Annotated in this window: 84 protein-coding genes and 1 tRNA gene (1 of these 85 only partly in view); 76 read left to right on the top strand and 9 right to left on the bottom strand. The window is 42.1% G+C overall.

The annotated features are described in order from the left end of the window. From ACFQ38_RS16465 to ACFQ38_RS16455, 3 genes are all read left to right on the top strand, one after another. On the top strand, positions 1-633 hold the 3' portion of the coding sequence (locus tag ACFQ38_RS16465; protein ID WP_381482315.1) for a DMT family transporter. It extends 273 nt beyond the left edge of the window; the window shows 633 of its 906 coding nt (coding positions 274-906); the start codon falls outside the window, past its left edge; its stop codon occupies positions 631-633. Between the two features lie 400 nt (positions 634-1033). After that, entirely contained in the window at positions 1034-2776 is a 1743-nt protein-coding gene (locus ACFQ38_RS16460) for an ABC transporter ATP-binding protein (protein ID WP_381482313.1), read from the top strand. Continuing rightward, the gene (locus ACFQ38_RS16455; RefSeq protein WP_381482311.1) at positions 2757-4586 is read left to right on the top strand and encodes an ABC transporter ATP-binding protein; all 1830 of its coding nucleotides are present in this window, start codon (positions 2757-2759) and stop codon (positions 4584-4586) included. Before ACFQ38_RS16460 ends, ACFQ38_RS16455 begins: the two co-directional genes overlap by 20 nt. Positions 4587-4643: 57 nt before the next feature. Here the strand turns inward: ACFQ38_RS16455 and ACFQ38_RS16450 are convergent, their stop codons facing one another. Continuing rightward, on the bottom strand, positions 4644-5126 hold the full coding sequence (locus ACFQ38_RS16450; protein WP_336824346.1) for a YusW family protein: 483 nt from the start codon (positions 5124-5126) through the stop codon (positions 4644-4646). A gap of 155 nt (positions 5127-5281) precedes the next feature. Further along, the gene (locus tag ACFQ38_RS16445; RefSeq protein WP_336822995.1) at positions 5282-6301 is read right to left on the bottom strand and encodes a DUF2804 domain-containing protein; all 1020 of its coding nucleotides are present in this window, start codon (positions 6299-6301) and stop codon (positions 5282-5284) included. A 173-nt stretch (positions 6302-6474) separates the two neighbouring features. On the opposite strand from ACFQ38_RS16445, the gene ACFQ38_RS16440 reads away from it, so the two are divergent. Next, positions 6475-6547: transfer RNA gene (locus ACFQ38_RS16440), tRNA-Ala, on the top strand. 132 nt (positions 6548-6679) lie between these two features. Here ACFQ38_RS16440 and ACFQ38_RS16435 read toward each other — a convergent pair. The 5 genes from ACFQ38_RS16435 to ACFQ38_RS16415 all read right to left on the bottom strand — a co-directional run bounded on the left by ACFQ38_RS16435 (position 6680) and on the right by ACFQ38_RS16415 (position 9804). Next, the gene (locus tag ACFQ38_RS16435; RefSeq protein ID WP_381482308.1) at positions 6680-7897 is read right to left on the bottom strand and encodes a tyrosine-type recombinase/integrase; all 1218 of its coding nucleotides are present in this window, start codon (positions 7895-7897) and stop codon (positions 6680-6682) included. An 80-nt stretch (positions 7898-7977) separates the two neighbouring features. Then, complete coding sequence (locus ACFQ38_RS16430; protein ID WP_381482306.1) at positions 7978-8487, bottom strand: ImmA/IrrE family metallo-endopeptidase; 510 nt, start codon at positions 8485-8487, stop codon at positions 7978-7980. Positions 8488-8558: 71 nt separating this feature from the next. Next, the gene (locus tag ACFQ38_RS16425; RefSeq protein WP_381482304.1) at positions 8559-8759 is read right to left on the bottom strand and encodes a YqaE/Pmp3 family membrane protein; all 201 of its coding nucleotides are present in this window, start codon (positions 8757-8759) and stop codon (positions 8559-8561) included. Positions 8760-8763: 4 nt separating this feature from the next. Beyond that, positions 8764-9435, bottom strand: coding sequence for a hypothetical protein (locus ACFQ38_RS16420; RefSeq protein ID WP_381482302.1), 672 nt, complete (start codon positions 9433-9435; stop codon positions 8764-8766). 12 nt (positions 9436-9447) lie between these two features. Beyond that, positions 9448-9804 carry a helix-turn-helix domain-containing protein gene (locus ACFQ38_RS16415; protein ID WP_381482300.1) on the bottom strand — a complete coding sequence of 119 codons (357 nt, stop codon included), beginning with the start codon at positions 9802-9804 and terminating at the stop codon, positions 9448-9450. Between the two features lie 156 nt (positions 9805-9960). On the opposite strand from ACFQ38_RS16415, the gene ACFQ38_RS16410 reads away from it, so the two are divergent. From ACFQ38_RS16410 to ACFQ38_RS16105, 63 genes are all read left to right on the top strand, one after another. Beyond that, the gene (locus ACFQ38_RS16410) at positions 9961-10212 is read left to right on the top strand and encodes a helix-turn-helix domain-containing protein (protein WP_381482298.1); all 252 of its coding nucleotides are present in this window, start codon (positions 9961-9963) and stop codon (positions 10210-10212) included. 147 nt (positions 10213-10359) lie between these two features. After that, positions 10360-11052 (top strand): ORF6C domain-containing protein, encoded by a 693-nt coding sequence (locus tag ACFQ38_RS16405; protein ID WP_381482296.1) that lies wholly within the window; start codon positions 10360-10362, stop codon positions 11050-11052. Positions 11053-11078: 26 nt separating this feature from the next. Next, positions 11079-11315: a helix-turn-helix domain-containing protein gene (locus tag ACFQ38_RS16400; RefSeq protein WP_381482317.1), complete on the top strand. Its 237-nt coding sequence runs from the start codon at positions 11079-11081 to the stop codon at positions 11313-11315. 149 nt (positions 11316-11464) lie between these two features. Further along, positions 11465-11752: a helix-turn-helix domain-containing protein gene (locus tag ACFQ38_RS16395; protein ID WP_381482294.1), complete on the top strand. Its 288-nt coding sequence runs from the start codon at positions 11465-11467 to the stop codon at positions 11750-11752. Further along, positions 11749-11874 carry a hypothetical protein gene (locus ACFQ38_RS16390; RefSeq protein ID WP_381482292.1) on the top strand — a complete coding sequence of 42 codons (126 nt, stop codon included), beginning with the start codon at positions 11749-11751 and terminating at the stop codon, positions 11872-11874. Before ACFQ38_RS16395 ends, ACFQ38_RS16390 begins: the two co-directional genes overlap by 4 nt. Before the next feature lie 169 nt (positions 11875-12043). After that, positions 12044-12166, top strand: a complete 123-nt coding sequence (locus ACFQ38_RS16385; protein WP_381482290.1) for a hypothetical protein — start codon at positions 12044-12046, stop codon at positions 12164-12166. 155 nt (positions 12167-12321) lie between these two features. Further along, entirely contained in the window at positions 12322-12567 is a 246-nt protein-coding gene (locus tag ACFQ38_RS16380; RefSeq protein ID WP_381482288.1) for a YqaI family protein, read from the top strand. Positions 12568-12670: 103 nt separating this feature from the next. Further along, positions 12671-13606, top strand: a complete 936-nt coding sequence (locus tag ACFQ38_RS16375; RefSeq protein WP_381482286.1) for a YqaJ viral recombinase family nuclease — start codon at positions 12671-12673, stop codon at positions 13604-13606. Positions 13607-13622: 16 nt separating this feature from the next. Beyond that, positions 13623-14465, top strand: a complete 843-nt coding sequence (locus tag ACFQ38_RS16370; protein ID WP_381482284.1) for a recombinase RecT — start codon at positions 13623-13625, stop codon at positions 14463-14465. Between the two features lie 39 nt (positions 14466-14504). Continuing rightward, positions 14505-15443: a Lin1244/Lin1753 domain-containing protein gene (locus ACFQ38_RS16365; protein ID WP_381482282.1), complete on the top strand. Its 939-nt coding sequence runs from the start codon at positions 14505-14507 to the stop codon at positions 15441-15443. A gap of 14 nt (positions 15444-15457) precedes the next feature. Next, positions 15458-16306, top strand: a complete 849-nt coding sequence (locus tag ACFQ38_RS16360) for an ATP-binding protein (RefSeq protein WP_381482280.1) — start codon at positions 15458-15460, stop codon at positions 16304-16306. A 12-nt stretch (positions 16307-16318) separates the two neighbouring features. Then, a complete protein-coding gene (locus tag ACFQ38_RS16355; RefSeq protein ID WP_381482278.1) occupies positions 16319-16714 on the top strand; it encodes a hypothetical protein in 396 nt (131 codons plus the stop codon). After that, positions 16707-16880 carry a hypothetical protein gene (locus ACFQ38_RS16350; RefSeq protein ID WP_381482276.1) on the top strand — a complete coding sequence of 58 codons (174 nt, stop codon included), beginning with the start codon at positions 16707-16709 and terminating at the stop codon, positions 16878-16880. Before ACFQ38_RS16355 ends, ACFQ38_RS16350 begins: the two co-directional genes overlap by 8 nt. Further along, positions 16873-17016 carry a hypothetical protein gene (locus ACFQ38_RS16345; protein WP_381482274.1) on the top strand — a complete coding sequence of 48 codons (144 nt, stop codon included), beginning with the start codon at positions 16873-16875 and terminating at the stop codon, positions 17014-17016. The genes ACFQ38_RS16350 and ACFQ38_RS16345 overlap by 8 nt, the downstream gene beginning before the upstream one ends. Next, a complete protein-coding gene (locus tag ACFQ38_RS16340) occupies positions 17013-17180 on the top strand; it encodes a hypothetical protein (RefSeq protein WP_381482272.1) in 168 nt (55 codons plus the stop codon). Before ACFQ38_RS16345 ends, ACFQ38_RS16340 begins: the two co-directional genes overlap by 4 nt. Then, complete coding sequence (locus tag ACFQ38_RS16335; protein WP_381482270.1) at positions 17177-17584, top strand: YopX family protein; 408 nt, start codon at positions 17177-17179, stop codon at positions 17582-17584. Before ACFQ38_RS16340 ends, ACFQ38_RS16335 begins: the two co-directional genes overlap by 4 nt. Continuing rightward, a complete protein-coding gene (locus ACFQ38_RS16330; RefSeq protein ID WP_381482268.1) occupies positions 17581-17784 on the top strand; it encodes a hypothetical protein in 204 nt (67 codons plus the stop codon). The genes ACFQ38_RS16335 and ACFQ38_RS16330 overlap by 4 nt, the downstream gene beginning before the upstream one ends. 12 nt (positions 17785-17796) lie before the next feature. After that, the gene (locus ACFQ38_RS16325; protein ID WP_381482266.1) at positions 17797-18402 is read left to right on the top strand and encodes a hypothetical protein; all 606 of its coding nucleotides are present in this window, start codon (positions 17797-17799) and stop codon (positions 18400-18402) included. 56 nt (positions 18403-18458) lie between these two features. Continuing rightward, positions 18459-18980, top strand: coding sequence for an HNH endonuclease (locus ACFQ38_RS16320; protein ID WP_381482264.1), 522 nt, complete (start codon positions 18459-18461; stop codon positions 18978-18980). Further along, positions 18973-19422 (top strand): single-stranded DNA-binding protein, encoded by a 450-nt coding sequence (gene ssb / locus ACFQ38_RS16315; protein ID WP_381482262.1) that lies wholly within the window; start codon positions 18973-18975, stop codon positions 19420-19422. The genes ACFQ38_RS16320 and ssb overlap by 8 nt, the downstream gene beginning before the upstream one ends. A gap of 198 nt (positions 19423-19620) precedes the next feature. Next, a complete protein-coding gene (locus ACFQ38_RS16310; protein ID WP_381482260.1) occupies positions 19621-20193 on the top strand; it encodes a dUTP diphosphatase in 573 nt (190 codons plus the stop codon). Positions 20194-20358: 165 nt separating this feature from the next. After that, positions 20359-20526: a DUF6011 domain-containing protein gene (locus tag ACFQ38_RS16305; RefSeq protein ID WP_381482258.1), complete on the top strand. Its 168-nt coding sequence runs from the start codon at positions 20359-20361 to the stop codon at positions 20524-20526. Continuing rightward, positions 20523-21038 (top strand): Holliday junction resolvase RecU, encoded by a 516-nt coding sequence (locus tag ACFQ38_RS16300; protein ID WP_381482256.1) that lies wholly within the window; start codon positions 20523-20525, stop codon positions 21036-21038. Before ACFQ38_RS16305 ends, ACFQ38_RS16300 begins: the two co-directional genes overlap by 4 nt. 260 nt (positions 21039-21298) lie before the next feature. Then, positions 21299-21484 (top strand): hypothetical protein, encoded by a 186-nt coding sequence (locus tag ACFQ38_RS16295; RefSeq protein ID WP_381482254.1) that lies wholly within the window; start codon positions 21299-21301, stop codon positions 21482-21484. Between the two features lie 33 nt (positions 21485-21517). Further along, the gene (locus ACFQ38_RS16290) at positions 21518-21808 is read left to right on the top strand and encodes a hypothetical protein (protein ID WP_381482252.1); all 291 of its coding nucleotides are present in this window, start codon (positions 21518-21520) and stop codon (positions 21806-21808) included. Further along, positions 21808-22026, top strand: a complete 219-nt coding sequence (locus ACFQ38_RS19075; protein ID WP_456242991.1) for a DUF7336 domain-containing protein — start codon at positions 21808-21810, stop codon at positions 22024-22026. Before ACFQ38_RS16290 ends, ACFQ38_RS19075 begins: the two co-directional genes overlap by 1 nt. Then, positions 22023-22202 (top strand): DUF6877 family protein, encoded by a 180-nt coding sequence (locus ACFQ38_RS16285; RefSeq protein ID WP_381482250.1) that lies wholly within the window; start codon positions 22023-22025, stop codon positions 22200-22202. Before ACFQ38_RS19075 ends, ACFQ38_RS16285 begins: the two co-directional genes overlap by 4 nt. Before the next feature lie 285 nt (positions 22203-22487). Further along, positions 22488-22682 carry a hypothetical protein gene (locus tag ACFQ38_RS16280; RefSeq protein WP_381482248.1) on the top strand — a complete coding sequence of 65 codons (195 nt, stop codon included), beginning with the start codon at positions 22488-22490 and terminating at the stop codon, positions 22680-22682. Between the two features lie 71 nt (positions 22683-22753). Further along, positions 22754-22921: a DUF3954 domain-containing protein gene (locus ACFQ38_RS16275; RefSeq protein ID WP_084212487.1), complete on the top strand. Its 168-nt coding sequence runs from the start codon at positions 22754-22756 to the stop codon at positions 22919-22921. 82 nt (positions 22922-23003) lie between these two features. After that, positions 23004-23195: a hypothetical protein gene (locus ACFQ38_RS16270; RefSeq protein ID WP_381482246.1), complete on the top strand. Its 192-nt coding sequence runs from the start codon at positions 23004-23006 to the stop codon at positions 23193-23195. 17 nt (positions 23196-23212) lie between these two features. Next, positions 23213-23644 carry a helix-turn-helix transcriptional regulator gene (locus ACFQ38_RS16265; protein WP_381482244.1) on the top strand — a complete coding sequence of 144 codons (432 nt, stop codon included), beginning with the start codon at positions 23213-23215 and terminating at the stop codon, positions 23642-23644. Positions 23645-23939: 295 nt separating this feature from the next. After that, on the top strand, positions 23940-24191 hold the full coding sequence (locus tag ACFQ38_RS16260; protein WP_381482242.1) for a hypothetical protein: 252 nt from the start codon (positions 23940-23942) through the stop codon (positions 24189-24191). A gap of 67 nt (positions 24192-24258) precedes the next feature. After that, entirely contained in the window at positions 24259-25125 is an 867-nt protein-coding gene (locus tag ACFQ38_RS16255; RefSeq protein WP_381482240.1) for a terminase small subunit, read from the top strand. Continuing rightward, positions 25125-26414: a PBSX family phage terminase large subunit gene (locus ACFQ38_RS16250; RefSeq protein ID WP_381482238.1), complete on the top strand. Its 1290-nt coding sequence runs from the start codon at positions 25125-25127 to the stop codon at positions 26412-26414. Before ACFQ38_RS16255 ends, ACFQ38_RS16250 begins: the two co-directional genes overlap by 1 nt. A 15-nt stretch (positions 26415-26429) precedes the next feature. Continuing rightward, positions 26430-27830, top strand: coding sequence for a phage portal protein (locus tag ACFQ38_RS16245; protein ID WP_381482236.1), 1401 nt, complete (start codon positions 26430-26432; stop codon positions 27828-27830). After that, positions 27808-28101 carry a hypothetical protein gene (locus tag ACFQ38_RS16240; protein WP_381482234.1) on the top strand — a complete coding sequence of 98 codons (294 nt, stop codon included), beginning with the start codon at positions 27808-27810 and terminating at the stop codon, positions 28099-28101. The genes ACFQ38_RS16245 and ACFQ38_RS16240 overlap by 23 nt, the downstream gene beginning before the upstream one ends. A 76-nt stretch (positions 28102-28177) precedes the next feature. Continuing rightward, positions 28178-28795 (top strand): DUF4355 domain-containing protein, encoded by a 618-nt coding sequence (locus tag ACFQ38_RS16235; protein ID WP_381482232.1) that lies wholly within the window; start codon positions 28178-28180, stop codon positions 28793-28795. Between the two features lie 14 nt (positions 28796-28809). Beyond that, positions 28810-29178 (top strand): head decoration protein, encoded by a 369-nt coding sequence (locus ACFQ38_RS16230; RefSeq protein ID WP_381482230.1) that lies wholly within the window; start codon positions 28810-28812, stop codon positions 29176-29178. Between the two features lie 17 nt (positions 29179-29195). Next, positions 29196-30224, top strand: a complete 1029-nt coding sequence (locus ACFQ38_RS16225; protein ID WP_381482228.1) for a major capsid protein — start codon at positions 29196-29198, stop codon at positions 30222-30224. 36 nt (positions 30225-30260) lie between these two features. After that, entirely contained in the window at positions 30261-30446 is a 186-nt protein-coding gene (locus tag ACFQ38_RS16220) for a DUF7210 family protein (RefSeq protein ID WP_381482226.1), read from the top strand. A 2-nt stretch (positions 30447-30448) separates the two neighbouring features. Then, on the top strand, positions 30449-31348 hold the full coding sequence (locus tag ACFQ38_RS16215; protein ID WP_381482224.1) for a phage minor head protein: 900 nt from the start codon (positions 30449-30451) through the stop codon (positions 31346-31348). Continuing rightward, positions 31345-31533: a hypothetical protein gene (locus tag ACFQ38_RS16210; protein ID WP_381482222.1), complete on the top strand. Its 189-nt coding sequence runs from the start codon at positions 31345-31347 to the stop codon at positions 31531-31533. The genes ACFQ38_RS16215 and ACFQ38_RS16210 overlap by 4 nt, the downstream gene beginning before the upstream one ends. Continuing rightward, a complete protein-coding gene (locus ACFQ38_RS16205) occupies positions 31523-31834 on the top strand; it encodes a phage head-tail connector protein (RefSeq protein ID WP_381482220.1) in 312 nt (103 codons plus the stop codon). Before ACFQ38_RS16210 ends, ACFQ38_RS16205 begins: the two co-directional genes overlap by 11 nt. After that, complete coding sequence (locus tag ACFQ38_RS16200) at positions 31831-32334, top strand: hypothetical protein (RefSeq protein ID WP_381482218.1); 504 nt, start codon at positions 31831-31833, stop codon at positions 32332-32334. Before ACFQ38_RS16205 ends, ACFQ38_RS16200 begins: the two co-directional genes overlap by 4 nt. A gap of 1 nt (position 32335) precedes the next feature. Then, positions 32336-32680: a hypothetical protein gene (locus ACFQ38_RS16195; RefSeq protein ID WP_381482216.1), complete on the top strand. Its 345-nt coding sequence runs from the start codon at positions 32336-32338 to the stop codon at positions 32678-32680. Beyond that, positions 32677-33285 (top strand): phage neck terminator protein, encoded by a 609-nt coding sequence (locus ACFQ38_RS16190; RefSeq protein WP_381482214.1) that lies wholly within the window; start codon positions 32677-32679, stop codon positions 33283-33285. Before ACFQ38_RS16195 ends, ACFQ38_RS16190 begins: the two co-directional genes overlap by 4 nt. Further along, positions 33286-34290, top strand: a complete 1005-nt coding sequence (locus ACFQ38_RS16185) for a DUF3383 family protein (protein WP_381482212.1) — start codon at positions 33286-33288, stop codon at positions 34288-34290. A gap of 13 nt (positions 34291-34303) precedes the next feature. After that, positions 34304-34711, top strand: a complete 408-nt coding sequence (locus ACFQ38_RS16180; protein WP_381482210.1) for a phage structural protein — start codon at positions 34304-34306, stop codon at positions 34709-34711. Between the two features lie 52 nt (positions 34712-34763). Further along, the gene (locus ACFQ38_RS16175) at positions 34764-35039 is read left to right on the top strand and encodes a hypothetical protein (protein ID WP_381482208.1); all 276 of its coding nucleotides are present in this window, start codon (positions 34764-34766) and stop codon (positions 35037-35039) included. 203 nt (positions 35040-35242) lie between these two features. After that, entirely contained in the window at positions 35243-35506 is a 264-nt protein-coding gene (locus ACFQ38_RS16170; protein ID WP_381482206.1) for a hypothetical protein, read from the top strand. Next, the gene (locus tag ACFQ38_RS16165; protein ID WP_381482204.1) at positions 35506-37983 is read left to right on the top strand and encodes a tape measure protein; all 2478 of its coding nucleotides are present in this window, start codon (positions 35506-35508) and stop codon (positions 37981-37983) included. Before ACFQ38_RS16170 ends, ACFQ38_RS16165 begins: the two co-directional genes overlap by 1 nt. Positions 37984-37996: 13 nt before the next feature. Further along, a complete protein-coding gene (locus ACFQ38_RS16160) occupies positions 37997-38518 on the top strand; it encodes a phage baseplate protein (RefSeq protein ID WP_381482202.1) in 522 nt (173 codons plus the stop codon). Then, positions 38515-38826 (top strand): phage baseplate plug family protein, encoded by a 312-nt coding sequence (locus ACFQ38_RS16155; protein WP_381482200.1) that lies wholly within the window; start codon positions 38515-38517, stop codon positions 38824-38826. The genes ACFQ38_RS16160 and ACFQ38_RS16155 overlap by 4 nt, the downstream gene beginning before the upstream one ends. A 5-nt stretch (positions 38827-38831) precedes the next feature. After that, on the top strand, positions 38832-39641 hold the full coding sequence (locus ACFQ38_RS16150; protein ID WP_381482198.1) for a phage protein: 810 nt from the start codon (positions 38832-38834) through the stop codon (positions 39639-39641). Beyond that, positions 39642-40181 carry a hypothetical protein gene (locus ACFQ38_RS16145; RefSeq protein WP_381482196.1) on the top strand — a complete coding sequence of 180 codons (540 nt, stop codon included), beginning with the start codon at positions 39642-39644 and terminating at the stop codon, positions 40179-40181. Further along, positions 40181-40549: a hypothetical protein gene (locus ACFQ38_RS16140; RefSeq protein ID WP_381482194.1), complete on the top strand. Its 369-nt coding sequence runs from the start codon at positions 40181-40183 to the stop codon at positions 40547-40549. Before ACFQ38_RS16145 ends, ACFQ38_RS16140 begins: the two co-directional genes overlap by 1 nt. Next, positions 40509-41687, top strand: coding sequence for a baseplate J/gp47 family protein (locus tag ACFQ38_RS16135; protein WP_381482192.1), 1179 nt, complete (start codon positions 40509-40511; stop codon positions 41685-41687). The genes ACFQ38_RS16140 and ACFQ38_RS16135 overlap by 41 nt, the downstream gene beginning before the upstream one ends. Next, a complete protein-coding gene (locus tag ACFQ38_RS16130) occupies positions 41677-42339 on the top strand; it encodes a hypothetical protein (protein ID WP_381482190.1) in 663 nt (220 codons plus the stop codon). The genes ACFQ38_RS16135 and ACFQ38_RS16130 overlap by 11 nt, the downstream gene beginning before the upstream one ends. A 3-nt stretch (positions 42340-42342) precedes the next feature. Next, positions 42343-42645: a hypothetical protein gene (locus ACFQ38_RS16125; protein WP_381482188.1), complete on the top strand. Its 303-nt coding sequence runs from the start codon at positions 42343-42345 to the stop codon at positions 42643-42645. After that, a complete protein-coding gene (locus ACFQ38_RS16120; RefSeq protein ID WP_381482186.1) occupies positions 42638-43306 on the top strand; it encodes a hypothetical protein in 669 nt (222 codons plus the stop codon). Before ACFQ38_RS16125 ends, ACFQ38_RS16120 begins: the two co-directional genes overlap by 8 nt. A gap of 244 nt (positions 43307-43550) precedes the next feature. Further along, positions 43551-45641, top strand: coding sequence for a hypothetical protein (locus tag ACFQ38_RS16115; RefSeq protein ID WP_381482184.1), 2091 nt, complete (start codon positions 43551-43553; stop codon positions 45639-45641). Next, entirely contained in the window at positions 45638-45826 is a 189-nt protein-coding gene (locus tag ACFQ38_RS16110) for a hypothetical protein (protein WP_381482182.1), read from the top strand. Before ACFQ38_RS16115 ends, ACFQ38_RS16110 begins: the two co-directional genes overlap by 4 nt. Further along, positions 45826-45954 carry a CD1375 family protein gene (locus tag ACFQ38_RS16105; RefSeq protein ID WP_381482180.1) on the top strand — a complete coding sequence of 43 codons (129 nt, stop codon included), beginning with the start codon at positions 45826-45828 and terminating at the stop codon, positions 45952-45954. Before ACFQ38_RS16110 ends, ACFQ38_RS16105 begins: the two co-directional genes overlap by 1 nt. 148 nt (positions 45955-46102) lie before the next feature. Here the strand turns inward: ACFQ38_RS16105 and ACFQ38_RS16100 are convergent, their stop codons facing one another. Continuing rightward, positions 46103-46729: a hypothetical protein gene (locus ACFQ38_RS16100; protein ID WP_381482178.1), complete on the bottom strand. Its 627-nt coding sequence runs from the start codon at positions 46727-46729 to the stop codon at positions 46103-46105. Between the two features lie 146 nt (positions 46730-46875). Here ACFQ38_RS16100 and ACFQ38_RS16095 point away from each other — a divergent pair, with 146 nt between their 5' ends. The 3 genes from ACFQ38_RS16095 to ACFQ38_RS16085 all read left to right on the top strand — a co-directional run bounded on the left by ACFQ38_RS16095 (position 46876) and on the right by ACFQ38_RS16085 (position 48363). Next, on the top strand, positions 46876-47100 hold the full coding sequence (locus ACFQ38_RS16095; protein ID WP_381482176.1) for a hypothetical protein: 225 nt from the start codon (positions 46876-46878) through the stop codon (positions 47098-47100). Positions 47101-47165: 65 nt separating this feature from the next. After that, the gene (locus tag ACFQ38_RS16090; protein ID WP_381482174.1) at positions 47166-47624 is read left to right on the top strand and encodes a phage holin family protein; all 459 of its coding nucleotides are present in this window, start codon (positions 47166-47168) and stop codon (positions 47622-47624) included. 1 nt (position 47625) lies between these two features. Next, a complete protein-coding gene (locus ACFQ38_RS16085; protein ID WP_381482172.1) occupies positions 47626-48363 on the top strand; it encodes a peptidoglycan recognition protein family protein in 738 nt (245 codons plus the stop codon). A 34-nt stretch (positions 48364-48397) separates the two neighbouring features. Here ACFQ38_RS16085 and ACFQ38_RS16080 read toward each other — a convergent pair whose 3' ends face one another. Continuing rightward, complete coding sequence (locus tag ACFQ38_RS16080; protein WP_381482170.1) at positions 48398-48586, bottom strand: hypothetical protein; 189 nt, start codon at positions 48584-48586, stop codon at positions 48398-48400. Positions 48587-49072: 486 nt separating this feature from the next. Here ACFQ38_RS16080 and ACFQ38_RS16075 point away from each other — a divergent pair, with 486 nt between their 5' ends. The 6 genes from ACFQ38_RS16075 to ACFQ38_RS16050 all read left to right on the top strand — a co-directional run bounded on the left by ACFQ38_RS16075 (position 49073) and on the right by ACFQ38_RS16050 (position 52255). Then, complete coding sequence (locus tag ACFQ38_RS16075; RefSeq protein ID WP_381482168.1) at positions 49073-49399, top strand: hypothetical protein; 327 nt, start codon at positions 49073-49075, stop codon at positions 49397-49399. Positions 49400-49603: 204 nt separating this feature from the next. Continuing rightward, the gene (locus ACFQ38_RS16070) at positions 49604-50503 is read left to right on the top strand and encodes an ATP-binding protein (RefSeq protein ID WP_381482166.1); all 900 of its coding nucleotides are present in this window, start codon (positions 49604-49606) and stop codon (positions 50501-50503) included. After that, a complete protein-coding gene (locus ACFQ38_RS16065) occupies positions 50497-50808 on the top strand; it encodes an STAS-like domain-containing protein (protein ID WP_381482164.1) in 312 nt (103 codons plus the stop codon). The genes ACFQ38_RS16070 and ACFQ38_RS16065 overlap by 7 nt, the downstream gene beginning before the upstream one ends. A 140-nt stretch (positions 50809-50948) precedes the next feature. Next, positions 50949-51122: a transcriptional regulator gene (locus ACFQ38_RS16060; protein ID WP_381482162.1), complete on the top strand. Its 174-nt coding sequence runs from the start codon at positions 50949-50951 to the stop codon at positions 51120-51122. Next, the gene (locus tag ACFQ38_RS16055; RefSeq protein WP_381482160.1) at positions 51119-51454 is read left to right on the top strand and encodes a YolD-like family protein; all 336 of its coding nucleotides are present in this window, start codon (positions 51119-51121) and stop codon (positions 51452-51454) included. Before ACFQ38_RS16060 ends, ACFQ38_RS16055 begins: the two co-directional genes overlap by 4 nt. Before the next feature lie 666 nt (positions 51455-52120). Next, positions 52121-52255 (top strand): hypothetical protein, encoded by a 135-nt coding sequence (locus ACFQ38_RS16050; RefSeq protein WP_381482158.1) that lies wholly within the window; start codon positions 52121-52123, stop codon positions 52253-52255. Positions 52256-52455 lie beyond the last annotated feature (200 nt).

The following is a 52455-nucleotide window of genomic DNA, read 5'->3' as shown; positions in this document are numbered from 1 at the left end:
TCAATTGAGTCAAGCAATGCTGTCATTGCAACGTTATTTCAGTTTTTAGCACCAATATATATTATCCTTTTCGTTTCATTGCGTCAAAAATCGAAGCCGCCGATTGCGCAAATCATCGGGATGGCTGTTACGCTAACAGGTCTTTTTCTTTTATTGACCAATGGGACGTTTTCGGGGATCGCACTTTCCAGTGAGGCACTTTTGTGGGGCGTTGCAGTCGGATTTGCTTTTGCTTTTTATACACTTTACCCTGTGCGACTTATGGATGAATGGGGCGTATTGATCGTCGTTGGGTGGGGAATGTTAGTTGGAGGTATAGTGCTATTCATTTTCAATGTGATGAATTTCCCAAAAGAGCTCAATGTATTAACGGATAGTAAAATTTCAGCCGTTCTTTTACTTATTATTGTAGTTGGAACAGCCGCCTTTTTATTGTTCCTTGGCAGTATGAAATATATTTCTCCAGTTGAAACGAGCATACTATCGAGCTTCGAGCCGTTAACAGCAATGGTGATTTCTGTTTTATGGTTCGGTCAAGTATTAGCTGCATACCAGATGATAGGTGCTCTCATTATGCTCGTTGGAGTTACAGGTTTATCAGTGGCAGGAAGTAAAGTGAAGGAGGATGCATAACAGCTTCCTTCTCGGCTTCTTGACAAACGTTCACATACTGCGAATTGAACAATGAAGAGTTCGATTTGCAGCTTTTCTGCGTTACTTGCGGAAATTAAAGTGCTGCGGAAGTCGCTCACTTAGACTGCCTTCCATATGGCAAGCGTTTTCAAGCCAAGCTATGCAAACACTTATCCCATAACCAAAAACCTTCAAAAGATTATTGACAAAGTGAAATAATACTTTGTCTACAGTCTGAGGAGGATGCATAATGGTGTTCTTCTTTTTGCAATTCTATTTTTATTATCGGAACAGTTGTAAGTGAATAAAAATTCTTTCATTCGCTATACAGATTGTCTAAACTGTGGCATAATGATGACAAATATAATTCGTAAACCGAAAGATTTTTGGGGGTTGTAACATGAAGACCGTATTTTCTTACGCCAAGCCCTACAAATGGCTAATTGTAATCGCGCTACTATTAATGCTGATGGAGTTATCTGTTGAACTAATTCAGCCGTTGCTGATTGCTAAAATAATTGATGATGGGATTTTAGCTGAAAATGTAAAGGTCATTTGGACATGGGGAAGTGTCATGATGGCTTTATCATTTATCGCTTTCTTCGCAGGCGGAGTCAACTCCTTTTTTGCGGCTCATGCTTCACAAAGCTTTGCATTTGACTTGAGGCAGGCGTTGTTTCGCCAAGTTCAGTCTTTTACGATGGCAACATTTCTCAGGTTTCCAACTTCAGGTTTAATTACAAGATTGACGAGTGATATTACGATGGTGCAAAACGTCTTGTTCATGGGGCTACGCATTATGCTGCGAGCTCCATTGTTAGTCGTAGGAAGCCTCGTCATGGCATTTGTCGTCAATGTGAAATTGGCGCTTTATTTATTGATTGGCGCACCGGTTCTGCTCATTTTTTTAATCGTCATGGCACGTAAAGGAGTCGGTTTGTTTGCCCAAGTGCAGAAACGTCTGGACCGGGTCAATCGGGTCATTCAAGAGAATTTACAAGCTGTTAGGCTTATTAAAGCCTATTTACGCGGCGCTTACGAAGCAACCCGTTTTTCGAAAGTAGCGGATTTATTGCGTAAAAATACAGTGACTGCAATGCGGATGATGGAGCTTATTTTGCCAGTGCTGCTGTTCATTATGAATGCGAGCTTAATGGCCGTGCTTTGGTTTGGGGCGGGGGAAATCCAGAGCGGAGATGCCCAAGTCGGTGAACTTGTCGCGATTGTTAACTATGCACTGCGAATGACAGGAGCGTTCTCAATGTTCGCCTTCATTATCGTTTCGCTATCCCGTGCAAAAGCTTCAGCTGAGCGGATGGAAGAAGTGTTGTTGGCGAATGACGATTTAGAAGACCATCAAGGGGAAATCTCTGGAATGATCGACTTGGAAGGAGATTTGCGTTTTGAAGACGTGTCCTTCTATTATCCGGGTAAAGCAGAACCTATTTTGGATCGAGTTTCCTTCCATGTGTCACCGGGAGAAAAATTGGCGATTATGGGATCGACAGGAGCGGGTAAGTCGACTTTGCTTAATTTAATACCGCGTATTTTCGACCCGACTGACGGGGAGATCTATGTTAGCGGCAAAGAAGTTCGCGACTGGCCACTAAAGGAGCTTCGGGATGCCATTGGTCTTGTCCCGCAGCAATCGATTTTATTTACAGGTTCAATAATGGAGAATTTATCCTGGGGAGATACAGACGCTCCGGTCGACGAATTGGAAGAGGCAGCAAAAAAGGCGCAAATCCATGAGTCGATTGATTTATTTCCTAAAAAGTATGAAACGCGCGTAGGGCAAAAAGGTGTCAACTTATCGGGCGGGCAAAAGCAACGTCTTTCCATTGCAAGAGCACTTGTCCGGAAGCCGTCCATACTTATTTTAGATGACAGTACGAGCGCACTGGACGTTAAAACAGAAACGGCATTGTGGGATGCTTTGGAAGGGGAGCGTGCAACGATGTTAGTCGTTACCCAGAAAATCCAAACTGCCAAAGGCGCAGATCATATCCTTCTGTTGGATGAAGGGAAAGTAGTCGGTTACGGTACGCATGCCGATTTGATGGAGCAATCCGCGCTCTACCGTAAAATCGCACAATCTCAATCAGAAGAGGAGGCGGTGATCGATGTTGCGAACCATTCGTAAACCATTCGGATACGAACCGATCATAAGGAAAGAGGATATTAAAGGTCCGTCCCGCAAAAAAGTAGAGCGGGCAAGCGATTGGAAATCGGTGCTTTGGAGAATTTGGAAATTAGTCGATGAACAGCGAGCCCTGCTCATTACGGTTCTGTCATTAGTGTTTGTCAGTTCCGTCCTGTCGTTGTTAGGACCTTTCTTAATTGGTAAAATCATTGACCTACACATTATTCCAATGCAGTTCGATGGCTTGGCAGGAAAAATTGGATTGCTAATTGCTATCTATGTTGGTCTTTCATTCGCACTTTATTTCCAAAGTTTTTGGATGGTAGGTATTGCACAAAAAACAGTATTACGGCTGCGGACAGACTTGTTTTCTCATTTGCAAAAGCTGCCGGTGTCATTTTTTGATCGAAGACAGCATGGGGAATTGATGAGCCGGGTGACGAATGATATTGAAAACGTCAGCCAAACATTAAACTCTTCTTTCGTGCAAGTGTTTTCAAGTATCTTGACATTAGTCGGCACGTTGGCGGTCATGTTATATTTAAGCCCGATTTTGACATTGCTGACGATGGTTATCGTGCCCGTCATGTTTATCGCGGTTCGCTGGATTACACGCCGTACAGGATTGCTTTATAAGGAACAGCAACGAGCGGTTGGTGAATTGAACGGAATGATTGAAGAAACGATTTCTGGTCAGCGGATCGTCAAAGCATTTTCGCAGGAAGAGCGAATGATGGAGGAATTTGCCGAAAAAAGCAGCTATCTTCGCAGGACAGGTTTTTGGGCATTGACGTATGCAGGTTTCATTCCAAAAGTGATGAACATGCTAAACAACGCAAGCTTTGCGATTGTGGCGGGCGTTGGGGGACTGTTAGCTTTAAAAGGGAACGGCATCGTTACAATCGGAACGATCGTCATATTTTCAGAATATGCACGTCAATTCACAAGGCCACTGAATGATCTTTCCAACCAGTTCAATACAGTGCTTTCAGCGATTGCTGGTGCGGAGCGGGTTTTTAAAATTATGGATGAACCAATTGAAGAAGATGATGCGACAGAGCACGAGGATACAATTTTAACGGGAGATGTAAAGTTCAAGGATGTCTCTTTCGGATATTCTGTCGATACGGATGGTTATACGATCAAAAATGTTTCATTCCACGTGAAGCCTGGCGAGACAGCCGCCTTCGTCGGTGCAACCGGAGCAGGGAAAACGACGATCATGCAATTGTTGGCGCGTTTCTATGAAGTAGATAAAGGCGATATTTACATCGATGGCATTTCAATTCGCGAGCTCCCTCGGAAGACATTGCGCAACCATATGGCATTTGTTTTGCAAGATCCATTCCTTTTTGAAGCGACCGTTATGGAAAATATTCGTTATGGCCGTTTGGATGCAACGGATGAAGAAGTAATAGAAGCTGCGAAAAAGGCAAATGCGCATAATTTCGTTTCTCGATTGGAAAATGGATATGACACTGTGCTGACAGCCGATGGCGGAGAGATTTCACAAGGTCAGAAACAGCTTCTGTCAATTGCGAGGGCGTTAGTTGCCGATCCAGTATTGCTATTGTTGGATGAAGCGACGAGCAGCATTGATACGGTGACGGAGCTGGAGATTCAGGAAGCGCTCGATAGGCTTATGGAAGGAAGGACGAGTTTTGTCATTGCCCATAGGCTGAACACTGTACGGAAGGCTGATACAGTATATGTAATGGGGCAAGGAGAGCTCATTGAATCAGGCAGCCAGGAAGAATTGATTGAGCGGCAAGGAGTTTATTACAACATGCTTTTGGAATCGAAAGTGTGAGCAATCGTTGAAAGCAGAAGAAGAGACGATCTGGAAAACCCAGAATGTCTCTTCTTGTTATTTCGTCTCTTGGAAATTCAATTCATTGCCATCATCAAAATCAACTTCCAATTCAAATTTGGAGTAGTTATCCAAGCCGAACCATTCCAAAATGGCATCTCGGGCATCTTCACCGGAAGTATCTTTCGTCAATTTAAGCTTCATGAAAAACTCATCTAATTTATCGATCGCTTCCGTGTCTTTTAAATGGATATTCGTCAATTGATCTTGATACGAAGCATCTACATCCTTATCTACGTCGTATTCCACGTCAATCGCATCTTTGCCGTCCACTTCGATTTCCAAGTCGAACTTATCGAATCCATACCCGTCGCCTTGGTTAATGGTGCCGCCAGATTCATCGGAAACATTTGTAACACTATCCGTACTTTGATCATTTTCTTGAGTGTTGTTGTTATTCTTTTGGTCAGATTTTCCGCATGCAGATAGCATTAGGATGGATGCCAATAGGAAAGTTCCTAACAGGCTGAATTTCTTCAACAGATTCACGACCTCTCTATATTCTCTATTTTCATTTTTCCACGAAAGGAAAAATTTAAACCATAGAGATCTGAATTTGAGTCAAAGGAAGTAAGAAAATGTTTGAAAAAGCGTTACAAAGGATATTGTAACGCGTTACATAGCTGCCGTTAACATTACCATTTTGCTATATGCTCTTCAGAGCAGCCTAACATTTGCCTTACAGTTAATGTCGAGCCGTCGTAAAGTTTAATGCGGCCGTTGAAGTATCCGACAAGCTGATGTACTTCTGAGCTGACGACCTGCACATTCGTTTTGGCTACACGCTTAAAAAAGGGGGTAAATGTCAGTTGAACATCGTTTGAAAAACGTGTCCGAATAGTCCAAGGACGTAAAAAGTTGCTTGGGTCATAATGAAAGAGTACGTCTTCGTGGATTTTCGTCATTTTCCCATCAATGAACACGGCATTTTCTGTCATTCCAGTGCCGTCTGTCCACTTGCCTCCAAAATTAAGCCCGATCCTGCGGCCGCCAGCTCGCTGTGAAGCCATTGCCCAATTCCATTCAGCTTTGCGGGGCCAAACCCCGCGGCCGTAATCCAAAACGGAAAAACTATAGTCAGGATTGAAATCGTACCGTCTTCTGCCAATTTTAACAAAGCCGGAAGTCGGTAAGGAATGATGCTTCGCTGTGAATTGGAAAATTTCACGATTTTTCGGAATGACAACATTCAATGACTCGTCTTCCTCGGGATGTATAATATGCAAATCAGCGTGCAACACTTCATTGTCAAAGTCTTGAATGGTGACAGAAAGATGTGTTTCGTTTTGAAGATGGACAAATTGGAGAGAGAGCTGGTCATTCACGAATTTCACATTGCCTAATACATCCTCAGGCATTTTCACCTTTCGGCTTAAAGGAATCGTAATTTGTTTTTCAAAAAAACGTTGCGTTTCATAATCCAATATATAGACAAAACAGACTGCCGCATAATCAAGATGACTGATCGTTGCGGAAAACATGAGATCTTCTCCAAACACACACCAATAATTCCACTTTTTCTTTCGCATGAAGTGGCCACGTAAGTTGCTCGTAATGATCGGCTTTCGAGCAAAGCCAATCGCCTCAGGATTCAATAGACCTTTCCGGTCGCAAAGAAAAACTTCGTTCTTGATTTCACGTTCAGCATGCTGCAAGAAGGTTTCCCCCAATCCATTGTCTTTTCTTACTTTATATTGTATCAGATATGATCGAATGTTAGTGTTCAGCAAGCATTATCGTGAAGTTCATTTGATATAAACTGAAAACAGCTTCATGTATCATTGTCTTTTATATTGCCCCTTGTTATAATTGATTTGTATATATTTTCGGGGCATTAGCTCAGCTGGGAGAGTGTCACGCTGGCAGTGTGAAGGTCAGGGGTTCGAACCCCCTATGCTCCATAGAGGAAAACATTGAAGTGACGGCGTTTCTTGAAGGTTCATTGTGAATCTGAAAAGGAAGCGCCGTCTTTTTTGCCGACATTTTGCCGACCAAAACGAAAAACAAGGTAATTCATAGTGGTGTTTAATGCATTATTTTTCGTCATCTTCCTGTTTCGTAAAAATAGAATCAAATTTATCTGTCGCTGCTTTGTCGGCTTTTCTTAATGCATGTCCATACGTATTCATCGTGATTTTGATGTCGGAATGCCCGAGACGTTCTGATATAGTTTTCGGATGAACGCCCTGGTTGATAAGAATGGTTGCTGAGGTATGGCGTAAGGCATGGGGTTTTATATATCGTAATTCGTGCCTTTCCAAAAATCTCACCCACCAGGTACGGACGGAAGAGGGGCTATACGGTTCGCCGTTTGGGTGGGAAAGAATGAGATTATGCTTGCCATCCCTCCAAAGCGTCTCATATACAGATCGCTCTTCCATCTTTTGTTCGCGTAAAACCTTTAAATCGTCTATGACAATGTTCGATAAATATATATCACGTTTACCTTCACTTTCACTGCCATTACCTTTTTTAATATCATGTATTTGATATCCTTCCTCTTTTGTATATGTCAATGCCTGCTCGACATGTACAATCCCTTCCTCGTAATTAATATGCTTATCCAAATCAAGGCCCATCAACTCAGATCTTCGCATGCCGGTTGTAATCAGTAACTTGATAGCGACTCGCCAATGTAAGAGTTCTGATTCCAAGGCTTCGACAACGGCGGCGGCTTCGTCATCATCGTACACGTCAACTTTAGATTTCTTAACCTTAGGCCGATCAATTCCGTCCATTGGCGATGACTCAATTATTCGACTGCTTACGGCGTAATTAAATATCCCTTTTAAAATGCGATAATGGTAATAAATCGTTGTGTCGGCAAGCTTGCCCTTTTTATCATCCAGTCTCATTCCTTCTTCGCCAAGGTTATGCAAGAAATCAATTATATGTTGCGGCTGTACTTGGTCAACGCGCAAATACTGAAAGGCGGGCAATATGCGGTTTTCTGTGTAATTGACATATTTCGCAATCGTAGTATGTGATAAATTCCGCATCACTGATTTCGGAAACCATTCTTTCTGAACAAACTCAACAAAGTTAATCTTCCTGCCTTCGAAATGGTCATCGCCTTTAACTTCAGTGATAAAACGAGCCAACTCTAATTCAGCCTCACGTTGTCCTTTTGCTGTAATTGTTTTGTATTTTTTGTTTCTCTTCTTTTTTCCGGTTTTAGGGTCAATATAATGGCCAAGATCAACTTCTAATTGCCATTTCCCTTTACCCCGTTGTCGTGCATGTCCTGCCATTTACAATACTCCTTTCATCTATAAAAATAGTAATCAAGACATATCAACACATTTCTATCACCTCCTTTGAGGGTATAAGATTAAAACCCACCATAAACAATCCTGTTAGCAAACGATCTTTGGTAATACCGGTTTAGTCTTTCAGCTGCGAAAATTGGCGTCACATTAAACAAAGCAACAATCATCTTGATGGCATCTGTCTTATCTAATGGGAGGTTAACACTTTGCAACATATATGTAGGTACGCAAAATTCGTACATGAAGCTATTCGACTGACGTTCCTGTAGTTCGATAAATAATGGATGCATTTTACGTTGATCGCCTGCATGGTGTAATACATGGTGCAATTCATGGCCGAAGTCTTGCTGTAATTCAGGAGGTGATAAATTTTTATTTAAAAATATGTATTTTTCATCCCCGTCAATAATCCCACGACTGCTGCCCTCATATAAGTGAAGATACACTCCTAATTTATCTGAGATGTCGAACATGTTTAGTTGTAGCGGGTGAGTGATATTCATTTCATTAAGAAGTTTATATATGTAAGCTTCCATATGATTTTGATGATAATTTTTTTGCTGGTGTGTCATGAGATGTCCCCCTTGAAACTCAAACGTGTGTTCGTTTTAATGATTAAAAGAAAAGCCCTGAAAGGGCAGAATTATTCTTTGTTTGCATTTGCTATTATTTTCGCTTGTTTAACCATTCTTTTATCATCTTTTTTATCCTTTACAACCAATATTGCGTGGATAACTCCTGGGATCCAAAAAAATAAAGTTAAAACAAAATTTAATAAAGCCTGGATTGGTTTACCGGTGAGCAATACGGCTACTGGAGGAAGAATTACGGCTAAGAAATACATAAATTCACCCCTTAATAATAGCTGCTGATAAGCTATCTATTTTATTCTCAACAAATGAAATTTTGTCTTGTTGTAAACTATCATCAATATCATCTTTTCGAAGGAAGAAAAGGACATCTTTGTATCTATCAATAGCTTTTTTGTAGTTTTCTTTAAACTCCTCTTTTTCAGCTTTCAACAAAAGATCTTGGTATTCCGAGTCGTGTATAAATTGAATTACTTCGATTCCAAGAGTCTCATTTACATACCCATAATCATCCTGAAGTTCTTTTAAAAAAAGTAATGCTTTATTAGCATTATTTATTTTGGTATTAAGAGTTTTTGCTAAGCCTGCTTTTCTTAAAAAATCCTCAGTTTTTTTGTGGGCCTCTTCGTCGATAATTTGAATCTTAAGCGATTCCATCTTATCCTTTTGATTCTGTATGTCGAAAGGAAGAACAATACCTTTGGAAACGTACTCTTCTTGCAACACATTCAAATTATCAATTATAGTATCAAGCCGACCCATACGAGTACCGAAGACTTTTGAGTTGTCAACAAGTTCAGCGGACTCCTGAATTATTTCAATATGTCTATTTATTGCTATTTTGACTGGACCTTCGCATTGCATGCATAACCCTAAATTAGAAAGTTTAAGAAAGAACCCTTTCTTATTGCAATAAGTGCACTGTGCCAAAACGTCTCCCCCTCATTTTGACTTTTTCCTCTGTTTTATAATCTCCCATATTTGTCTTAATTCTTCTTGATCTTGTTCTTCGCTGGCTGCAACATCTCTAAAAAAGTGGTTTAGCTTTGGATTGGATGCGAACGCTTGGAACTCTTCTTCATCTGAGCGATTAGGATTTTCAGTTCTTCCCATTAACCATTCAACCGATACATCATAAAGATCAGCCATTTCATTAAGGATTTCTGTATCAGGATCTCTGTAATTTCTTTCATATCCAGATAGAGTTCCGTTGGACACACCTAATTTTTTCGCTGCTTCCATTTGGGTGTACCCCGCGTTTTCACGCGCTTTCTTTAACCTTTTTCCTAATATAGCCATAAGAACACCTCAAAAATAATATACCAAATTTAAGCGTATCGTTTAACAATATATGCGATTCGCTTAAAAATATTAATAAAGTAGTTGACTTGTGCGTAACGCTTAGTTATACTAAATTCAAGTTAAGCGTTTCGCTTATATGAGAGGAGGGATAATATGAAGCCTGTTCATCTTAAGATCGAGGAAATTAGAACTCGAAAAGGGGTTACTAAAACCCATATTGCAAAAGAATGCGGTAAGACTGTTGCTTGGTATCATGGCATATCAATCGGTAGGAGGATTCCTAATGTAGAATCTCTTCAAGCGATAGCAAATGCCTTAGAAGTAGATATAAAGGATTTTTTTGAAAATCAATTAAGCGATACGCTTAGTGAAGATGAAATAGAAAGCGAAAAGAGGGTTATTTAAGGCACTCTTCATCCTCACACCCAGCAAACCGCATTTGATAGCCACCTGCGCCACGACCCGATTAGGCGAGCGACAAACAGAGTTAAAGAGCTGTGACACGAATCCGGTTTGATGGGTGTGAGAGAAAAAAGTAAGGAGGAACGAAAAATGAATCAATTAGTCATCATGCAAGATCAGCAAGCTGTCACAACTACAATTTCTGTCGCAGAGAACTTTGGTAGGGAACATTATGACGTCATTAAGTCCGTTGAGAGGCTAAAAGAAGATGTCGGAACTTTTTCCGAGATGTTCTACGAGTCGGAAGAGGCTGATAGCTATGGAAGGCCAAGGAAAATATACCTAATGAATCGTGACGGCTTCACTTTATTAGCAATGGGATTTACCGGAAAAAAAGCTATGGATTTTAAATTGAAATATATACATGCTTTCAACCAGATGGAAGAGCGATTAAAGCAACCGAACAACACCAAGCTTCTATTGCAAACAGCACTGAAGCACGAAGAACGTTTAGAAACAGTCGAGTCTGATGTGAAATATCTGAAAGACCACATGCGGATCAACGGAGCGCAAGAACAACGCATAAACATGAACGCTCGTGGCAAGGTGATGGAAAGTCTCGGAGGCAAAGATTCGAAGGCGTATAAAGATATCGGCAAAAAAGCATTCTCGCAATTTTGGAGAGATTTTAAATCCTACTTCGAGATTCCGAGATACGGAGAACTACCGAAGAAGCGTTTCGAGGAAGCTCTGCAGTTTATAGAAGAGTGGGCTCCGAATACAGCTTTGCGCATGGAGATCAAAAGATTAAATACTCAGCAACAGTTGAGGTTAGTCGAATAAGAAAAGGAGGGAATGTCGTGCGAACGATGACATCGAAAGAAGCTGCCGAGCACATCGGTGTATCGATTAACACGCTGCGTAAATACGTGCATGAGGAAGGGCTACCTGTTCTGCGGTTCCCTGGTCGTCGAAAGTGGACTTTTCGAGAAGACTTAATAGACGAGTGGATGGTGGAAAGATCGAAGCCCGAAGTGATTGTGATGTCGAAAGATAAGGAAGACAAACCGAAGGAATACGGGAAGCTTAGAGTACTAACTCCTTGAAGTGTGAGAGAGGGCCGGGGGAGAGACCCCGGCAGAATGAAATGTATGTGTAAGAGGTTGTTGTTGCGGAGTATTTGAGAGGCTACATCTATAGAGTACAACACCCTTTACAGAGAGAGTATTCCAATTTGGAATAAGGGGGTGAGGATATGTTGTATGGATCGATTCTAAGAGCTTGTCGAGAAAGAAAAGGCTGGAATCAAGAAGAAATGGCTCACCGGTTGCACGTTAACCAGTCGGATATATCGAAATACGAAAACAACGTAAAAGAACCACCTATGTCACTGTTCCAAAAATGGGCGCTGGTAACGGGATCACAAGATGTATTGGTCGCATTTATCGCTGGAATGGAAGGTATGACGATACTATCTACTATTCTATCGACAGTCGGAACAGCGATTGTTGGCGGATTCATTAACTTAGGAGGGTTGTTATGAGGTCAGAGGAAAAACAGCTTCGCCAAGATTTAACAGCGTTTATAGAAAAAATGCAAAAACACGGCATCGACATAAAGACAATAAAAAAACCGACTGACGTTGGAGCGTCAAATCGGATGTGAAAAATCATTTGGTATTTACATTATACCACAGGGGCTTTGGCTCCTGTCAAGAAGCCTATGAGCGGTAGGAGAGATACACCCCCAATCCTCCCAATCTACCCCACGGCAAACTCATGGGCTTCTTGATGGGATTCAACAAACCATCGGAAAGGGTGAGGATGTGCTGACATTGGCGGAAAAGCTTCAAATTATCGTGATCGCGTTGCCTTGGATTGTGATGTACTTCATGATCATTGGTCGCATCTTAGAAAGGAGAGAGCGGCGTGAGCGAAATGCAAAGGGCTTGGAGTAACTTCTGCGGCGAATGCGAACGGGATTTTAAGCCGGGCGAAATCGTTTACTACGCATGGATCGAAAACCAAACATTCTGCGGGAAATGCCAAGCGAAATTGTCGTCTGTCATTAGGGATTGGGAACACAGACAAGTACCGAGAAAGGAGGATTGACTTGGAACATCCAGCAATCATGCAAACGATGCGGACAGGCTATCCGGAAATTGATTACTTGGAGCATGAGCGTTACCGAAACGCGAATTACAAGGCGGAGGATTATCCGGTTGAGGATTACTTCGGATCGGAAATTCAAGCGGGAGACAAGTACATCATGACTGACAGTGGACATGTCGTCCTCGAAGAAAACATCAGGGACTACCTGCAGGAAACGTTGGGCGCGGTGTTTTACGAAGCGAAATAAAAGATCCACTGCAGCAACAGCGGATCAATGAGGTCCTTATGACAAACATATACAACACCATTATACATAAGGACCTCTTACAAAATCAATAGGAGGGATTTGCATGCAAGCGGAAATTTTAACGAGCACGTTGGATATGAACCGACAGGAATGGCTCGAAGCCCGAAAAAACGGTATCGGTGGCAGCGATGTATCAGCTATTGCTGGTCTAAACAAATGGAAATCCCCAGTTGGAGTGTATTTAGACAAAGTAGGCGCTACGCCGACAGAAGACACAGCAGGAGAGGCAGCATACTGGGGCAATGTGATGGAAGACGTTGTAGCCCAAGAGTTTAGTAAACGCACAGGGCTAAAGGTGAGACGTAGGAATGCAATCTTAAAGCATCCCGAATATCCGTGGATGTTAGCGAACGTAGATCGGCTCATTGTTGGAAAACGTGAAGGATTGGAATGCAAGACAGCTTCGGAGTATTTGAAGGGTGATTGGGAAGGTGAAGAAATCCCTGCTGCTTATCTGTTGCAAATCCAGCATTACATGGCCGTAACGGGATATAAAGCATGGTATATCGCCGTATTGATCGGTGGCAATAAATTTCTTTATAAACGTATCGAACGAGACGAGGAAATCATCAATTACCTGATTACGATTGAAAAGGACTTTTGGTTGAACAATGTTTTGGCGGAGGAGCCACCAACCTTCGATGGGTCACAAGCTTCGGTGGATTTGCTGAAGGCATTGTACCCGGAATCCAAACCAACATCTGAAACGATGCTGCCAAGTGAAGCTGAGACACTGATCGATGCATTGGATGCAATCAATGTTGAATTAAAGACCATCGAAACACAGAAAAAAGAGTACGAAAATCAGCTCAAAGACATGATGAAGGATAACGAAAAGGGCTATATCGGAGAGCGTCAAATCATTTGGAAATCGTACGTTACCAACCGTTTTGATTCCAAACGATTCAAAGAAGAAGAACCGGATCTCTACGAACGATATGTAAACCAAACGAGAGCACGCCGATTCTCGGTGAAATAAGGAGAGGAATTTATTCATGACAAAAACAAAAGAAGCAGTAAAAAACCAACTCCAACAACGAGCGAACAACGGAGTACAAAAGCAGGTTAGTCCTGAACAGTCATTAAACGCACTACTCAAACGAATGGGGCCGGAGATTCAAAGAGCCTTACCAAAACATTTGGATGCAGATCGTATCGCAAGAATCGCAATGACTGCGGTAAGGACAACGCCAAAATTACTTGAATGTGATCAAATGTCGTTTATCGCGGCAATCATGCAATCTGCACAACTTGGAGTAGAGCCTAATACAGGACTTGGACAAGCGTATCTAATTCCATACGGCAAGCAAGTACAGTTCCAATTGGGTTATAAGGGTCTGATTGATTTAGCAGTCCGTAGCGGGCAATACAAAGCGATATATGCTCATGAAGTCTATGAAAATGACGAGTTTGAATTTCATTACGGGCTGACGAAAGATTTGATTCACAAACCAGCTTCTATGCCAACAGGGGAGCCAATCGGATATTACGCAGTCTATCACCTTCAAAACGGTGGTTATGACTTTGTGTATTGGACGCGGGAACGCATCGATCAACATGCTCAGAAGTTCAGTCAAGCCGTTCAGAAAGGCTGGACAAGCCCATGGAAGACGAACTATGACGCAATGGCGAAAAAGACTGTGTTGAAAGAAGTCTTGAAATACGCTCCTAAATCAATCGAACTGCAGAAGTCGGTTGAAGCTGACTCCACGATCAAGAATGAGATCAGTGAGGATATGAGCGATGTAATTGATGTTACTGACTACTCGGTATACGAAGATCAAGAGTCAGTAGAGAAGAAACAAACAGCAGCGGAAGCGGTAGAAAAAATGGTGTGAGGGGGCAACCCCTCTCCTAAATAAAAGGAGGAATTTGTAATGGCGAGACCACAAAAGCTGGGCCTTGACTACTTTCCCTTAGACGTGGACATCGACCAGGATGACAAGATCCAGCTGGTCGAAGCCTTACACGGGACAACAGGATTTGCAGTAGTTATCAAACTATTAATGCGCATTTACAAGGAAGGTTACTACTACGACTGGACTGAAATGGAACAATTACTGTTCAGCAGGCGAGTAAATGTAGACATTAATGTACTCAATGACATAGTAAATGATTGCATAAAGTACGGTCTGTTTGATCAAAAACTCTTTGAAAAATACAAAATCCTAACCTCTCACGGCATCCAAGAGAGATACTTCGAAGCTAGTAAACGGCGGAAAAACGTCACAGTCGTTAACCAATATTTGTTAATAGATGACTCGAAAATAGTTAATGTTAACATTTTGCGAGTAAATGTAGACATTAATGGAGAAGTAGTCGAAGGAAATGACGCAGAAAGTACACAAAGTAAAGTAAAGGAAAGTAAAGAAGAGGAAAGCAAACAACAACAAACAACAGAAGAGCAGGAAGAAACAAAACCTGTCGTTGTCGTTGACGATGGATTTGCAAAGTTATCGACTTTTTATGCAGAAAACATCGGACCTCTTAATGCGGCTATAGGTGACGAATTAAGCGCTATGTGCGACATGATTAATCCAGAACTGGCTTTGCTGGCCTTGAAAGAATCTGTTTTAGCAAATGCAAATAACAAGATCAGATACACCTATTCGATTTTAAAAAGCTGGCAATCCCAAAGATTCCAAACAGCTGCAGACGTGGAACAAGCAGAGGCGAGGAAAAGGAATCATTCACAAGTGAGTAACGGGAAAGTGCGATCTTTATTCGATCCATCACCCGAAACCTTAAAACGCCAACAAGAGCAGATTGAGAAGTATCGCGGCAAGGAAATCGACATGTCTGGATTGCCGTACTAACGGGAGGGATTCGGTTGGTCATAGCACAAACGGTATTTGAATTGTTAGGTGTGCGGAGAGTGGAAGATATGTTTTTCAAAATCCATCCCGATTACATCAAACACGTTTCGGAAGTCCGTATGGAGAAAGTCGATTGTCCACGATGTAATCAGAAAACAAAGGATGCATGGGTGTATTGCTATGACGGTGATTGGTTGCAAGAAAATGTCTGGCCGATCTGTCATGAGTGCGAGAAAGCAGCCTATGCGAAGGATGCAGGAGCCAAGTTGGTGCAAAAGCACAAAGATGTCATCGATGGGGATTGGTACTTCATCCGTCCGGACGATACAGCAGGATTTAAAAATTTTGAGGAAATGAATGTTGCGACTGGTGCTGCTAAACAACATGCGGCTGATTATGTTAAACGGCTTATGGATGGAGAGGTGCGGAATCTGCGGATTTCCGGTACACCAGGAACAGGCAAAACGCATTTAGCTAAGGCGGTTGCGAGGACGCTTAGACATAAAGGCAAGCGTGTAGCGTTCATCGAATCCGTCAAGCTGTTTGACAAGATCAAAGGTATGTTTGGCAATCCAGTTGCACAAGAACGCTTTGAAGATCATTTTAAGAAGTTTGATTTAGTGGTGATCGATGATGTCGGTGTCGAGACGCACAAAGAAGATGAATTGTCATGGTCCAGCAAAGAATGGGTGCGCTTAATCGATCTGCGCTATGGCAAATCTACCGTCTACACTACTAATTTCGATAAAGAATCATTGCGAAAGGTGATTGGCGCACGGGCGTTGTCACGCATGAACGAAAACACTGAGGACATTGAGATATTTACGCCGGGTGAGGATTACCGGGAGAAATTATTTTACTGAGGGGGAATCGATATGACTGAAAAAGTGAAGATTACACAGCGGCAACTGGATCTTATCAAGAGAGGGGCCAGCAAGGCAAATTTACTGGAAGGGCACGCGAAAGGCGGTTATAAAAACAACGCGTATGACGAACTGTTGAAAATCCCTTTAGCTGATTTTGTTCGGGTACTGTACGAGCCTTACAGTTACGAAGTCGAGGAAGAAATCAAAGCCGAACAAGAGCGCCAGGCATGGGCGAAGATCGGCAGGAGAGTCGGGGAGTTTCGGGATGGTGACCTCGGAATTTCCGAACACGGGAACTATATTGATACTCCAAGTATTTTAAAAGCTCGTTACGAACTCGGGCAACTACGAGGCTTTTATCCTGCCGAATCCTTAATTTCGTTTGGGGGTGGCGAGGATGACTAAGAAATTTCTTATCCGAAGATATAACTGTAAACCCGAAGAGATGGAAGTCGATATGAACGATCTTTACAACGAAGGATATTATCCAAAAGAAATCAAATTGGATGACTATCAAGATATGGTTGATGCCACTGTCATTTACGAATTGGAAGGTGACTCCAATGCCTAACTGGATCCAAAGCGGCAGCATCTACTACGTGCAGCCGACACGAAAATATACACACGCTGAGTTACAAGCGGACTTGGACAAGCTGTATGCCAAATTGGCAGCGGCAAAACTAAAACAAAAGGGGATGACGGCATGATCGGAGCAAAAGTGGCACATTCAAGGGAGACGGAGCGGCAGGTATTTATAGCTGAGCTTCACAGGCTCGGAATCTATGAAAATATGAAAGGTCAACCATTAGAGCAAGAAAGCTATCACACGCTTCGGACGATGCTTGCGGCTAAAAAGGCGGTGGCGCAGTGAGCAGGGTGAATAAATATCGTGGTAAAGACAAGAAAACAGGGCAATGGGTTTACGGCAGTTATGTCGCAACGGCAGTTGGGTTGCATTACATCATTCCACAAAATTTAATTTCAAATGTTTTACCAGAATGGATTGTTGACAAAGAGTCAGTAGGACAATTCACAGGCTTGCATGACAAGACCGGCGTAGAGATTTATGAGGGGGATGTTTTGAAAATACCAGATTTATATGAAACTCCTGAAAACACTCATGCAACCTACCATAATGAAACTGTTTACTTCGAACAAGGGGCATTTAGGACTGTGAATGGGAAGTTAGACGAGGATTGGGACTATCTATCAGAGGAAAGTGAAGTCATCGGCAACATCTACGAGAATCCGGAATTGTTGGAGGTGGCGCAGTGATCATAATCACCGAAGAGGACTACCAGCAAGCAGCGAAAAAAGGGATTAGTCGTCACACGCTAAGAAATCGACTACGCAAGCTTAAATGGGACAGAGAACGCGCTATCACTGAACCGGTTATGACACAACAGGAAGTTACGGCTAAGGCAGCTGCTGCTACACCATTTCGTAAAACAAACGCATTACATTTCATGAAGTGAGGGGGATTCAAGTTGGATATCAATTTACAAATATTTGTTGGTGGAGAGAAAAATGTGTTGCGAATGAAAGGCGTTCCAGAGAACTTGGCAGATCCTATTGTCCGGGATTTCTTTCAATCGATCAGACAAGAAGAAAGTGAAAAGATAGAGAAAAAGATAGATATCCCGAAAACACTGGACATTAAAATACCGGATTCACCAAATTTTGATCCGATAAAAGGTATTTCGGAAGTAGGAGAAAATTTTAAAAAAGAACTATCGAGAATAGGAGAAATTATAACGTCAAGGAATCGGAAATTACCTGTACTCGGACAGGAGACACGATCTTCATTTCCAATTTCGGAATCAGCAGTTGTAAAAACCGAAGAAGAACCGGAACACTGGAAAACTGGGATAAAGATTGAAGAGGATGGAACGAAGCGTTATAGGTGCTATTACCGTTGTGAATGCGGGGCGAAAGGTAAAAGGTATATCTTTATTGACGCTGACACCGTCGATTGCAGAGTTTGCGGAGAACCAATGTTTGTTGAGCTCGCGACTGGCAGTGTAGACACAGAAGGAATACCGGAACGTGATTCTTTTGGAAACTTCTTTGTGGCAGGAGAGCGGTCAGAATGATTAATCGTGTCGTATTAGTCGGGCGATTAACAAAATAAGAATTGGAGGGGATATCATTGGCTGCTCCTTTGGAGAAACAAACTTTTTACACGGTAAGCATAGGTGGTAGATTGCTTGATGTTACTGGCAGAAAACGTACTCCAAAAGGTTATGTCCAGTTGTGTGTTAAGGATCATCCAAATGCGGATGTACTTGGATATGTCATGGAACATCGAATCATGATGGAAATGAAGATTGGTCGATTCTTGGAATCTCACGAAATTGTACATCATTTGAACGAAAAGAAACATGATAACCGCTTATCAAATCTCGAATTAATGGACCATGCCGATCACACGGTCATGCACCATACGGGAGCTAAGAGATCCCGGAAAACAAGAGATTTAATATCTAAGAAAATGAAGGCAAGATTAGCTGAAAAGAAAAATCATCCCATGTACAAAGATGTGGATGACGAATTGATAAAACTGTACAAGGAAGGTCACACCAGAACCGAAATTGCAAAAAGGATCGGGATATCAAGGCATTCAGTTTCAAACAAAATATCATATTTGGGTTTGGAGGAAATACATGATTAATCGAACAGTTTTGGTAGGGAGATTAACGAAGGATCCAACAATTTCATACACGCAATCAGGAATCGCGGTTTGCAGGTTTACGTTAGCCTGCAACCGTCCTTTCAAAAGCGGAGACGGGGAACAACAAGCAGATTTCATCAACTGTGTGACATGGCGTAAACAAGCGGAGAACACTGCGAACTTTCTTCGTAAAGGAAGTCTTGCAGGCATCGAGGGCCGCATACAGACAAGCAGTTTCGATGGGCAAGACGGCAAGCGTGTCTTCATGACAGAGGTTGTAGCGGATAGTGTGCAATTCTTGGAGCCTAAATCCAACCGTTCGGAACAGCCGAATGGTTCGTATCAAGCGCCACAGCAGCAAAGTCAGCCGCAATACAGCCAACAGGATCCATTTGACGGGGGAGCGCAGATCGAGGTATCGGATGACGATCTGCCGTTCTAAAAAATCAATGAGAGCGAGGCTATCAAACTATGGTCAAACAGCTAAGCGGATTTCAAAAGTCGGTGATTGGTCGTAGTAAATTGGTGAAAATCGAATGTAATATATGCAAAGCGAAACGCCATGTACACATTTTTAGCTATTGCTGGGAGCACAGTCTGTGTAATTTATGTGCCAACAGGGAGGAAAGGGGAGATTTTCTTGAATCTAATTAAGTTATTCGAGACACAACGGGTGTTGGATGATCGGATCATTAAAGAAAAAGGGTTGGAGGGGCAGGACTTGCTGCCGATGAAGATTCTTGCTTTGCAAGTGGAGCTGGGCGAGTTGGCGAATGAATGGCGTGGGTTTAAGTTTTGGAGTGAAAATCAAAAATCCAACACGTTTTATCCCTGCTTAGATTGCGGGGGTGGAGGTCATGATTTTATAAAAAACTGTGTGTCATGCGATGGAACGGGCAAGGGAGGAAACCCACTCCTCGAAGAATACGTGGACTGTCTGCATTTCATATTGTCGATTGGGTTGACGATAGGATCCACAAATCCAAGAGTTGAATTCCCAATAACCGGCGGAAGAAGCAAAGAGTTTACAACCGTTCGATTTAACGAGTGCTTACGATTCGCAAATTTACTACTCGACGATGATTATTATGACTTGCTGTTCCAATATTTCATGGACTTGGGCTATATGCTCGGCTTCACCTGGGGACAAATCGAACAAGCCTACTACGCCAAGAATCAAATCAACCACGAACGGCAAGCGACAGGCTATTGAGGACGAGCCATGCTCAGGACACTGTATCGGACGATAGACGGGGAGCGGCGGGTCATTTGTGGGCATTTAACAAAGTACGAAGTTGCAGCATTAAAGCAGGAAGGCTGGCGGGAGGATAAACCACAGATAAATAGACACGGAATACCGATAGGGAGGGCGGTTTGAATGGGAACGTGCAAACGATGCAATCGACCATTGAAAACACCGAGAAGTATTGAGGTTGGATATGGGCCTGTTTGTAAGAAAAAGCATGACGAAGCAGAGGAAGAGTTTTTAAAGCGGCAGGTCACGATCGATGATGTGATGGAGTACGAGGAGCGGATGGCGCGATGAGACGGACATACAGCAGATCGCACGCTAATCGGGGCGCAGTACTTGAGCGCCTCGTGGATATGACGAATAAGCAATACCGAAATAAGGGAGTTGCTGACATTCGGAAAATACCGACACCTGTAAAAATCATGAGCAACAACAAAGGACAAGTGACTGGATACACGCAAAAGGGCGAGCTCGTCGACTACTTTGGAGTCTTTGATGGCAGGGCAATCATATTTGATGCCAAGGAAACAAAAGTTGCCACAAATTTCCCTTTGAAAAACATTCATGAGCATCAGTACAAGTTACTTGAATCATGGCATGAAAAGGGTGCTCGTGCCTTCCTCCTCGTCTCGTTTAGCAAATTGGATGAAGTATACCTTTTGCCTTTCAAACGTCTGCAGGAGGCTTGGGTGGGCTATGTAGGGGATGGGCGGAAGTCGATTCCTTATGAGGAATTCAGGTTGAATTGTGATCTTGTGAAAAGTGATAAGGGGTATGTGCTGCATTACCTCAAGTATGTAGGGTGATTCAATAGTTATGAGTAGTAATAAACAAATATCAAACTTTTTGCTAATTTGTTTATTTCTACTTATGGTCTAAGGATAACCAATTCAACATGTGAATTGGTTGCCTTGTGCAAGTTAGATACTCGATAGAATCGCACGTATTATAACGATTGCGATTTCTATAAGCGCATCCCGTACCCTCTGCCTCATAACTACCACCTCCTATTCTTATATATTATTAAAAAATAAGGTTATGGTGAGGAAAAGATAGGAGAGATTATATGGAGGTTCGCCGAGTATTCAATTGTCTATTTGAAAACGAAGACGAAAAAGAACTGGTACATGTTTTTTACAAGGACATGGACGGCTACATCGTTTACGAGGAGTGCATGGATCCATTGCAGACGAAAAGGAAGCTGACGGTGACACAGTTTTATGAGCGGTATACGAGGGTTTGGGAGCAGTAGACAAATATTGTGCAGTATCAGGGAGGGGATCAGATGCCACAGGAAAAACTATTAGTATTCGCTTTTAATCGTTCCAGTGATAGTTTTATCAGTCCTGATTCTTGCTATCGTGGATACTTTGATGGTGAAAAATTCATTCCTAGAAAAATCGGCTACTGCGAATCAATAGATGAACTTTATGAATATGATTTTGTTCAGCTATTCGGCAACGATGGCGCTCAAATGCATATACCTAAAAGTCAATATCAATATCAAGATCTACTGGAATCAATGAAACGTTCTTATTTGCAAGTGTTTGGGAAAGGACAACTCGCATTGTTTTAATGAACAGTTCGACCATTAAGCGAAGGAGTGAAGGTATGAAGTTGTATGTTCTTTACACAGCATATCCGCATGAAGGCGGGTATGTACACGGAGTTTTTAGTTCGAGGGAAAAAGCTCAACAGGCTAAAGGTAGCGAGGGATTCGAATACGGGCACGACGGTACTTACATTCACGAAGTGACGCTGGACGAATTTAATTTTCAGGAGATCGAGATTTGAGTAAGAGTGAAATGACGGCGATAGAACAAATCAGTAGGATCGCTCACAAGCTGCCGATTGAGGCGATACAGGACATCAATCAGCGCATCATGGACTGGATGGCATCCGGAGGCAAAGAGGACGATCCGTATGTTTGGCAGCAGTTGCGGTATGCGCAGAGATTTGTGAGGGAGTGAATTATCATGTCAAGCTCCTTAAGGCATGAAACGTTTCATCTGTTGTTCGAAGAGTCAAGAGTCAAGTGGAAATGGTACGAAAGTGAACTAATAAGGTTTAGGGAGTTATGGAACGAAGGCGTAGGCATCCGTGAGCTTGCAAGGGAGTTTGATACTAACGCGCGGAGTATTGCGCTGGTTGTGATTGATCAAGCAGAGCAGGGCTACATCGAAAAGCGACCGGGTGGGTTGTTTGGGAGTTGATCTGTTTGACGGAAAATGCGAAGCGAAGGGATTTGAACAACAATGCCAAAATACAGAATGTATGGAGTATTAGATGCTACGAAATATTTAGGGGAAGTTGAAGCTGAAAATAAGGAGCAAGCCGAAGAAAAGGCTTGGGAAAGTGACGAACAACACGTTTCCATTTGCCATCATTGTTCAGGTGAATTCGATTTAGGTGACATGATAAGAGTAATTGTAGAAGAAGTCGAGGAATAAACAGCAAATTAAAAAAGACAGGATCTCTCCTGCCATACACACATCGATTATATCACATAGGAGGGGTCCGGTTGGAGAAAACAGCGGTTGTTGATTTGCGGAAAAACGGGACGTACATCGTAAAAGACGGGAAGCTTTTACCTATACCAAGTCCCCCGGCGGGCTACGGGAAGCAAGTTATTAATTGGCAAGGCGGCAAACCTTGCAACGGAACGATAGAGGAATCAGTAAAATTTTAATAGGCTTATCGGAACAACCGAGGGCATTGAACGAGCATAAAGCTTGTTTGATGCTCTCTTTTTATTCGAGAGGGGTGAGGGGATGCGAACATTAAAAGATCAGTTGATTGAAAAAGGGCTCTCTCGTCCACGTGCAGGCGAGATAGACCAAAAGAGTATTAGGACAAGAGACAGGCAAGAGGAACGGCTAACAGATAGAGAATTAGCAGATTTGATGGGTGTTAATCGGGATGTGTACCGGAGAGGGCCGGGAGGAGCATTTCGAAGACGATAAATTGAGGGGGCTACAGCATGACGGAGAAGCAGATCGAGCAACTGTTGAAAGATTATCATTGGATGCTTAATTCGGTAAAGTATATTATATCTAATTCAGAAATAGATGGTGGGAACTTAACAGCGCGGTACGGAATAGAAGCAGCGATGCCAAAAAAACAAGGTGTAACAAGCGATCCTGTTTTCAATGAAATCGCAAGACGTGATAAACATATCACAAGAATGATTGGCTACCAACAGAAAATAAGATTGATCCAAGACCATATACACGTTATCGAAGATTCACGTGAAATTGAGGTGCTACATTGGATTCTTGAAGGTAAGGGGTATTCTTGGATAGCGCGTCATATGGGCCTTTCACACACCCATATCAAAAGAATTTTTTCCTCTATCGCAAAACAAATGGCAGAAAATGTTCAAGATGTTCAAAACGTTCAAAAGTGCATTTAGTTCATAAATACAATAAAGAGAATAAAGAGTGTAAACTGGAAGGCAGGTTCGGGGAGTTGGGTGGTCTTAGGTGCGAGAATGCGCTTTGACGCCGAACTTCCCGAATACGGGTTTTTACTTTGAAAACTACGCTTCATACAGTCGTAAAATAATCGAGGGATAGCGAGTACCTGCCGTTTAATCGGTGAGAGAGAGCAAGCGTTATCTGACAGCAGGACTTGATATGGAGTGTAGTTTTGAGAGTATGAAGGATTTTCACCTTTCTTGGCGAATAGTGTCAGTGGGAGGTGGAAAAATGGCATATCAACAAAAAGATTACTATATCACAGCAAAAGATAACGAGTATTATAAAGTGATGGGTGTAGTAAAACACGCTTTGGAACAATCACGTGAAAACGATGGATCCCCGATGTGGAATGAAACTTTGGAAAAACTTTTCGCTGAGATGAAAGAAAATCAAGGGGATCATATAACGCCCTGGCAATTAAATATGGTGATTATGCTTCTTCTGGATTATGTCCCGGAAGAAATCAAAAACAGTTACTGAAACAGGCATCTCTTCGGAGGTGCTTTTTCTATGCCTAAAAATCAAAGGGGGCGGATGGTGATGTGAAATGCCGAATTGGGAAGAGATTCAACATGAATGGGAAACAACAAAGATAACACTTGCTGCATTAGCAGAAAAGCATGATGTAAAGCTTGGGACATTGAAGAGCAGAAAAAGCCGAGATGCTAAAGACGGTAAACCGTGGTTGAGGAGTGCTCCGAAAAAGGATGCAACCAAAACGCAAAAGGTTGCAACCCCTACGAAAAGGATGCAACCAAAAAAAGAGGTATTTGAGCCTGTTGTAGAGTCGGATGAATTGACCGATAAGCAACGGCTTTTTTGTATTTACTACATTAAATACTTCAATGCGACTAAGGCTTACCAGAAGGCTTATGAGTGCGCTTATACAACGGCGATGAGTAACGGACATAGGTTACTTAGAAATGCTGAGATTTCCGCGGAGATAGATAGACTCAAAGCGGAACAGGCAACCGAATTGAAGTTGGATGCTAGGGATATTCTGCAAAAATGGATTGACATTGCCTTTGCTGATGTAACCGACTTCGCTACTTTCGGCCGAAGAGAAGTGCCTGTCATCGGTATGTATGGACCTGTACTGGATGAGAACGACGAACAACTGATGCAAAAAGTGAACTATATTGACTTCAAAGAATCAGCCGAAGTAGACGGCACGATCATCACCGAGGTTAAGCAAGGTAAAGACGGCATATCCGTTAAGCTTGCAGATAAAATGAAAGCACTTGAAATGATATCCAAGTACTTCGACCTCCTTTCTGACAACGACAAGAAGCGCCTGCAGGAAGAAAAGCTGAAAGCGGATATTGCAAAAGCAAATGCCGAAGTTGAGAAGCTGTCAGGCAATAACGATGATGGTCCAATCGAAATCATGATCACTCGAAAGGGTGGTCGCTGATGGTTGCTATACAGAAAGAAGTGAATCCTCATTTCGAGGATTTTTTGTTTGATTGGAACGAAAAGTTTCAGTTCCTTGTCGGTGGTTATGGGTCTAGTAAAAGTTATCACGTCGCTTTAAAAATCATCCTGAAGCTACTGGAAGAAAAGCGCACTGCTTTGGTTGTTCGTGAGGTTTATGATACGCACCGAGAATCAACATACGCACTGCTAGTTGAAATTATCGAGGATCTGGGCTTATCAAATCGAATAAAAAGCACGGTATCGCCCTTACAAATTAATTTTCCTAATGGTTCAAGGATCATCTTCAAAGGGATGGACAAGCCCGAAAAGCTTAAATCTATTCATAACGTTTCGCTTATATGGTTAGAAGAATGTTCTGAAATAAAGTACGACGGATTTAAAGAATTAACAGGACGCTTACGACATCCGACATTAGATTTATACATGATATTGTCGACTAATCCAGTGAGTAAGGGGAATTGGACATACAAACACTTCTTTAAGAACGACTTAACGGGATTCTTTGTTTTAGATGACGAAGAGTTGTATGAAAAGAAAACTATAGTAAAGAACAATACTTATTATCATCATTCAACAGCTGATGATAATTTATTTTTGCCTGAAAGCTACATTGAGCAGTTGGAAGAATTGAAGGAACACGATCCGGATTTACATCGAATCGCTCGGAAAGGCAGATTCGGAGTGAATGGAAAGTTAGTTCTTCCACAATTCGAAGTGCAGTCGCATGCAAAAGTAATGGAGACCATTCGCTCTATTCATAAGCCAATCCTTAAAAACGGAATGGACTTTGGCTTCGTGGAATCATACAACGCTGTTGTTCGAATGGCTATAGATCACGATAAAAAGATTCTTTATATTTACTGGCAGTATTACAAGCGTGGTCTTACTGACGTAGAATTAGCAGATGACCTTGAAAAAGAAGGCTTGAAAAAAGAATTAATTAAAGCTGATAGCGCTGAACCAAAAACGATTGCGTATTTTAGGCAAAGACGATTCCGAATGGCTGCTGCTAAAAAAGGTGGCGGATCCCGTTTGGAGAATACGAAAAAAGTTAAACGGTTTAAAAAGATTGTTTGTTCAGATGCTTGCCCAGATGTGATACGTGAGTTGAAAGATTTAACATTCAAAGTAGATAAACAAAACGAGATAATCGAAGATGAATTCAACATCGATCCACATACATTTTCCGCAATATGGTATGGACTGGATGACTATGAAGTAGCTTCGTTGAAAGGTCACGGTGCTGTTGCGAAAGGTAAGATTTAAGAGGAGGTGATGCTATTGAGAGAATACATTCCTTATATCAAAGAAAACGGCATGGATGGCAAACTATTGGCCGAAATTATCAACCGGCATAAAGAAAAGCGTGAGCAAATGTTGAAACTGTATGAGCGGTATAAAACCACTGAGGAAGGCGTACCAATTTTGGGCCGTAAAATGGCTGTCTATGACGTGTTTGATTCTGATTCTTTAAAACGTCTTGATGACAAAGTGAACAACATGCTGAATAACTCATTCGACGCGGAAATTGTTGACACGAAGGTCGGCTACTTGTTCGGCCATCCGATCAGCTACCATGTGGACGACAATTCTTCGTTAGAGGATACCGTCCAAGACTTTGTGCTTCGCAACAATACAGAAGATGCTGATTCGGAAGCAGGAAAGAAAGCGGCAATTTGCGGTTACGGTGCCCGCCTTCTGTATATCGACACAGAGGGCCAGGAACGAATGCGGAACGTTGATCCATGGGAAACTATTATTTTGGCTGAGTCAGATATTTCCGAGCCATCCTATGCTATCCGGTATTATGAGTCGGCCATCATCGAGAATGGCGAGCGCAAGACAGTTCAGGAAGCAGAGTTTTATGATGAACATTATGTCTGGCTGTTTAGGCGAGATTCTAACGGATATGGCGAGGCCTACGATCTGATTGAGCACATGTTTGACTATTGTCCGCTGTTCGGCATCCCAAATAACGAGGAACTACAGGGTGATGCGGAGAAGGTGCTTAAGCTGATCGATGCTTATGACCGGACACTTTCCGATGCATCTAATGAGATTGAGCAGTATCGGCTGGCTTATTTAGTGCTGCGTGGCATGGGGTTGGATGAAGAAGGCGAAGAGCAGCTTAGAAAGGCTGGTATCTTTCAGCTGATGGACAAGGAAGATGACGTCAGCTATCTAACAAAAGATGTTAACGGGCAGCTAATAGAGGATCACCTCGATAGATTGGAACAAAACATCCTTCGCTTTGCCAAGTCAGTCAACTTTGCGGATGAAAAGTTTTCGGGGAATGCATCCGGAGTAGCTTTGAAATACAAGCTAATGGCACTTGAAAACAAGTGTGTGACGATGGAGCGTAAGTTTTCAGCAGCCTTACGTTATCAATTCAAGGTATTATGTTCTGCATGGCAGAAGAGAGGCAAATGTCAGGCGGAAGATTACTTGAAGATTTGGATGCAATTCAAGCGGAATCTGCCAGCAAACGTCATCGAGGAAGCAGATGCTTCGCTTAAGCTGAAAGGGATCGTTTCAGAGGCTACCCGTCTTGCTATGTTATCTTTCGTGGATGATGTTGATCATGAACTCTACCATCTACAGCAAGATATGGCAGGTTACGTGGATTTGGATAAAGTTGATGAGGAAGGCGGTGAGGATGATGGAGCGGAAGTGTCAGCATAAGTGGGTCATTATGGAGGATGGCTCATTGGATAAGTTTTGCGTTAGATGTCGCAGATACGCAAAGCAAGCACAATTGGCTATGCCTGCAACTGTTTCCGCAAGTGTATCAGCTTCACAACCAATTTTAAGAGAGACTATAGAAGTCCCCTTCTACAATGGTTCCGAACACACAAGAATGACAGTCTACAAAGATGATTTAATCAAGCAAATCAACAAAGAAATTGGTCTTACAATCGATCATTTCAATAATTCATTTAAATCCGGACTTTAAGCACAAGTCCTAAAACAGGCTTATTTATTTTGCGTTCCGTGGGCAGAGGCGTGCGGAGGGCCAAGGAGGAATAATCATGAAATTAGATTTGGAACAGTTGAAAACATTGGCGGAGAGTGGCGACAAAGCGTCCGTTGAGGCATACATCTATAAGGCATTTGAAAAAGAGGACGTGCCGTTGGTTCAATCGGTCAATGCAGATGTTCGGAGCGTCATTGATGCCGAGAAGGACAAGCATCACAACAAAGCGCTCGAGACATGGAAAACGAACAACCTGGAATCTCTTGTCGAAGCCGAAGTCAAAAAGCGCAATCCGGACAAAACGCCGGAACAGCTTGAACTTGAGAAGCTACGTAAGGAAATTGAGGATGAGCGCAATGCCCGAAATCGTGAAGCATTGAAGAACAAGGCACTTGAGGTGGCGTCTGAAAAAGGGCTACCGAAAGGTGTGTTAGATTTCTTCATCGCTGAGGATGAAGAAAAGACATTAGCGAACCTTACTACACTTGAACAAGAGGTCCAAGCAGCTATTCAAGCTGGCGTGGAAGCCAAGTTTAAACAAAACGGCCGCAATCCATTAGGTGGGGCTGGCAATGGCAAAGACAAGGCTGGCGCAATCGGAAAGGAATTGGCTGGCGCAAGCGGATCTAATGACAAGCAAGTGGCAGCGGAAAAACATTATTTTGGAGAATGAGGAGTGACTGACCAATGAAATTTAAGACTACTAATTACGGGAATCGGAAAGAGATTCTTAAGTTCCCTGATCACTACGTCAATGTAGCGATCACTGTGAGTGATGCAGGTGTTTCGCCAAATGCAGAAGGACGCAAGGTTGTTCCTGCTGGCACAATCCTTGGTGGCGGTGTCTTAGCCGATGAAACAAAGTTAGCTGTTAAGGCGACAACGGGCGAGGACGGCTCCAATGCAGAAGGTGTACTTTTTTACGATGTCGATGTGACAGATGGACCTGCTAAGGGCGCTATGCTAATTCACGGTTTTATAGATACTGGTAAACTACCCGCAGCACCGACTGACGAAGAAGTAGCAGCATTAAAACAAATTACATTCGTGGAATAAGAAAGGATTGACGATATATGCCAACAATTTTTGATTATGTAAATGCGCAAGAAATCGGTTCCTATATTGAGAACCAACCAAACAATGAGCCGCCATATCTTGGGGCCACACTTTTCCCTGCTCGTAAACAGGTAGGGCTTGATCTTAGCTGGATTAAGGGTTCTGGCGGGGCACCTGTTGCTCTTATGCCATCCGAATTCGATACGAAGGCGACTGTTCGTGACCGCATCGGATTCACAGACGTTAAGACAGAGATGCCATTCTTCAGAGAGTCCATGCGGATCGGTGAGCGCGAACGTCAACAGCTTGTAACTTTCTTAGCGGCTAACAACAGCGAAGCTGTTAAAACGACAGTTCGTAAAATCTACGATGATGCGACTACCCTTGTTAAAGGGGCGAACGTACAACCTGAGCGGATGATCATGCAACTGCTTTCAGAAGGAAAAATCTCTATTTCAGCAAACCGCGTCGATTACGAATACGACTACGGTATGAAGGATGATCACAAAGAAGACTTGCTGGCCGGCGCGCGTTGGAGTGAAGGAAGCTCAACGCCGATTGAGGATATCCAACGCTGGCAAGAAGTCGTGGAGGATAACACAGGAACAAAGCCGACTCGCGCTATAACAACACGTAAAGCAATGCAAGCGCTTATCAAACACGTGAAAGCGGGGGTGGATTCCCGTCTTGGATTCATCACAGACGCGGAAGTAACTCGCTATATCCAACAAGAACTCGGACTATCGATTGCGGTTTACAACAAGAAATATCGTGATGAAAAAGGCGTAGCTAAAAACTTCTTTGCTGAAGGTGTTTTCACACTCATTCCAGAAGGAAACCTTGGCCAAACGGTGTACGGAACAACGCCAGAGGAAATTGATCTGATGGACGGCAACACAGAAGCGGATGTCCGCATCGTTAATACCGGTGTAGCTGTCACAACATACAAAGAAGTGCATCCGGTCAACGCTGTTACTGTCGTTTCCGAAATCGTTCTTCCATCGTTCGAACGCATTGACGAAATCTTTATTGCGAAGGTGCTTTAATGCCCTTCGCTTATTTGCATGTAAGGAGGGGTGGAAGTGTATGAAGTAACCTTTAACCGTAACGTGAAATTCGGGAAAGACTTATACAAGACCGGCGAATCCCTAAACGTGTCGAAGGACGATTATCAAGTTTTGTTGGATGCCGATGTAATTAGTGAAGTGGAGCCGATCAAGGAGAAAACAAAGCCAAAAGCGGCGACCAAAAAGAAATCCGGTGATTGATTGTGTCTAATCTAAACAAAACCCAAGAACAAATCAATCGATCGATTGGCCAGCTTGTGAAAAGGGCAGAGCGTGCTATTGCTAAACGTTATGCCAATACCCTAAACGAAGTACGCGCCGAACTTGCCAAGTATTTCGAGAAATACGAGCAAGACGGTGTATTAACGTATGAGGAAATGGCGCGCTACGATCGCCTGAACCGTTTTATCGCTAATTTAGATGATTTACTCAAGAAGAATCATAGGGACCTTAAAACAATCATTTACGATGTGTTAGGAGAGTCCTATAAAGATGGTTTTTATCTTACAGCTTGGGCGGTGGAGACAGATACTTTAAGCAGACTCTCCTATGCGGCAATAAAACCCGAAACTATCCAGCGTATGATTGACAATCCTTTAAGTGGTCTGACTCTTTCACATCGATTGGAAAAACATCGGTCAGAAATCGTTTGGAAAGTGCAACAGGAAGTGACACAGGGGCTTGTTAAGGGCGAAACCTACGGAATGATGTCCAAACGCCTAAAGGAGACTTTCGAGGGAGATGCGGCTAAGTCAATGCGTGTCGTTCGCACGGAAGCTCATCGAGTATCAGAAGAAGCAAAACACGATAGCGCTGCTCATGCTACCCGAAACGGAATCATCATGAAAAAAGAATGGAACTCTGTCGGGGATGAGCGGGTACGTAGCTCTCACGATCATCTTAATGGAATTAAAATTGAAATGGACAAAAACTTTATCGGAAAACATGGAAGCGGACCGGCCCCAGGACAATTAGGCCATCCAGCGGAAGATATTAATTGTAGATGTTTTCTCACCTATTCAGTTGATCGTATTGAGAAGCCGGATGCAAAAGAACTTGAAGACATAGCGTTTGAGGAATGGAAAAAGGAGCGGCTGCGATGATTACCATTGTTTTAATGATATGTAGTTTCTTTTTTGGGTTTGCAATAGGTGCATATGGCCTATACAAAAGATTTGTTAGAAATAGTGAGAATCTCTACTTAGCAGCTACCGCAGACATTTTTTCTATACTTGAAAAACAAGGTTACCGTATTATCAAAGAAGGTGCTGAGTGTAATGACAATTGATGAACTGAAAATCAGATTAGGCATCGACCCTAATGAGATTAACGCTGTCCGAGACGCTAAACTTGCTGCTGATTTGGAGGATGCCATCGACTACGCAAAGGAATGGTGTAACAATGATTTTCGCAAGGGTCTTCCTCCTGGCGTCAAGCGGGGTATTGTGAAAATCATTAAGGCATACGGAGAAAACCCAGCAGTCGCATCTCAACGATTAGGAGATATGTCAAAATCCTTCTTTCAAGGCGGCACTTTGCAATCGGCTCATGCTGATTTGCGCCCGTGGAAACGAGTGCGGTTCACATGAAAGTGACAATTAAAGACACCAATAACACCAAGGAACTGCTAAGGACATTGAAAGAAATAGGGAAGGCTCAAATAAATGTTGGCATTCTCGGCGACGATTCAGAGATCGCCATGATTGCAACAGTCCATGAATTTGGTTGCAACATTCAAGTTACTGATAAAATGCGCGGATGGTTTGGTGCTAATGGTTATCCGCTCAAAAAAGAAACGACTGTCATCCGTATCCCGGAGCGGTCTTTTTTGCGTTCGGGTTATGATGAAAATATTGACAAAATCGTTGGCAAGGTGGAGGAAATGCTTCCTTCCGTCCTCGAAAATGACGTGAATCCTAAAGTATTCATGGACGCTATCGGTCTTGAATTTGCTGGATTGATTCAAAAGAAATTGCGTGACTTGAAATCACCCGCAAACAGCGATATGACAGTAGAGCGTAAAGGTTCATCGAACCCATTAGTGGATACAGGTCGTTTGGTCGGGGCAATTCAACATGAGGTGAAGTAATATGACAAAGGCATTTGAATTTGCGGACTTTGTGGATGAATTCCAAGTTCCATTTGTCTATTTCGACCACCAGGAAGGTTACTGGAACGACCAGGGCGACTACATCGAGGAGCAGGAATTGCCCGTCGCAATGTCCGGAATCATCCTACCATTGTCCGAGAATGATTTGAAATACACAGAAGCCGGCACTTTTTCGCAGAAGGAAAAGAAGATCTACACGACCGTACCCTTGCAGGAAGGTCGAAAAGTTGAATACAAAGGTGATATGTACACAATCCAATCATTCAAGGATTACAGCGAATACGCAGACGTGTACATCTATCTCATGAGGTGGCGGGAAAAATGATCGAGCAAATCCGTAAGCAAATATTGAAAGACACAGGCATCCTTGTCATCCCTGCCAATACAACAGCGAAAAAACCGGACATGCCTTATGCGACCATCAATGCCACATCGCCTTGGATTGATGACCGAGGGCATGCGGATACACTTATCTATACGGATGAAACCGGAACGCACATGAAGCGAAATGAAGCATATCAGATGGTTTTTTCCATCAACGTGTATGCTGCTGATGAAGCAACAACAATCCAGATTGCAAGGACGCTGCGAAGTTGGTTTGTCATGGTCGGAGAAAGCTTCCTGGAAGAAATGAATGTGGTCGTAGTGAATCGAGGGAACATCGAGAATCGAACGACTTTTATACTTGATTCCTATGAACACAAACACGGGTTTGATGTGCGAATGAGAGCAACTGATGGGCAGGTTATCACAAAAATGCCAATTATTCCTGATGATGCAGTAACCAATCCGGATGGGAGCGTCACTTTCCCAGATGGTAGCATACTGAATCCTGACGGATCCATTGAGAAACCAGACGGAACTATCATTGATCCTGTTGGCTACGATTGGATAGAGAAAGTCATAATTGAATATAAAGGAGTGGAATAGATGCGCTATGTTGATGTAGTTATCACTCGGGAGACCAGGCCAATTGCGGAAAAAGGCTTTGGTCTCCCTTTAGTTTTAGGGACGACAAAAGAAACATCCTATAAAGTTTATCGGGAAATAGAAGATGTGGCAGCCGATTATGAAGTGGATTCTACGGAATATAAACTTTTCTCTCGTATGTTCGGACAAAACCCGAGGCCACAGGAAATTGCTGTTTTCGGCGTGCCATACAAAGTGATGGATGGACCGGCTTCATTGGTAGAAGCTCTGAATAATCTTGTAAAGAAACATAAAGATTTTTATTATCTCGTATCAACAGAGCAGGGTGATGAGGAAATTACAGCTTTAGCGGAGTGGACAAATTCATCAGATCGATTATATGGAGCTACAACGGCTAACCCGGAATTGGCAGCAACGCTAAAAGGGAAGTTTGATAATACGTTCCTCGTCGTTCACGACAAGCCCGAAACATATGTGGCAGAAGGGCTCATTTCAACGTGTGCGCCTCGTGTTGTTGGTTCGTATAATTGGACATTCAAAAATGTTCAGGGTGTGCCTGCTGTCGAATATGACAATACAACGATCAATGAAATTCATACTAACAATGCCTCCACTTATATTGAAGAAGCTGGTGTATTGATGAATTCACACGGTGTTGTCACAAGCGGCGAATACATCGATGTAATTCAAGCAACGCATTTCCTTAAGGCGCGGATGGCGGAATATGTTTTCCGTTTGTTGGCCTTGAACGAAAAAGTCCCGTATACAGACGCAGGGATCGCTCTTGTTGTGGCCGAAATTGAAAACGTATTAAACTTGGCTACAAAACAAGGGATTGTGGCGACTGATGAAGCGGACAATCCACTATACACGATCACTGCGCCTCGTGCTGCAGACGTCCCGAAAAATACAAAGGCGAAGCGTATCCTGCCGGATGTACACTGGCGTGCGGTTATCGCCGGCGCGGTGGAACACGTAGAGATCCGCGGCGTGTTGACTCTATAAGGAGGATTGAAGAATGGCAAACCCAAAGACAACAACCTATGATTTTAAGAAAGTTTCCGTAGTTGTAGACGGGGTTATTATCACCGGCTTCATGGACGGTGAATCTATTCAGACGGAGAAAAATGAAGATGATGTGAACGTGCATGTTGGGGCGGATGGCGGTGTAACGTTTTCTGAGACGAATGACGATACGGGCACCATTACTCTGACTATCAAACAGACTTCTCCATCTGATCCATATTTACGACAATTGCGCGCGTCTAAAAGGATTTTCCCTGTACAGATTATTGATTCGAACAGTAATACATTTCGTGCAGGTGGCTCAGAATGTAGGATTGTAAAATCTCCATCTCGATCGTATGGAAATGAAGTATCAGGTCTTGAATGGCAAATTGCGGTAGCAGATTTTAAAGAAGTTTAATGGACTCATCAATTGGTGAGTCTTTTTAATTCATATAAAAGGAGAATGTCAAATGAGCGAAAAGACAGTTAGAAAACCAAAACAGAAAGAATTTACGTCTTCACAAGGGAATAAGTATGTACTTCAAACGGTACCAAATTCAAAATACCTTGAAATTATGGATGAAAGTGTCGTAAAAGATAATGGTCAACCTTCAATTTCAATTTTATATCCAAAACTGTTGGAGCATGTCGTTGTACAACCAAACGGATTAAAGGTTGATGATTTCGATGACTTCTCTGAGTTAAGAGAGGTTTGCGAAGCAGCACTTAAGTTTCAACAAAGCTAATAAAGATCTGGTAAAAGTAACGCTTGAAGGGCTTGATGCCCTTCCAAGGCGTTTTTTTATTTCTGCACGAAACAAAATACACAGTTATTCAATCGCAGAAAGATTCGGCATTTCTCCGCGCGAAGTCATGGAATGGGAAGCGGAAGAGGTAATGGAAACATTAGCTTATCTAAAAATGACAGAGCCGAAAGGAGGGAAGTGAATTGAATCGGTTAAAATTCGCGGAATTTATCAGTTCCACAGGAAAAATCTATTTGATTCGCACGAATAAAAGGAAGGTAAAAGTTCGCGATTATGATGAGCTCTCATTGAATGCTAAGTACTTTCCGATGATTCTGCGTGAGTTGGTTGCGAAGCCGTCCGGTTTAAAGGTTGATGATTTCAGTAGCTTCAGAGAACTGATGGAAGTTTGTAAAGCTGCAGTAACACTCTCGGGTGTAAGTAAACCCGGAAAGGAGTGTAGATAGTGGATAGCTTAAGAGAAATGTTTGTCAGTATTGCTTTTCAGGATAACGCTTCAAAGGCTGTCCGGGAAGTCAACAAGAGTATGGATGCTGTTAAAAATGCATTTAAAAATTCGAGTTCAGAAGCGGTTCAAACGTCCAGCGCTGTGAAAGAAGTTGGGAAGACAATGAAGTCTGCAGCTTCTGAAATTAAACGAACTGATACCGGCTTTAAAACAGCAACGTCTGCCGTCAAAAAAGCGAAAACCGCTTTTAAACAAACCGATACCGGAACACGAAAAATGACGGGCACATTTAGAATGGCGAGTTCAGCACTTAAAACCACTGCTGATGCTGCTAAACCGATTCCTAAAGAACTTTCATTGATAAGAAAAGCCATGAATACGGTTGGCAGTGCGAGTAAATCAGCAACAAGTGCTGTTGGAAGATTTGCCACATCCGGTTTGAATCAGATAAAAAACGCTGCTGGTTCAGGATTAGATAAACTTGTTGGAGGCTTTCGATCTTTGCCAGGCATTGCAGGTGGCGCGGCAATGAAAGTTGGATCATCTGTTACCAATTTCATTACTGCGCCTCTTCGTGGTGCTGTCGGTATGGTGCAACAATATGCTGGAGCACTTGGGTTGCTGTCCGGAGGTGCACTAGCAGCTTCAGGCATGGGCCGTTTATCTGCTATTGAGAACGCGCAAACATCGCTTACTGTGATGATGGGGGATGCAGGAAGGGCTACAAAGTTCATGGACGATGTTCTTGCTTTTGCAAAGACAACCCCATTCGCATTCCCGGACCTTGCTGAAACATCCCGAAATCTAATTGCATTTGGGATGGATGAAGCGAAGGTTGTACCAACTCTAAAGGCTATCGGTGATGCGGCGGCGGCAACCGGAAAAGGATCAGAAGGTCTTAACCAAGTTGCTTCTGCTTTTGGTGATATGCAGATTGCCGGACAATTAGGCATGGACCAAATAAATCGATTGCAATCGGCGGGCGTCCCCGCGCTGAAAATTATGGCCAATACGTTTGGCATATCAACTGATGAAATGAAAAAGAAAATATCCAGTGGTGCTGTCGATTCAGTGAAGGCAATAGATCAACTCGTAAAGGGTATGCAAGAGGGCACGAGTGGAGTTGCAGGCGAAACAGCGAAGATGGCAGGAATCATGGAAAAGACAAAGGAGAATTGGACAGGGTCGGTCGATTCTTTAAAATCGTCTATTTCCTCCACGATGGCCACGTTGATCGAACCAGCAAAACCGCACATTCAAAATGCGATGGCGTGGTTCGGAAAGCAGTTTGGAAAGTTGCCTGACATCATCTTTCCGATTGTCGATAAGGTGAAACCTGCATTTAAAGCGATTGGATCCGTTGTTAAAACTGCAAGTACAGCTGTGTATGGTATTTTCCAAGCATTCAAAGGCGGCGCAGGAACACTTAACGGAATTGTTTCTTTTCAAAAGATGGGCCTTAGTAGAGAAGAAGCCGATAAGGTCATTAGTGTCATTAAATCAATAAAAGAAAATATAAAAACAGTAATTGATTTTATAACTGGTAAATTACCGGCGATTAAAGCAGCATTTTCATATGGTTTTGAAGCTGTTACGCCGATTGTTAACAAAGCTATAGAGATTTTCGGAACTATAAGAGAAGTGATCTCAACACTTATTCAAAACGTCATTCTTCCATTGCTTCCGATGGCAGGTAACATTATTGCTAACGTATTCCAATTTGTACAGCCGATACTTGAAATGGTTGGGAAGGCGTTTGGATTGATAAAGAACGTTGTTATGGTATTGGTAAATAACGTTATTGTTCCATTGATGCCTATTGTTTCAAGCATTATCGAAACTGCGTTTAACATTATTAATCCAATATTACGAATAGCAAAATCGTTATTCAGCGTTATTATTGACGTGGTAACCTTTCTTGTTAACAACGTTGTGAAACCATTGATTCCGGTTATCGGAGTAGTAATTGAAGCTGCATGGTTCGTTATTGAGCCGATATTGGATGGTATAATTTGGGCTTTCGATAAAATCGCTTCGGCTATTGAATGGGCGGTCGAGAAATTCCAATTGTTTTCCGATGTCGCAAAAAGTTTTAAAATGCCTAAAATTGGCATGCCGAAATGGATGGGTGGCAACGGTGTACTCCAATTTGATGGCTCGCATGCTACAGGATTAGCACGAGTGCCACATGACAATTATGCTGCTAATCTGCATAAGGATGAAGCAGTTCTTACAGCTGAACAATCAAAGGCGTTAAGGTCTGCCGGAATCTTGCAAGAGCAGGGCGATAAGCCTGTCTTGAATATGAGAGGAGGCGGCGCTAGCGGAACACCATCCGGAGGAAATTCGGGCGCATCTAATTCCAATCAATTCATCTTCCAAATTAGTGGCAATAACGCCGAAGACATCGCACGTGCAGTCCGACGAGAAGTAGAAAATATTTTTGCTGGTCTTAACGCAGTAACAGAGGGGTAGGAGGTGATGAGGCTTGCCTTATCTTGGTGATATATTAATTGATGTGATCGAAGACGAAGATCTGGATGAATCATCTTCGACGACAGATCATGCTCTCGAGGATGGAGAACAGATTACAGACCATATTGAAAACAATCCAATAGTGTTAAACATTAGTGGAGTTATTATAGATCCGAGCGATGAGAAATTACTAAAGTTGCGGGAATATCGTCAAAAAGGTGAAATCCTTAACTATAATTATCGAAGTCGTTTGGAGACCGTCCTCATCACTTCCTTCAAGCCTAAAAAGAACAAGGATATAAAGGACGGCTACACGTTTACAATGACATTAAAACAAGTACGAATGGCAAAAGCGCCGAATGTCATTCGAGTCAGCGTACCTGTTAAAAAACAGGTTAAGGCAGTCACTAAAGCCGGAAAGAAAACTGTAAGGAAATCGGTAAATAAAACACCAGTTAAAAAGGTTACATCAAAACCGAAGACAAAAACTCCGAGTGGCGGTTTAGGGTCTAATGCGGATAGGGTGATGATATGAACTATATCGACATCGAAAAAGATGAAATACCATATAGTTTTGAAATCGATCTAGGTGAGGAAGAATTTACGATCGAGATGCATTATAACGGGCGCTTTGATTTCTTTACGGTAGATTTATACAAAAATGATAAACCGTTGGTGTATGGTGAGAAGCTCATATTGGATAGGCCGTTGTTTGATGGCTTGGTAAATATAGAGTTGCCAAAAGTAACAATTATCCCGAAAGACCGATCGAGCATGGAAAAGCGTATCACTTACGCCAACCTGAACGAAACGGTCTATTTATATGTTTTTGATCCGGAGTGATACCTATGGATTTATTCATAAGAAAGATACGATTGGAGGCCGGGGGGAAGCTACTGGAGCCTCCTCTTACTATTTACTTTGATTCTGAGTTTGATGATTCTGAGAAAATCAATACGACAAAGATCAAAGTCTACAACCTATCGAGCAAAACGATCGCTGGCATTAAGCAGAATAGCCCCGTACTCTTGTCTGCCGGTTACGGCAATGATTTTGGGGTTATCTTTGAAGGTGTAGTCAAGAATCCGCAAACAACGTGGAACGGCGTTGACAAGATAACTGAAATTGAAGGCGTAGATCGTCATGGCTTGTATCTGACAAAAAAGGTTAACAAAACATTTTCCCCAGGCACTACATCATCTACGATTCTACGATTTTTGATTCAGGAAGCAGGACTGGGGATAGGTGATTTTTCGCCAGTACAAGACTTCGTTTACCGAAAAGGTAAAACTCTGAAAGGCAATGTCAGTTCATTGATTAAAGCGGTTGTTAAAGACACGAAATCCAAGATGCACATCAACCGAGGGAAAATATATATTCGCGATGTTAAGAAGGGTGACAACACCGGCTTCGTCATCAATAAAGATACGGGTTTGATTGACGTTCCGGAACGGATTGAGTCAGAGGTAACGAATAAGAAAACGAAAAAGAAATCGACCCGGGTTGGCTGGAAGGTCAAGATGTTGTTGAATCATAAAATAACGGTCGATTCCATCATCGTTCTACAATCTAAAGTGGTAACCGGCACCTTCCGAGTCGTGAAAGGTCGGCATTATTGTGAAGGGAACAGTTTCTACACGGAAGTTGAGGTGTATTGATTGAGTGCAATTGAGGAATATTTCAATCGAAAGCAAGGCGGTTTGGTTGGCGAACTTTACACTTCAGCAATCGCTGAATTAGTCACCGTTGATTTGCAGGAAATGAAGGCTGACATCAAATTGCTTGAAGAAGAAGAATCGCTGATTATGAGTGTTCCGATCGGAGCGCAGCAGACTGGCGGTTTTATCATTCGCCCGCCGTATCAAGTCGGTGACAAGGTGATTGTCGTCTTTGCAAAAGAGGATATTGAGCCGGTTTTATACGGCGGAGGAGATCCGTCAGAGCTACAGCACGACAAGGATAACGCAATCATCCTTTGCGGTATCTCAGATTATTTGACTACACTCCCTGCCGGTTTTGCTGAACATGAGAGAGATCTCATTGTCGCGAATAAAGATTTGACCGCGAAGTTTGTCCTTATGGAAACAGGTGAAATTCTTATGGATTCCACTGAAAATATTAGTATTAATTCAAAAAAAGACATCAATTTTACAGCAGGAGGGGTCATTACTACTTCGGATTCAAGGGGTGGTGGATGATGAAGACCTTCGAGATCAACAGTGTGGGAGATTGGACGCTTGAAATGATAGAAGAAGATGATGAACTGATCCAGAATATCAAACATTTGATATATGAACGTGTGGGAGAATGGTTTTTAAATGAGGACCACGGTTTTCGAAGATACGTAGTTGAAGAGAAACGGTTTTCGGAAAGAGAAATCGTCCAGGCAATCTACGATGCAATTTATCAAGAGCCAAGAATTACGGAAATCATTAAAGTGGATTATGCATTCAATCGAATCAAACGAAAACTAACAATCGGACTACAGCTACGGACAGCTAAGGGCATAGTAGGGGGTGTAATAGATGTTGACTTCAGCAGGATTCAAACGCAAACGGTACATTGATTTTTTCGAGGAAATGAGTGAGCAGGCCCGTCAGCTTTGGGGAGAGGATGTTAATTTATCTGAGCGGTCGGCGCTTGGAAAGTTCGTCTCCCTTATTGCTTATGCGCGGGCGGAAGAGGCTGAGACAGCGGAAGAAGTTTATAATAGCCGGTTCGTCGATACATCGGAAGGTGTGGCGCTTGAGCAGAACGTCAAGCGGGTGATTAAGAGGAAAGAGTGGTTGAAAGCCTCGGACAACGTTCAACTTACACTTGAACGAGGGGCGGATATTCCGACAGGCACTTTAGTCGGCACTCCCTACGGAGTCTTATTCGAGACGATGGAGCCTATTAAAGCAGCATCCGATGGTGTCTACACAGTAAAGGTCCGGGCATTAGAATACGGACGAATTGGTAACGTAGGTGCAGCCGAAATAACGAAGATTATCAATCCAGTCCCTGGGTTCAAGTCGGTAACGAATCCAACCCCATTCCGGAATGGACAAGACGAGGAATCTGATGCAGAGTTGCAGGAACGTTATTACAAGTCTCTCGGCAAAGCTGGCCGTCGTAGAAGCGAATCTATCGAGGCTCGCGTCATGGATGAAGTTGAAGGAGTCCGATCCTGCATCGTAGATGACAATGACACGATGGAATACAATCCGAGGGGCGTGCCTCCTAAAGCATTTGAAACGATCGTGCTTGGTGGCAATCAAGAGGACATTGCGAAGAAAATACTTGAAGCCAAGGCGGGTGGTATACAGGCTTATGGTTCCACTCTTGTAGAAGTAAAAGACTCTAAGGGCAAGCTGCAGAAAATCGGTTTCACTTATGCTGAGTCCTTAAAAGTTTACGTTAAAGCGCAGATCAAGAAGGGATCTTCATATCCTTTGAACGGCGATGATTTGGTCAAAGAGCAGATTGTACGATACATCGGCGGACCGGGTTTGGAGGAAGTGCATAATGGCCTAGGAATGAGTCAAGACGTCGTACTGGCTCGTTTGGAAGCACAACTTTTCCGAGTTGAAGGAGTCGAAGATGCGAAGGTGTCCCTGTCCTTTGATGGTTTTGTTTTTCTTGAAGAAAATTTGGAAATCGGGTTTGCACAAGTCGCCGAGACGGATTTCTCGAAAATTGAGGTGATTGATCTTGTCACTTGATTTATTGCTCAAACGGCTTCCATCTCATTACAAAAAGACACCTGACAGTAACAACTACAAAGCTCTATCGCTTGTCGCAAAGCATATTGAAGAGAATGGCAACCTGTATAAAACCATTCAGAAATTTTGGGACGTTGATCAAGCAGAGGGGGCAGGACTTGACCGGTTAGGAAAAGACGAGGGGATCAGTCGCGGCTCATTTGATGACGAGACCTATCGGAAAATGATTAAGATACAATACATCGTGAATATGTCAGAGGGCGACATTGTATCATTGAACGCCATTTTGACAGCTTACATGGGTGATGGATTCGTAAACATTGAGGAAGGCTGGGACAGCTTTCTACGGGAGCCGGCTTCATTAATCATTAATGTCGGCAAGGAAGCAGGTGAAATCCCGTATGATCTTATGAAACGAGTGAAGTCGGCCGGGGTGCGGATATATTATGCCGCAATAATCGACGAGGTTGTCGCTATTGTTAATGCAAAACAATACACCTTCCCCGTCCCCTACCCAGTCACAGGCACATTCCATACTGCTCCAATCAACGGCGTAGCATCCAGAGCGACAGCAGAAGCCGACACAAAAACATACAGCTACCAAGTCCCGTATCCAGTGACCGGGACTTTTTATTGTTCGGAGGGAGGATAATAAATGGATTTGTTGCAAGAGGAAACACTCAAATTTTGGGACCGGCTCATGGTCGGAGCAAAAGTCACCATTGATGGAACAAAGCATGATTATCCAATTCATCCGTCATCGTATATCGAAGGAAATACACTCAAGAAATTTGTGTATCTCGAATCCGAATCCGGCCATGTTACGCATGCATACATCCACGATCAACACGGACGTCGGATTCGTGAAAAAACTATGGATATCCGAAAGGGAGAGGACGGACTGATGGTCACGTTCTTTTTTCAATTGGAGATAAAGGAGGGAATTACGAGTGGCTGAACCATATGTTTATGTGCCGTTTCATTGGTTGGATGACATCCTCGAACTAGATGAATTTAATCAACCGATCCCCGAGCGCGATGAACAGGGGAATATCGTTTACGAAACAGGTCCGTATGGAAATATCATATTGCATCCGATCACAAAGGAGCCAATTCCGAAATATAAACGGCTACAGGTCGGAACACGGCACTCGGCCGAGCGGGAGAACCATCAAGAGCAGGGGATTGCTAAAGCGCATGAACGTTTAGACAGCCATGACAATGAGCTCCTACGTATCAAAATCCAATTGGAATTGGAAGGCAAAGCCCCGGGCAATAGCGGCACGTTTGCGGATACATTTGATGGAGAACCTACTAAACTGGTGAGACAAACAGCCCGAGCAGTCCTAACAGCTCCACGATCGGCAGGAACTACGGTCCTAAATGTCGATAAGACAGACGGATTTAAGCCGTTTACAGAGGTAACAATCTACGATGACACCAACAGCGAGGACGTGTTAATTACAGACGTTACGGCATCTACGATTACCGTACAACCTTTGGTTAATGATTACGTCAAGGGTGCTGTCATTGCACGGAGTAATGCAGCAATTAAAGATGGCCGGATGGGTCGAGGTAGCTGGGGTACTTATTCAATTTCGGAAGTGGAGGTGATATAAGATGGCTTGGGAGTTTGTAAAAAGAGAAACCCTCAAACCCGAAGAGGACAATAGGTATATTGATCTTTTCTCAATAATTAGCATAAGAGATGCTACTAACGGGGTACTGGATTATTCTTTTGGAACAATCAACCCTACTATGGGTTATCAAGGTCAACTATATCTGGGATACAATCTGGATCTTTACCGCACGCGGATTACTGTTAGTTCTTCGGGAGCTGAACTTGGATCCATTATAGTAGGTGTGGGTTCTCAAGTTTTACGTTTTAATGCATTCCACTCAATAACTATAACGATAGAGCGAGAGCTTAAAAACACTGCTCCAACAACACCCGGAGCATTTACGCAACCAACCGGAGAACTCGAAATCGGTGATTCAAAAGTCTTTTCTGTCGGAGCATCTTCGGATGCAGAAGGCAATCTCTCTAAGTACATTTGGGAAGCGTCTGTCAATGGTGGTTCGTATTCAAAAGTAGGCGAAACATCAACGCCAAGCATAACGTATAAGATTCCAACAGCGACATCATTAAGAATGCGTGTTAAAGCGGCGGATTCCGGCGGGCTTGAATCCGAATACCGTACGAGTGGTTCCTTTGTAGTTACAAAGCCGAAGTATTATTGGAGCAAGTACAATACTGTAGTGAAAAGGATTTTTAATGATGATGCTCCGTGGAGTAATAGGGGCAATACATCAATTCGATTTGATAGTCCTGATATTACAAAGGGGTATTCATTTAATAGCAATGACAACCTTTATGTTCCCTCAGGTGGACGTTTTGGCTCAGATGAGAACATTCCGCAATTGAGCTCTGCTTACTACATTTATGATGGTGGAAAGGGCTTAAGAAAGTATACCTATTATTTACCGACGACAAAAAAAGCCAATGAATATATTGAAGTAGATTTTGTTGGTAAAATTGCATCGGACAATACATCGACAACACAGTATGAAAGAGGAACTCTTGTACAGTCGGGAATTGTTGCAATAGAGGGTACCTATCCGTTAGATGGTCGCCATACGGATGGTTATTGGTACGTACGAAATAGTCGTGTCAATCAATCCATCGCTCCACCTGCGCCATTTACAGCACCTGCGCCGGGTACAGTATTAGAGCCAAAGCAATCCCTAACACTTGCATTTGGTGCATCCACAGCGCCATCAATCAGCACCTATGAGGTCCAAAGCCGGTATAACGACGGAGCATGGCAAAATGTAGGGTCGCATACCAACGCTTTGACCCGTGCATTTACAGTGACAGATGACAAGTCACTTACGACAGTGGAGTTTAGAGTACGTGCCAAAAACACAAGTGGTGTCTATTCGGATTATGTATATTCTGAGACATTTACTATTCAACATAATAAGGTTCCGACCATTACATTGGAAACCGAAAACAACAAAACTCTCTACGAAAACGACACATATATGATTAAAGGAACAGCCTTAGAACCGGACATTGGCGATGTACTAATCGTCTATTACCGCATTAATGGTGGCACTGCGCGAGGCATTGAAACAAAACTATCAGATGGCAAGCCTGTTCCGTTTAGTGAGCAGCTTACATTTAAGTCCGGCAAGTTGTATAAAGGTGACACAGCAATCACTGACACGTTAAGAGATGGCACACCATACACGTTGGAGGTTTGGGCTACTGACAATCAAGGTGGAGAGTCAGAAATTGAGACACGTACATTTTACGTTGTGCCGAACCGTCCTCCGTCGTTAACGATTAATCCGATCGAGGATGTTACCGGTATGATTGATGCGGATAAAATCACCATTACAGGTACATCGTTTGATGCGGATGATAACGACGTAATCGTCCGGTACCGGATCAACAACGGCATAAACGTGGAAATCCATAACGGTCCTGTAGGTGAGTTTTCGTTCGACATTCCGTTATCTAAATTAATTGACGGAGAAAACTCAATCGTCGTAGAAGTCTCTGACACGTATGATTTCAAATATTCCAGGACCATAAAATTGAATAAATCAGCAAACCTAACGCCTTTAGCATCTACCGTGATGCGGTACATCATTGTACCTCCTTCCGGTTCTGCTCAAAGGCTTTCTTTGTGGATTGAAAGGGATGAATCACAAGAAGTTATAGTCGAGATCAGCATGACGAACGGAACCGAGCCAGAACAGTTTACAAGAATGATCTTGAACGATGAAGATAGTAAGTCAGATCCAGAGCCAGCTCCAATTGCGCTGGGAATCGTAGAAGACTTTTGGAAGTGGAAGGCTGATGAACCTAAAGAACATATTGCAATCAAAATTTCGTGGACAGGGGATAAACCAATATTTAAAGTATCGGGGGCGTTATTACAATGAGTGTGCCTATGATTAGACGTAGACAAAAAGACGGGACACTTGGTCCTTTGGAGCCTATGTTTCCGGATGATGTGGAAACACAAATTGACCCGAACTTGCTCATTGTACTGCAGGCAATGGCTGGCATGCAGGAGCAGATTGATATGTTAACAGAAAAGCTGGAAGAGAAGGGAGGTGCTAAGTGATGGTCCATAAATATATGATTCCTGTTTATGCTCTCCTCGTTAAAGCCGGAGGATGGGAAATTACTAAAGTGCCTGAACACTATCAGATTCCGGTTGCGGAGTATTTGGCTGCGGAAGTGGAGAAATGAAAGGAGTGGCTGATACTATGAATTTCTTTAAAGACTTTTTTGAATTGACGTTAGTACAGCATTTGATAACATATTGGTATGTTTGGGGAACATTCATAGCATTTTCATTTGTAATATTATTTGTCTTGAATAGAAAGAACCCTGAGGATTAGGGTTCATCAATGTTTAAGCAGAAATTAATAAACTTTGTTCCAAAATTAGAAACTAATATGTGTTTACTAACCGGACTGCTTCCGGTTCTTGTTTCGGCAATGTAAGTGGCATGTAGCAAACCTAACATTTCAAGTCTTGATACTGCCCCTGCTCTGATGGCTGGATCAGTATCTGGAAAATCGATGGCATAACCTGTATGCTGATCGGATATGCTCAATAGGATATGAAATTCCAAGAAAGTAATTGATGTCAAAGTATCCAGTAGCATCTGTCTCTCATCATAGTTTTGTGTTACAGTCGGCGTTTGCAACATACTGACAAAAAAGTTCTTCAAGTAAATTCGTTTGTATCTGGAAGATTCTCTTTCAACTTCATCGTTTATACGTTCTATTAAGGCAATGAGACTATCTTTGTCGTGTACTTCGAATGAAGGAAGTTGCTTTTCCAACCTTGAAATCTGTAAGGATAATTCTTGGTAAAAAGATTCGAGACGTTTGAATCGCTTTTCCTGTTTTACAGAAAAATAGGAAGTGGCTAAAGCTCCTCCGACATACGGAACTAATTGTAAACCTGTTTGTACAGTAATGTCCCATTTTTCTCTACCTGTAAGTTTATCATCCATGATAATCACCTCGCTTTCTATGTTCATTTTTACATAGAAAGGTGGAATTGAGTAGGGGAGATTGAGCACAAGGTCGAAAAAGAAGGTAAATAGAAGGGTATATCCTCCCTTCTGTCGAATTGTGGAAGATAGAAGGGAGGATATACATGAAGAAATATAATGTTAAGTATCATTTGACTGACAGTATCTTTGCCGAAAAGATTGTAGAGGGCGGCGAACCAGAAGATCATGCAATAATTAACAGGGGCGCTAATTATAGATTTGAAGGCTCAAATGGAATTTATTACAGTTTCCAAGGCAATGATGTAAAAATGGTATCAGTCAAAGAAGTCATTAAAAGTCCTATTCAAAATAAACCAGCAGGCATGTGAGTGTTTTTTTGAACGTCCACACGGGCGTTCTTTTTTAATACCTAAAATCATAAGGAGTGAACAAAATGGGAGGCGTTGAATTGACAAATTTAGAAATAGTACACATGTATTTATTTGGGGGAGTAAAGTTTCTGCACTTCTTGATGCTACTTATGTTCATTGACATAATCACTGGCATTTTTAAGGCAGCAAAGAATCAAAATTTATGGAGTCGAAAAAGTTTATTCGGCTATGCGAGAAAGTTGCTTGTTTTATTAGTCATCATTGTTGCAAACATTATGGATCAAATACTCAACTTGCAAGGGGCGCTTGTCTTTTCGACAGTGCTTTTTTATATTGCCAATGAAGTTTTATCTATTATAGAAAACTTAGCGGAACTTGATGTATTAGTTCCTTCCAATCTTGCAGAAAAACTTAAGGTAATTGAATCGGGTAAGCAATCATTTCATGACGAAATAAAAGAGGAATTGATCGGTAGCAAGGTTGATGATGAATTGGAGCAAAAGAAAAAGGACGTGAAATAACATGATAGCCCTCAACTACGAAGTAAAGCATATCGGTAAAAACAAGTTTAGTCGTCCTTGTTATAAACTGTTGCCTGTAAAAGCGTATGTTGTGCATTACACAGCCAATCATGGTGGGACTGCGGATAATCACTTTGCGTACTTTAACAACTTAAGCGGACGCTATGCTTCGGCACATATTTTTGTAGATCGGCATAAGGCGTTAGAGATTATTCCGCTAAACGAGGTAGCGTTTCATGCCAATGAACGTAAGGTAGGGCCATTGATTCACTCTTTGAAAGCGACAGCGGCATACTATCCCGGAGGAAACGCTAATCTCAATTCTATCGGTATTGAAATGTGCATGGAAAAGGATGGAACTATACATCCTGACACAATCAAACGGACAATCCTTGTCATTCAAAAACTGTATAAGCAATTCGGTGTGCTGCCAATATATCGACACTATGATATTACAGGGAAGAAATGTCCCTTGCCGTTTGTTACTGACAGTAAGCAATGGACAAAGTTTTTAGCAGATGTGCAGAAGGAGGAAGATGAAATGCAATTTTCCAGCCCCTCTCTTAAAGCTGAAACCGAATTAACACTTAACAGCAAGGCCCGGCGAGAAATCATCGTCAATGCTGCTGTCAAAGCAGGAGCGCATGAGTCTTGGCGACAAAAATTAAAAGAGGGCACGATCACAGATGCCGATCTATTGGGATTGGCTGCTAAGTATATTGTAGATACTAATAAATGATAAAAGCGCCCTGTCCATTGCGGACAAGGGCGCTTTATTTATTTGTATCAATATTTTCTAAATCTTCTCTTCTCGCTTCTATTAATCCTTCCAGTTCCTCTAAATCCTCCAACGTTGCGTGATTTCGAATAAAACTCCGCGCCCTTGATCGGTTGCTTAAATACTTGGCATATTCCTTATTTTTTTCTTGCCACTTCTTATTTGCTTCTGTTTGATTGCTCATTTTGTAATTTCTCCTTTTCTTTAATGAGTGCCCGTTTTTTCTTTTGGAGAAAAAGGTTCCAAATTCCAAGACCAGCAATTACTATCCATATTATAATCAAGATTTTATAAAACATAATTTCGTGGTATACTTAGGGAAGAGAGAGGGGATTAACCTCCCCTTCTCATTCTTTTAATTTGTAGCTTCAATCTTTCATTTTCTAACCTCGACTTTTGGCAGGTCAACCAAAGTTTGTAGGCGGTTAGGATTGAAATGATTGAAGCTATTATTTTTGCTAAGTATTCCACTTGTTCACCTCCTTTCTATACTTCTATTATACTATGCGTAGTATGTAAAGTCAACCCTATTTTGTAATTTTATAGAAAATACAAAGAGTTTTAAAATGAAATAAAAGCCCTGTCCTTAATCGGATTAGGCTTTTTTGTTTGCTTATAAAGGAGGAGTTATATACCTGCCTATCGAAGTAGGTCGATGGGAGGGAAAAATATGTTGAATATGGAAAAGAGCAATGTACATTGTTTGGTTTGTGATCATCAATTCATTGTATGTGACGCGGAAGTGATAGAAGAATGGGAGCTTCCAATCTGCGATCCTTGCATTAAAGACATGTGTAGTTTCAGAGTGAAATATGACGGCAGCCGCGATCTGTTAGAATTCCTGACCGAAGAAATCAAAGGGAGCGAATGTCCGGGTTGCTTAAAATCGGGAATTGAATTACATGGAATCAGATATGACAGCACGGTTTGGGGGCATGGGCTGTGCAGTGAGTGTAAACAAGGTTGGAACTTGGAAATACATATTGAGTTTGCTTGAACAGTGTAGTAAAATTGCCCTGTCCTTAATTGGATGAGAGCGCTTTTATTTTGTGGAATTATATACATACTTTAAGAAGGGTTTTTGGAAACTGTGAAGAAAGATATACAGTGAGGAGTTTGTTTTGTGTCTTTTAGATTATATGTAAAAACAGTGCATATGTAGTTGTGTCTCCTCAAACTTAGAGAAAAAGGGGGAAAAGCTATGGATATTACACTTCCGTACAGGCTGGATAGAAACTGCATTAATGATTTAATGTCAAATGTTATTAATGATAACAAGTTGCCGAAAAGTGAAAAAATAACATTTGATTTTTCGCAACTTGGATTTATTGAGCCAGCAGGAATTACAACTTTAGGAAATTTGTTTGAATGGCTACTGAAAATGGGTACCGATACTAGTATAAGAATTCCAGAGGTTTTTGGCCTTGCAAAATGGTGTCCAATAGAGTATCTCGATGACTCTGAGTTTTTCTTAACATATACTGGTAAGAAGCTAAAGGAAAGCTCAAGAGTTAGATCGACTACTATTCCATTGCAAAAAGTCACTTACGAAAATAGCCATCATTGGCTTTCGGTTTCTTTTATACCATGGTTAGCCATGTGTTTAGATGTTAAAATTTCAACCTTAGGAAACATAGAGATGTGTATGGGTGAAATATTTAACAACATTGTAGATCACTCCTCGGAGAACATAGGTTGTATATACGCACAGCACTTTCCGAGCAAAAACAAAGTAACAATTAGTATCGCTGACTTTGGTATTGGAATTCCAGAAAACATACGTAGAATAAATCCTGCCGCAGATGACGCCGCCGCTTTAGAGATGGCAATTGAACAAGGTGTATCTTCCAGAACCACTCCTAGAAATATGGGGGCAGGATTACACACATTGATTAGTAACGTGGTAAAAGGTCTAAACGGCACTGTGAATATTCATTCGGGGTATGGTATATTGCAAACCTATCTTGGTGATGATAAGATTGAATTGTCGTCAAAAGTCTCTTCGGGGTTCTATCCAGGAACTTTTTTAGATATCAATATTGATACAGAGATATTACTCGAAGAGGACAAATACGAGGAAGAGGAGGAGTTCGTATGGTGATCAATGTCTTGGATCATGTAGAACGCTGTTACTCCAACGAAGATGGAAAAGTCATCTTAGACGTTTTGAAAAGGGCCTTGAAAAGTGGGGAGACAGTAGTGCTATCTTTTAAAGGTGTCAATAGTTTAACTTCAAGTTTTACTAACACTGCACTAATTGAGTTGATGAACACTTTCGGCTTCGAATATATCAAAAATCATCTTCGATTCATCAACACAAACAAGCATATCAATGAAATGATCAGACAACGCTTTGAATTCGAATCGAAACGAATTGTAAATGAAAAATTATTGGCTACAGTTTAATTTCTAATAAAAGCATCTCAATGGAGGTGCTTTTTTCTTTGCTTTACATACGAACATTCATTCCCTATAATGAGGATAAGGAGGGACACATGTGCTAAAAAACGTTGAAAAGGTCAGTAGATTACGGAGAGGTTTTGGAAATGATGTACATGGCAGCAGACGGATCCATTAGCAAAAGAAAAATAAAAGTCCTGCAGGTAGGGGAAGCGTCATTCAGGGCATACTGTTATTTACGCAAATCTAAACGTACATTTTCAATTGATAATGTTTTAGCACTCGTTCCAATCATGAAAAAGGAGCGTTATGTTGTATGATGGACAAAAATCGTGATAGAGGCATCATCAAGTGGACAGCAATGATGCTGCCGGAACATATACAAATGTTGAGAGCATTACAGGAGGAAAACGAATACATAGAACGACCTAAATTAACAGAGTGGGAATTACAGGACCTGCAGGAAGAGTTAGAGCGGGCATATAAGATGGAGACAGACTCTAATATTACTGTTTGGAGTAGCGGAAGAACCGATACATATATAGGGAAGATTGTAGCGCTTGATCCTATTCGAGGTCTAATTTCAGTCGAGGGTCCATATGGAAAAGATAACATACCTGTGAGTGATATCATTAAAGTACATAGCATGTAAAAAAGAGGGGGCGACTGTACCCTCTTTTTTGTTGCCGACAGTCTGCCGACATTTTGCCGACATTTTGCCGACAGATATAAAATATTCTAAAGCTCCATGATGTGGTATAATCATCTTAAGATGTTGTTAAATCAACCATTGTGCTATATAGAATTCTATATAAAATAATACCCTTGGACACTGGCAGTGTGAAGGTCAGGGGTTCGAACCCCCTATGCTCCATTATAAAGACACGACTTGAACCCTAATGTAGAAGGGTTCTTTTTTTTAGAAGCTTGTAATTTTGAGGAAGTAAAAATGACTGTTGATTTTAATATTTATGTTGAATTAAAGTATGTGGAAATAGTACGGAAATACGGGAAATGTAAAACGTAGACATAAGATTCGTCCAATACTATTGAGTGTTGAACTTGATTTGTGTTTAATATACGAAAAAGCATCGTGTCCAAAAATTGGACGAGATGTTTTTATGAAATCTTCCTTGCAAATACACATAAGTCGTTGGGGGATTTGAACATAAGTTTCACAACTTCTACTCTTTATCTGCTTATTGCTCTATGTTTTTAAACACCTTCAAACTCTTGTTTCTTGGAAGTTTGTGTGGTCACATCAAATTGTTAACCAAGAAGATTTAATACAATAAAATAATACATTGGAGGTGCTTTTATGTGGTGGTTGGTATTTGCCGCAGCTGTTGTTACTTTTTTGCTTTCCTCGATCGGCCTTACCGATTCAAAAGTAAGTAAGCTTGAAAAAAGGGTTGAAGAATTGGAGAGAAATCAAGAAGATCAAGTAGATTAAAGCAGAGTCTTCACGTAATTTACTGATTAAGTGCATAGATCCTTAAAGACTTCCCAAGCTTTAAACATGAAGACTTTATCGCCTTTCAGCTTGTCTTATATAGTCGTAAATAACATTAATAGAATCAAATTTATCTGTCGCTTATTAATTCAAAAAAATCAAAGGGGCTGTCCAATAAGTCCCTAAAATAGAACAGGTGG

It is taken from the genome of Sporosarcina contaminans, assembly GCF_042679045.1.
Classification (GTDB): Bacteria; Bacillota; Bacilli; order Bacillales_A; family Planococcaceae; genus Sporosarcina; species Sporosarcina contaminans.
Note: the sequence above shows the minus strand (reverse complement) of the source record. Positions and strands in the feature narration are given on the sequence as shown.

What these genes read in the sequence shown, in the direction of transcription:
- ACFQ38_RS16460 (WP_381482313.1), top strand. Translation starts at nt 1,034, where the DNA reads ATGAAGACCGTATTTTCTTACGCCAAGCCCTACAAATGGCTAATTGTA.
- ACFQ38_RS16455 (WP_381482311.1), top strand. Translation starts at nt 2,757, where the DNA reads ATGTTGCGAACCATTCGTAAACCATTCGGATACGAACCGATCATAAGG.
- ACFQ38_RS16435 (WP_381482308.1), bottom strand. Translation starts at nt 7,897, where the DNA reads ATGGCAGGACATGCACGACAACGGGGTAAAGGGAAATGGCAATTAGAA.
- ACFQ38_RS16430 (WP_381482306.1), bottom strand. Translation starts at nt 8,487, where the DNA reads ATGACACACCAGCAAAAAAATTATCATCAAAATCATATGGAAGCTTAC.
- ACFQ38_RS16425 (WP_381482304.1), bottom strand. Translation starts at nt 8,759, where the DNA reads ATGTATTTCTTAGCCGTAATTCTTCCTCCAGTAGCCGTATTGCTCACC.
- ACFQ38_RS16415 (WP_381482300.1), bottom strand. Translation starts at nt 9,804, where the DNA reads ATGGCTATATTAGGAAAAAGGTTAAAGAAAGCGCGTGAAAACGCGGGG.
- ACFQ38_RS16410 (WP_381482298.1), top strand. Translation starts at nt 9,961, where the DNA reads ATGAAGCCTGTTCATCTTAAGATCGAGGAAATTAGAACTCGAAAAGGG.
- ACFQ38_RS16405 (WP_381482296.1), top strand. Translation starts at nt 10,360, where the DNA reads ATGAATCAATTAGTCATCATGCAAGATCAGCAAGCTGTCACAACTACA.
- ACFQ38_RS16400 (WP_381482317.1), top strand. Translation starts at nt 11,079, where the DNA reads ATGACATCGAAAGAAGCTGCCGAGCACATCGGTGTATCGATTAACACG.
- ACFQ38_RS16395 (WP_381482294.1), top strand. Translation starts at nt 11,465, where the DNA reads ATGTTGTATGGATCGATTCTAAGAGCTTGTCGAGAAAGAAAAGGCTGG.
- ACFQ38_RS16390 (WP_381482292.1), top strand. Translation starts at nt 11,749, where the DNA reads ATGAGGTCAGAGGAAAAACAGCTTCGCCAAGATTTAACAGCGTTTATA.
- ACFQ38_RS16375 (WP_381482286.1), top strand. Translation starts at nt 12,671, where the DNA reads ATGCAAGCGGAAATTTTAACGAGCACGTTGGATATGAACCGACAGGAA.
- ACFQ38_RS16370 (WP_381482284.1), top strand. Translation starts at nt 13,623, where the DNA reads ATGACAAAAACAAAAGAAGCAGTAAAAAACCAACTCCAACAACGAGCG.
- ACFQ38_RS16365 (WP_381482282.1), top strand. Translation starts at nt 14,505, where the DNA reads ATGGCGAGACCACAAAAGCTGGGCCTTGACTACTTTCCCTTAGACGTG.
- ACFQ38_RS16355 (WP_381482278.1), top strand. Translation starts at nt 16,319, where the DNA reads ATGACTGAAAAAGTGAAGATTACACAGCGGCAACTGGATCTTATCAAG.
- ACFQ38_RS16350 (WP_381482276.1), top strand. Translation starts at nt 16,707, where the DNA reads ATGACTAAGAAATTTCTTATCCGAAGATATAACTGTAAACCCGAAGAG.
- ACFQ38_RS16345 (WP_381482274.1), top strand. Translation starts at nt 16,873, where the DNA reads ATGCCTAACTGGATCCAAAGCGGCAGCATCTACTACGTGCAGCCGACA.
- ACFQ38_RS16340 (WP_381482272.1), top strand. Translation starts at nt 17,013, where the DNA reads ATGATCGGAGCAAAAGTGGCACATTCAAGGGAGACGGAGCGGCAGGTA.
- ssb (WP_381482262.1), top strand. Translation starts at nt 18,973, where the DNA reads ATGATTAATCGAACAGTTTTGGTAGGGAGATTAACGAAGGATCCAACA.
- ACFQ38_RS16305 (WP_381482258.1), top strand. Translation starts at nt 20,359, where the DNA reads ATGGGAACGTGCAAACGATGCAATCGACCATTGAAAACACCGAGAAGT.
- ACFQ38_RS16300 (WP_381482256.1), top strand. Translation starts at nt 20,523, where the DNA reads ATGAGACGGACATACAGCAGATCGCACGCTAATCGGGGCGCAGTACTT.
- ACFQ38_RS16295 (WP_381482254.1), top strand. Translation starts at nt 21,299, where the DNA reads ATGGAGGTTCGCCGAGTATTCAATTGTCTATTTGAAAACGAAGACGAA.
- ACFQ38_RS16290 (WP_381482252.1), top strand. Translation starts at nt 21,518, where the DNA reads ATGCCACAGGAAAAACTATTAGTATTCGCTTTTAATCGTTCCAGTGAT.
- ACFQ38_RS19075 (WP_456242991.1), top strand. Translation starts at nt 21,808, where the DNA reads ATGAACAGTTCGACCATTAAGCGAAGGAGTGAAGGTATGAAGTTGTAT.
- ACFQ38_RS16280 (WP_381482248.1), top strand. Translation starts at nt 22,488, where the DNA reads ATGCCAAAATACAGAATGTATGGAGTATTAGATGCTACGAAATATTTA.
- ACFQ38_RS16270 (WP_381482246.1), top strand. Translation starts at nt 23,004, where the DNA reads ATGCGAACATTAAAAGATCAGTTGATTGAAAAAGGGCTCTCTCGTCCA.
- ACFQ38_RS16265 (WP_381482244.1), top strand. Translation starts at nt 23,213, where the DNA reads ATGACGGAGAAGCAGATCGAGCAACTGTTGAAAGATTATCATTGGATG.
- ACFQ38_RS16260 (WP_381482242.1), top strand. Translation starts at nt 23,940, where the DNA reads ATGGCATATCAACAAAAAGATTACTATATCACAGCAAAAGATAACGAG.
- ACFQ38_RS16255 (WP_381482240.1), top strand. Translation starts at nt 24,259, where the DNA reads ATGCCGAATTGGGAAGAGATTCAACATGAATGGGAAACAACAAAGATA.
- ACFQ38_RS16250 (WP_381482238.1), top strand. Translation starts at nt 25,125, where the DNA reads ATGGTTGCTATACAGAAAGAAGTGAATCCTCATTTCGAGGATTTTTTG.
- ACFQ38_RS16240 (WP_381482234.1), top strand. Translation starts at nt 27,808, where the DNA reads ATGGAGCGGAAGTGTCAGCATAAGTGGGTCATTATGGAGGATGGCTCA.
- ACFQ38_RS16235 (WP_381482232.1), top strand. Translation starts at nt 28,178, where the DNA reads ATGAAATTAGATTTGGAACAGTTGAAAACATTGGCGGAGAGTGGCGAC.
- ACFQ38_RS16230 (WP_381482230.1), top strand. Translation starts at nt 28,810, where the DNA reads ATGAAATTTAAGACTACTAATTACGGGAATCGGAAAGAGATTCTTAAG.
- ACFQ38_RS16225 (WP_381482228.1), top strand. Translation starts at nt 29,196, where the DNA reads ATGCCAACAATTTTTGATTATGTAAATGCGCAAGAAATCGGTTCCTAT.
- ACFQ38_RS16210 (WP_381482222.1), top strand. Translation starts at nt 31,345, where the DNA reads ATGATTACCATTGTTTTAATGATATGTAGTTTCTTTTTTGGGTTTGCA.
- ACFQ38_RS16205 (WP_381482220.1), top strand. Translation starts at nt 31,523, where the DNA reads ATGACAATTGATGAACTGAAAATCAGATTAGGCATCGACCCTAATGAG.
- ACFQ38_RS16200 (WP_381482218.1), top strand. Translation starts at nt 31,831, where the DNA reads ATGAAAGTGACAATTAAAGACACCAATAACACCAAGGAACTGCTAAGG.
- ACFQ38_RS16195 (WP_381482216.1), top strand. Translation starts at nt 32,336, where the DNA reads ATGACAAAGGCATTTGAATTTGCGGACTTTGTGGATGAATTCCAAGTT.
- ACFQ38_RS16190 (WP_381482214.1), top strand. Translation starts at nt 32,677, where the DNA reads ATGATCGAGCAAATCCGTAAGCAAATATTGAAAGACACAGGCATCCTT.
- ACFQ38_RS16185 (WP_381482212.1), top strand. Translation starts at nt 33,286, where the DNA reads ATGCGCTATGTTGATGTAGTTATCACTCGGGAGACCAGGCCAATTGCG.
- ACFQ38_RS16180 (WP_381482210.1), top strand. Translation starts at nt 34,304, where the DNA reads ATGGCAAACCCAAAGACAACAACCTATGATTTTAAGAAAGTTTCCGTA.
- ACFQ38_RS16175 (WP_381482208.1), top strand. Translation starts at nt 34,764, where the DNA reads ATGAGCGAAAAGACAGTTAGAAAACCAAAACAGAAAGAATTTACGTCT.
- ACFQ38_RS16155 (WP_381482200.1), top strand. Translation starts at nt 38,515, where the DNA reads ATGAACTATATCGACATCGAAAAAGATGAAATACCATATAGTTTTGAA.
- ACFQ38_RS16150 (WP_381482198.1), top strand. Translation starts at nt 38,832, where the DNA reads ATGGATTTATTCATAAGAAAGATACGATTGGAGGCCGGGGGGAAGCTA.
- ACFQ38_RS16140 (WP_381482194.1), top strand. Translation starts at nt 40,181, where the DNA reads ATGAAGACCTTCGAGATCAACAGTGTGGGAGATTGGACGCTTGAAATG.
- ACFQ38_RS16135 (WP_381482192.1), top strand. Translation starts at nt 40,509, where the DNA reads ATGTTGACTTCAGCAGGATTCAAACGCAAACGGTACATTGATTTTTTC.
- ACFQ38_RS16125 (WP_381482188.1), top strand. Translation starts at nt 42,343, where the DNA reads ATGGATTTGTTGCAAGAGGAAACACTCAAATTTTGGGACCGGCTCATG.
- ACFQ38_RS16110 (WP_381482182.1), top strand. Translation starts at nt 45,638, where the DNA reads ATGAGTGTGCCTATGATTAGACGTAGACAAAAAGACGGGACACTTGGT.
- ACFQ38_RS16105 (WP_381482180.1), top strand. Translation starts at nt 45,826, where the DNA reads ATGGTCCATAAATATATGATTCCTGTTTATGCTCTCCTCGTTAAAGCC.
- ACFQ38_RS16100 (WP_381482178.1), bottom strand. Translation starts at nt 46,729, where the DNA reads ATGGATGATAAACTTACAGGTAGAGAAAAATGGGACATTACTGTACAA.
- ACFQ38_RS16095 (WP_381482176.1), top strand. Translation starts at nt 46,876, where the DNA reads ATGAAGAAATATAATGTTAAGTATCATTTGACTGACAGTATCTTTGCC.
- ACFQ38_RS16090 (WP_381482174.1), top strand. Translation starts at nt 47,166, where the DNA reads ATGGGAGGCGTTGAATTGACAAATTTAGAAATAGTACACATGTATTTA.
- ACFQ38_RS16085 (WP_381482172.1), top strand. Translation starts at nt 47,626, where the DNA reads ATGATAGCCCTCAACTACGAAGTAAAGCATATCGGTAAAAACAAGTTT.
- ACFQ38_RS16080 (WP_381482170.1), bottom strand. Translation starts at nt 48,586, where the DNA reads ATGAGCAATCAAACAGAAGCAAATAAGAAGTGGCAAGAAAAAAATAAG.
- ACFQ38_RS16075 (WP_381482168.1), top strand. Translation starts at nt 49,073, where the DNA reads ATGTTGAATATGGAAAAGAGCAATGTACATTGTTTGGTTTGTGATCAT.
- ACFQ38_RS16070 (WP_381482166.1), top strand. Translation starts at nt 49,604, where the DNA reads ATGGATATTACACTTCCGTACAGGCTGGATAGAAACTGCATTAATGAT.
- ACFQ38_RS16065 (WP_381482164.1), top strand. Translation starts at nt 50,497, where the DNA reads ATGGTGATCAATGTCTTGGATCATGTAGAACGCTGTTACTCCAACGAA.
- ACFQ38_RS16060 (WP_381482162.1), top strand. Translation starts at nt 50,949, where the DNA reads ATGATGTACATGGCAGCAGACGGATCCATTAGCAAAAGAAAAATAAAA.
- ACFQ38_RS16055 (WP_381482160.1), top strand. Translation starts at nt 51,119, where the DNA reads ATGATGGACAAAAATCGTGATAGAGGCATCATCAAGTGGACAGCAATG.
- ACFQ38_RS16050 (WP_381482158.1), top strand. Translation starts at nt 52,121, where the DNA reads ATGTGGTGGTTGGTATTTGCCGCAGCTGTTGTTACTTTTTTGCTTTCC.